The 57,671-nt window shown below is 55.3% G+C and carries 48 protein-coding genes, 3 tRNA genes, 1 pseudogene and 1 riboswitch (2 of these 53 cut by a window edge); of the genes and pseudogenes, 27 read left to right on the forward strand and 25 right to left on the reverse strand.

Features of this window, described 5'->3' with window-relative positions:
* The 7 genes from J5067_RS22120 to ascF all read right to left on the reverse strand — a co-directional run.
* Positions 1-60, reverse strand: a tRNA-Gly gene (locus J5067_RS22120) (it extends 16 nt beyond the left edge of the window).
* Between the two features lie 171 nt (positions 61-231).
* Complete coding sequence (locus J5067_RS22125; protein ID WP_264652029.1) at positions 232-1,158, reverse strand: D-2-hydroxyacid dehydrogenase; 927 nt, start codon at positions 1,156-1,158, stop codon at positions 232-234.
* A 111-nt stretch (positions 1,159-1,269) separates the two neighbouring features.
* The gene (locus J5067_RS22130) at positions 1,270-1,569 is read right to left on the reverse strand and encodes a helix-turn-helix transcriptional regulator (RefSeq protein WP_264644764.1); all 300 of its coding nucleotides are present in this window, start codon (positions 1,567-1,569) and stop codon (positions 1,270-1,272) included.
* Positions 1,570-1,580: 11 nt separating this feature from the next.
* Entirely contained in the window at positions 1,581-2,588 is a 1,008-nt protein-coding gene (locus tag J5067_RS22135; protein ID WP_264652030.1) for a cation diffusion facilitator family transporter, read from the reverse strand.
* A 140-nt stretch (positions 2,589-2,728) separates the two neighbouring features.
* Positions 2,729-3,640: a VirK/YbjX family protein gene (locus J5067_RS22140; RefSeq protein ID WP_264652031.1), complete on the reverse strand. Its 912-nt coding sequence runs from the start codon at positions 3,638-3,640 to the stop codon at positions 2,729-2,731.
* A 240-nt stretch (positions 3,641-3,880) separates the two neighbouring features.
* Positions 3,881-5,311, reverse strand: coding sequence for a 6-phospho-beta-glucosidase (locus J5067_RS22145; protein ID WP_264644429.1), 1,431 nt, complete (start codon positions 5,309-5,311; stop codon positions 3,881-3,883).
* Positions 5,312-5,340: 29 nt separating this feature from the next.
* Complete coding sequence (gene ascF, locus J5067_RS22150; RefSeq protein WP_264644428.1) at positions 5,341-6,792, reverse strand: PTS cellobiose/arbutin/salicin transporter subunit IIBC; 1,452 nt, start codon at positions 6,790-6,792, stop codon at positions 5,341-5,343.
* A 226-nt stretch (positions 6,793-7,018) separates the two neighbouring features.
* Here ascF and J5067_RS22155 point away from each other — a divergent pair, with 226 nt between their 5' ends.
* The 7 genes and pseudogenes from J5067_RS22155 to darE form a co-directional block, all read left to right on the forward strand.
* Positions 7,019-8,035, forward strand: coding sequence for a LacI family DNA-binding transcriptional regulator (locus tag J5067_RS22155; protein ID WP_264652032.1), 1,017 nt, complete (start codon positions 7,019-7,021; stop codon positions 8,033-8,035).
* A 72-nt stretch (positions 8,036-8,107) separates the two neighbouring features.
* Positions 8,108-11,446: an ankyrin repeat domain-containing protein gene (locus J5067_RS22160; RefSeq protein ID WP_264652033.1), complete on the forward strand. Its 3,339-nt coding sequence runs from the start codon at positions 8,108-8,110 to the stop codon at positions 11,444-11,446.
* Positions 11,447-11,743: 297 nt separating this feature from the next.
* Positions 11,744-11,956: a hypothetical protein gene (locus J5067_RS22165; RefSeq protein WP_264644425.1), complete on the forward strand. Its 213-nt coding sequence runs from the start codon at positions 11,744-11,746 to the stop codon at positions 11,954-11,956.
* Positions 11,957-12,100: 144 nt separating this feature from the next.
* On the forward strand, positions 12,101-14,482 hold the full coding sequence (darB, locus tag J5067_RS22170; RefSeq protein ID WP_264652034.1) for a darobactin export ABC transporter permease subunit: 2,382 nt from the start codon (positions 12,101-12,103) through the stop codon (positions 14,480-14,482).
* Between the two features lie 6 nt (positions 14,483-14,488).
* A complete protein-coding gene (gene darC / locus J5067_RS22175) occupies positions 14,489-15,745 on the forward strand; it encodes a darobactin export ABC transporter periplasmic adaptor subunit (protein ID WP_264652035.1) in 1,257 nt (418 codons plus the stop codon).
* A 1-nt stretch (position 15,746) separates the two neighbouring features.
* Positions 15,747-16,406, forward strand: a complete 660-nt coding sequence (locus J5067_RS22180; protein ID WP_264652036.1) for an ATP-binding cassette domain-containing protein — start codon at positions 15,747-15,749, stop codon at positions 16,404-16,406.
* 19 nt (positions 16,407-16,425) lie between these two features.
* Positions 16,426-17,712, forward strand: a pseudogene (darE, locus tag J5067_RS22185) (darobactin maturation radical SAM/SPASM protein DarE); the annotation flags it as partial.
* 94 nt (positions 17,713-17,806) lie between these two features.
* Here darE and J5067_RS22190 read toward each other — a convergent pair.
* The 6 genes from J5067_RS22190 to orn form a co-directional block, all read right to left on the reverse strand.
* Complete coding sequence (locus J5067_RS22190; RefSeq protein WP_264652037.1) at positions 17,807-18,685, reverse strand: helix-turn-helix transcriptional regulator; 879 nt, start codon at positions 18,683-18,685, stop codon at positions 17,807-17,809.
* Entirely contained in the window at positions 18,682-19,317 is a 636-nt protein-coding gene (locus J5067_RS22195; protein WP_264652038.1) for a YbhB/YbcL family Raf kinase inhibitor-like protein, read from the reverse strand. The genes J5067_RS22190 and J5067_RS22195 overlap by 4 nt, the downstream gene beginning before the upstream one ends.
* A gap of 171 nt (positions 19,318-19,488) precedes the next feature.
* A complete protein-coding gene (locus tag J5067_RS22200) occupies positions 19,489-20,034 on the reverse strand; it encodes an AAA family ATPase (protein WP_264652039.1) in 546 nt (181 codons plus the stop codon).
* Between the two features lie 134 nt (positions 20,035-20,168).
* A tRNA-Gly gene (locus J5067_RS22205) sits at positions 20,169-20,244 on the reverse strand.
* A gap of 79 nt (positions 20,245-20,323) precedes the next feature.
* Positions 20,324-20,399, reverse strand: a tRNA-Gly gene (locus J5067_RS22210).
* 162 nt (positions 20,400-20,561) lie between these two features.
* Positions 20,562-21,122 carry an oligoribonuclease gene (orn, locus tag J5067_RS22215; RefSeq protein ID WP_264644418.1) on the reverse strand — a complete coding sequence of 187 codons (561 nt, stop codon included), beginning with the start codon at positions 21,120-21,122 and terminating at the stop codon, positions 20,562-20,564.
* Between the two features lie 130 nt (positions 21,123-21,252).
* On the opposite strand from orn, the gene rsgA reads away from it, so the two are divergent.
* The 3 genes from rsgA (at position 21,253) to mscM (ending at position 26,706) form a co-directional block, all read left to right on the forward strand.
* On the forward strand, positions 21,253-22,308 hold the full coding sequence (rsgA, locus tag J5067_RS22220) for a small ribosomal subunit biogenesis GTPase RsgA (RefSeq protein ID WP_264652040.1): 1,056 nt from the start codon (positions 21,253-21,255) through the stop codon (positions 22,306-22,308).
* Between the two features lie 69 nt (positions 22,309-22,377).
* Positions 22,378-23,343, forward strand: coding sequence for an archaetidylserine decarboxylase (gene asd / locus J5067_RS22225; RefSeq protein ID WP_264644416.1), 966 nt, complete (start codon positions 22,378-22,380; stop codon positions 23,341-23,343).
* A gap of 45 nt (positions 23,344-23,388) precedes the next feature.
* Complete coding sequence (gene mscM / locus J5067_RS22230; protein WP_264644415.1) at positions 23,389-26,706, forward strand: miniconductance mechanosensitive channel MscM; 3,318 nt, start codon at positions 23,389-23,391, stop codon at positions 26,704-26,706.
* A gap of 75 nt (positions 26,707-26,781) precedes the next feature.
* Here mscM and epmA read toward each other — a convergent pair whose 3' ends face one another.
* A complete protein-coding gene (epmA, locus tag J5067_RS22235; RefSeq protein ID WP_264644414.1) occupies positions 26,782-27,759 on the reverse strand; it encodes an elongation factor P--(R)-beta-lysine ligase in 978 nt (325 codons plus the stop codon).
* 485 nt (positions 27,760-28,244) lie between these two features.
* Here epmA and frdA point away from each other — a divergent pair, with 485 nt between their 5' ends.
* The 4 genes from frdA to frdD are packed head-to-tail and all read left to right on the forward strand — an operon-like array spanning position 28,245 to position 31,550.
* Complete coding sequence (gene frdA / locus J5067_RS22240; protein WP_264644413.1) at positions 28,245-30,041, forward strand: fumarate reductase (quinol) flavoprotein subunit; 1,797 nt, start codon at positions 28,245-28,247, stop codon at positions 30,039-30,041.
* Complete coding sequence (locus J5067_RS22245; RefSeq protein WP_264644412.1) at positions 30,034-30,771, forward strand: succinate dehydrogenase/fumarate reductase iron-sulfur subunit; 738 nt, start codon at positions 30,034-30,036, stop codon at positions 30,769-30,771. Before frdA ends, J5067_RS22245 begins: the two co-directional genes overlap by 8 nt.
* Positions 30,772-30,782: 11 nt before the next feature.
* Complete coding sequence (gene frdC / locus J5067_RS22250; protein WP_264644411.1) at positions 30,783-31,178, forward strand: fumarate reductase subunit FrdC; 396 nt, start codon at positions 30,783-30,785, stop codon at positions 31,176-31,178.
* A gap of 15 nt (positions 31,179-31,193) precedes the next feature.
* Positions 31,194-31,550, forward strand: coding sequence for a fumarate reductase subunit FrdD (frdD, locus tag J5067_RS22255; protein ID WP_222159798.1), 357 nt, complete (start codon positions 31,194-31,196; stop codon positions 31,548-31,550).
* Positions 31,551-31,599: 49 nt separating this feature from the next.
* Here frdD and J5067_RS22260 read toward each other — a convergent pair whose 3' ends face one another.
* Positions 31,600-32,826 (reverse strand): MFS transporter, encoded by a 1,227-nt coding sequence (locus J5067_RS22260; RefSeq protein ID WP_264627961.1) that lies wholly within the window; start codon positions 32,824-32,826, stop codon positions 31,600-31,602.
* 110 nt (positions 32,827-32,936) lie between these two features.
* Between J5067_RS22260 and J5067_RS22265 the strand changes: the two genes are divergently transcribed.
* Complete coding sequence (locus J5067_RS22265) at positions 32,937-33,383, forward strand: helix-turn-helix domain-containing protein (protein ID WP_264627960.1); 447 nt, start codon at positions 32,937-32,939, stop codon at positions 33,381-33,383.
* Between the two features lie 96 nt (positions 33,384-33,479).
* Here the strand turns inward: J5067_RS22265 and J5067_RS22270 are convergent, their stop codons facing one another.
* Positions 33,480-33,611 (reverse strand): entericidin A/B family lipoprotein, encoded by a 132-nt coding sequence (locus J5067_RS22270; protein ID WP_195316105.1) that lies wholly within the window; start codon positions 33,609-33,611, stop codon positions 33,480-33,482.
* 167 nt (positions 33,612-33,778) lie between these two features.
* Here J5067_RS22270 and J5067_RS22275 point away from each other — a divergent pair, with 167 nt between their 5' ends.
* Together J5067_RS22275 and J5067_RS22280 are read left to right on the forward strand one after the other, a co-directional pair.
* Positions 33,779-34,264: an SRPBCC domain-containing protein gene (locus J5067_RS22275; RefSeq protein ID WP_264652041.1), complete on the forward strand. Its 486-nt coding sequence runs from the start codon at positions 33,779-33,781 to the stop codon at positions 34,262-34,264.
* Between the two features lie 73 nt (positions 34,265-34,337).
* Complete coding sequence (locus J5067_RS22280; protein WP_264652057.1) at positions 34,338-35,276, forward strand: DMT family transporter; 939 nt, start codon at positions 34,338-34,340, stop codon at positions 35,274-35,276.
* A gap of 32 nt (positions 35,277-35,308) precedes the next feature.
* On the opposite strand, the gene J5067_RS22285 is transcribed toward J5067_RS22280, so the two are convergent.
* Positions 35,309-36,481 carry an MFS transporter gene (locus tag J5067_RS22285; RefSeq protein WP_264652042.1) on the reverse strand — a complete coding sequence of 391 codons (1,173 nt, stop codon included), beginning with the start codon at positions 36,479-36,481 and terminating at the stop codon, positions 35,309-35,311.
* A complete protein-coding gene (locus J5067_RS22290) occupies positions 36,478-37,671 on the reverse strand; it encodes a serine hydrolase (RefSeq protein ID WP_264652043.1) in 1,194 nt (397 codons plus the stop codon). The genes J5067_RS22285 and J5067_RS22290 overlap by 4 nt, the downstream gene beginning before the upstream one ends.
* Positions 37,672-37,799: 128 nt before the next feature.
* Between J5067_RS22290 and J5067_RS22295 the strand changes: the two genes are divergently transcribed.
* Positions 37,800-38,687 (forward strand): LysR family transcriptional regulator, encoded by an 888-nt coding sequence (locus J5067_RS22295; RefSeq protein ID WP_264644406.1) that lies wholly within the window; start codon positions 37,800-37,802, stop codon positions 38,685-38,687.
* 81 nt (positions 38,688-38,768) lie between these two features.
* Here J5067_RS22295 and efp read toward each other — a convergent pair whose 3' ends face one another.
* Entirely contained in the window at positions 38,769-39,335 is a 567-nt protein-coding gene (efp, locus tag J5067_RS22300) for an elongation factor P (protein WP_222159790.1), read from the reverse strand.
* A gap of 40 nt (positions 39,336-39,375) precedes the next feature.
* Between efp and epmB the strand changes: the two genes are divergently transcribed.
* On the forward strand, positions 39,376-40,407 hold the full coding sequence (gene epmB / locus J5067_RS22305) for an EF-P beta-lysylation protein EpmB (RefSeq protein ID WP_264652044.1): 1,032 nt from the start codon (positions 39,376-39,378) through the stop codon (positions 40,405-40,407).
* 53 nt (positions 40,408-40,460) lie between these two features.
* On the opposite strand, the gene J5067_RS22310 is transcribed toward epmB, so the two are convergent.
* The gene (locus J5067_RS22310; protein ID WP_264644404.1) at positions 40,461-40,802 is read right to left on the reverse strand and encodes a DUF4156 domain-containing protein; all 342 of its coding nucleotides are present in this window, start codon (positions 40,800-40,802) and stop codon (positions 40,461-40,463) included.
* A 61-nt stretch (positions 40,803-40,863) separates the two neighbouring features.
* Entirely contained in the window at positions 40,864-42,513 is a 1,650-nt protein-coding gene (gene pgi / locus J5067_RS22315) for a glucose-6-phosphate isomerase (protein ID WP_264652045.1), read from the reverse strand.
* A gap of 182 nt (positions 42,514-42,695) precedes the next feature.
* Positions 42,696-42,903, forward strand: a riboswitch (Lysine riboswitch).
* A gap of 132 nt (positions 42,904-43,035) precedes the next feature.
* On the opposite strand from pgi, the gene lysC reads away from it, so the two are divergent.
* From lysC to J5067_RS22330, 3 genes are all read left to right on the forward strand, one after another.
* Positions 43,036-44,394 (forward strand): lysine-sensitive aspartokinase 3, encoded by a 1,359-nt coding sequence (lysC, locus tag J5067_RS22320; protein WP_264644402.1) that lies wholly within the window; start codon positions 43,036-43,038, stop codon positions 44,392-44,394.
* An 82-nt stretch (positions 44,395-44,476) separates the two neighbouring features.
* Positions 44,477-45,400, forward strand: coding sequence for a ketopantoate/pantoate/pantothenate transporter PanS (gene panS, locus J5067_RS22325; protein WP_264652046.1), 924 nt, complete (start codon positions 44,477-44,479; stop codon positions 45,398-45,400).
* A gap of 357 nt (positions 45,401-45,757) precedes the next feature.
* Entirely contained in the window at positions 45,758-47,212 is a 1,455-nt protein-coding gene (locus tag J5067_RS22330) for an anion permease (RefSeq protein WP_264652047.1), read from the forward strand.
* A 52-nt stretch (positions 47,213-47,264) separates the two neighbouring features.
* Here J5067_RS22330 and J5067_RS22335 read toward each other — a convergent pair whose 3' ends face one another.
* The 3 genes from J5067_RS22335 to J5067_RS22345 form a co-directional block, all read right to left on the reverse strand.
* Positions 47,265-47,819 carry a hypothetical protein gene (locus J5067_RS22335; protein WP_264644399.1) on the reverse strand — a complete coding sequence of 185 codons (555 nt, stop codon included), beginning with the start codon at positions 47,817-47,819 and terminating at the stop codon, positions 47,265-47,267.
* A gap of 144 nt (positions 47,820-47,963) precedes the next feature.
* Positions 47,964-50,102 carry a TonB-dependent siderophore receptor gene (locus tag J5067_RS22340; RefSeq protein ID WP_264652048.1) on the reverse strand — a complete coding sequence of 713 codons (2,139 nt, stop codon included), beginning with the start codon at positions 50,100-50,102 and terminating at the stop codon, positions 47,964-47,966.
* Between the two features lie 148 nt (positions 50,103-50,250).
* Positions 50,251-51,240, reverse strand: a complete 990-nt coding sequence (locus J5067_RS22345) for an AraC family transcriptional regulator (RefSeq protein ID WP_264652049.1) — start codon at positions 51,238-51,240, stop codon at positions 50,251-50,253.
* 256 nt (positions 51,241-51,496) lie between these two features.
* Here J5067_RS22345 and yefM point away from each other — a divergent pair, with 256 nt between their 5' ends.
* Positions 51,497-51,748: a YoeB-YefM toxin-antitoxin system antitoxin YefM gene (gene yefM / locus J5067_RS22350; protein WP_196908014.1), complete on the forward strand. Its 252-nt coding sequence runs from the start codon at positions 51,497-51,499 to the stop codon at positions 51,746-51,748.
* Positions 51,745-51,999, forward strand: a complete 255-nt coding sequence (locus J5067_RS22355; RefSeq protein WP_264652050.1) for a Txe/YoeB family addiction module toxin — start codon at positions 51,745-51,747, stop codon at positions 51,997-51,999. Before yefM ends, J5067_RS22355 begins: the two co-directional genes overlap by 4 nt.
* Before the next feature lie 76 nt (positions 52,000-52,075).
* Here the strand turns inward: J5067_RS22355 and metH are convergent, their stop codons facing one another.
* Positions 52,076-55,783, reverse strand: coding sequence for a methionine synthase (metH, locus tag J5067_RS22360; RefSeq protein ID WP_264652051.1), 3,708 nt, complete (start codon positions 55,781-55,783; stop codon positions 52,076-52,078).
* 205 nt (positions 55,784-55,988) lie between these two features.
* Here metH and iclR point away from each other — a divergent pair, with 205 nt between their 5' ends.
* The 3 genes in view from iclR to J5067_RS22375 are tightly spaced (at most 59 nt apart) and all read left to right on the forward strand, a layout consistent with a single transcriptional unit that may run on beyond the window.
* Complete coding sequence (iclR, locus tag J5067_RS22365) at positions 55,989-56,822, forward strand: glyoxylate bypass operon transcriptional repressor IclR (RefSeq protein ID WP_264644394.1); 834 nt, start codon at positions 55,989-55,991, stop codon at positions 56,820-56,822.
* 59 nt (positions 56,823-56,881) lie between these two features.
* Positions 56,882-57,544: a CDP-alcohol phosphatidyltransferase family protein gene (locus J5067_RS22370; protein WP_264628491.1), complete on the forward strand. Its 663-nt coding sequence runs from the start codon at positions 56,882-56,884 to the stop codon at positions 57,542-57,544.
* Positions 57,541-57,671, forward strand: the 5' end (the start) of a protein-coding gene (locus J5067_RS22375) for a lysophospholipid acyltransferase family protein (RefSeq protein ID WP_264652052.1). The gene runs 511 nt beyond the window's last position; only the first 131 of its 642 coding nucleotides appear in the window; the start codon lies at positions 57,541-57,543; its stop codon lies off the right edge, out of view. The genes J5067_RS22370 and J5067_RS22375 overlap by 4 nt, the downstream gene beginning before the upstream one ends.

Genomic DNA, 57,671 nt, shown 5'->3' on the forward strand with positions numbered 1-57,671 from the left:
ACTCGAACTCGCGACCCCGACCTTGGCAAGGTCGTGCTCTACCAACTGAGCTATTCCCGCTTAGGAAGTGCATTTCTACTAATCGTAACACATTGAATATACTAAACTTATTCAATATTTCGTGCTAGCGGTGAGCATTATGTACCAATCATTTCAGGCTGGCAAGCCCTTTTCAGTGAAAATGCGCGCAAGTGGTCATTCCCTGCGCGCTAGTGCTCAACGCCTGCTAACTCAATACTCGCGTGAAAAATCAACCTCGCCGCGCAGCGCCACACCCTGAGAGTAACGTTGCAAGTTATCCAGGAACAGATCCGCCATCAGCGCAGGCACCATCGGTCCTGCAATATGCGGCGTCAAGGTCAGTTGGGGCGTTAGCCAGAAAGGGTGTTCCGGCGGCAGCGGCTCCTGACGAAAAACATCCAGCACCGCTCTTGCCAGTTTTCCGGCACGCAGCGCCGCCACCAGATCGTCATCCACTACCGACGAGCCGCGCCCCACGTTGATAAATACCGTGGAGGATTTCATGCATGCGAACAACTCTGCGTTATACAGGTTCTGCGTTTTCGGCGTATCCGGCAGCAGATTCACCACATAGTCAGCCTGCGCCACGTCGTGCGCCAGCGCGTCAATCCCCGACACACGCGCAAAACCGGGCAACGCCCGCGGTGTATTGACAATGCCATGTAGCGTTACACCAAACGACCGCAACATGGCGGCCACCTCGGCGCCAATATCGCCCGCGCCAACGATCAATAAGGTTTTTCCCGTCAATAGCCCGGACAGGTGGCGATCCCACTCCTGACGTTGCTGCTGTGCCTGCAATGCGAACAAGCGCTGCTCATGGGCCAACAGATGCGCCAGGATGTATTGTGCAATCGGCTGACCAAACACCCCGACGGCGCGACTCAACCGGTAGTCTTGCGGGAGATTCGCTGCAAGCAGCGGCTTGAAGCCAGCCCAGGTAGATTGCAGCCATGCCGGGCGATGCCCAGCAGTCAGCAACGATACCGCCCGGTCCGGCTCACCAAGCCAAATGTCACAGCGTGCGACGGCATCTTCTCCGTCATCAGGAAGGCAATAGGCCAACCCCGACGCTTTGGTGCTTAACAGCGCACGCAGCTCCTCTGCCCGAGATTCCAATAAAAGAATCGCCCCCATTTCTCCCCCTCGCGTTATCAACGGTAGCCGTAAAAAAACCACAACTACCCTACCCGTAGCGAGAAGTCTGTGGCAACCCTTTCAGCATGCAGGCTCGTTTTCTGACAGACGTCACTCTTCTTCTTGTGATTCGCCAATGTGGTTGACCATGTCCAGCAACATGGTGGTGACATGGTGATCCGCCACGGTATAAAAAATCTGGCGTGACCGGCGCTCCCGCTTCACCAAGCGCGCTCCGCGTAGCAGACGTAAATGGTGGCTCACCAGTGACGGCGAAAGCGCCAGATTTTGCGCAATATCACCGACTGCATGTGGTCCCGTCAGGCAGAAATGCAAAATGCGCAAACGGGTAGGATCGCCCATCAGACGAAACGTTTCTGACAGGATGGTAGTTTCATGCAGAGAAAGCATGGCATGACGACTCAATGTGCGTGCCCTCGCGTAACAGATGTGTCCGTATCATGATGATGAGATTGATCGCCATGATGTTGATGTGTTTCCTTGAAGGGTGACAGGCTGCACTTACAGGCCGCCTCATCTTCATCACCCCAGTCAATGGCAACCGTTGCGTGTTCTACGTGAAAACGGTCATAAAGCTCGCGCTCGACCTGCCGAACCACCTGACGCACGTCCGCCCCCTCTTTGGCGCGTACATGCAATGTGGCCAGGGTGCGCCCCGACGTGATCATCCACACGTGCACATGGTGGATATCTGCCACTCCCGCTACGTTGTCTTTAAGGTAGCGTTCAATCTCTTGCGGCATAGCATTGGCGGGTGCCCCTTCCAAGAGTATGTGCAGCGATTTTTTCAATAACGCCCATGCGCTGCGCAAAATCAGCACGGACACCACCAGCGACAGGATAGGGTCGATGGGGGTCCAGCCGGTAAAATAGACCACAATAGCCGCCGCGATAGCACCGATGGAACCGAGCAGATCGCCCATCACATGCAGTGCAGCGCCTTTGATATTGACATGCTCGCTGTCGCCGCGCGTCAATATCCAGAACACCACAATATTCACCAGCAGCCCGATCGCTGCCACGACCAGCATCGGGCCCGCCAGCACCTCATGCGGCTGGCGAAAACGCAGCCACGCTTCATAAGCTATCCAGATGACGATAGCAAACAGCGTCAGCGCATTGATAAAACCGGCAATGACTTCGAAACGCAAATAGCCAAAGGTGCGCTTGGTGTCTGCATTACGACGGCCAAAACGAAAGGCTGCATAGGACAACGCCAGTGCAGCGGCATCCGTCAGCATATGTCCCGCATCCGCCAGCAGCGCCAACGAACCGGAAAGCACTCCGCCCACAACTTCCACCAGCATAAAGGTAAAAGTAATCACAAAAGCGATCAGGACCTTGCGCTCATTCGACCGCGTTACCGTCGGCGCATGGTCGTGAGCATGATCATGGTGAGAATGGGACATTGTACCTCTCCTGCCTTTAGATAATTTAATATATGAATAGCTATTCATATATTAAAAGTCAAGCAATGCAAACAGGTCACCGGCAGCCATTCTCACCGTGCTCAACCTCGTCATTCTCATGCCAGACAGGCATCAAGGTCTCATTTCAAGGCATGCAGCTGTTGATGGATCTCCGCCAACACGCCGTTCGCACGCTGATACTCTGCCCGTTTTTTACTGGCGACGTCGTCGAGACTTTTGCGCGCGATACGCAGCGGCAACTGACATACGCCATCGGGTCGCAATTGCCCCCCCACGGAGAGCCAAAAGTTGTCATAATCGGCATGAAAACTGGTTTTCTTTTTACGCCAGTAGCGCCAATTCTGATAAACATGGGTATGATTTCCCACCGCCACCATGCACTCCACCCCCAACAACTCGCCCAGTGCGCAGGCCGTTTCCAGTACCAGTCGTTTGGGGAACAACCCATGGCAATCACGCGTCACCTGCGAGATGCGCGCCTTCTGCTGTTGCAAGTGCCGCGTTGGCCCTTGTAACCCACCGATAAATAACGCTCTCTTTCCTTCGAACTGCACTACCGTCATGGTCATGCGCGCCAGTGGCATCCCTTCAGTACACAACTGAAGCGTTATCTCTCCCTCTTTATCCAGTGATGAGTGGGAACCTAATAGCAACGCGTAAGCGTCACCGCTTTTGCCCTGCAAATTGACGATAGGGACACCGCCGGGCGTCAGCATCAGGCGACGTAACGTTGGGTTGGCACAGGCAACGGCATCATAGTGATAACACAGCGCGGCCAAGGCGTGGCGTGCAGAAAAACGGCTGGAGAGGTACGGCCGTTGAAGTTTATCGGGCAGCGCCATTTGGGCATACAGCATCTGCGCCCGCTGCGGATGGCTGGCAATGTAGTCGAGCCAGTTAAGTGTCAAAATAGGGTGAAGGAGCGAGCGCGCCAGAAATTTAAGACGGTAGGCGGGCTTTAGCCAAACGCTCTTCTCATCAGGGTGAATATCACCGCGCAGCAGATGACTCAGTAACTGCCAGCGGTTCATCGGAGATGATATTTCATCAAAGGTTGCAAGTGCCATAAGAGATAATAGTGTTGATTTGGAAACAGACCCCTATCTCTATCAGTCGTTGGCTAAACCGTTATGCAATCATCTTTCAGGAAGCAACCCCACCCTATGTTTGTTTACGATTGGTTTATTAAAAAAGCCGCTCCCGACAGTATTAACGCCAGGCGCAGCTTTTTTGCAGTATCAGACGCGATACTCGGGTGATACCGTTTTTTGTTAATCCAGATCTTGCCCGTTGCTGGCGATCACTTTCTGGTACCAGGCAAAGGATTTTTTCTTGCGCCGTTCCAGCGTGCCGTTGCCAAGATCGTCACGATCGACATAGACAAAACCGTATCGCTTGCTCATTTCCCCGGTCGACGCCGCGACCAGATCGATGCAGCCCCAGGTGGTGTAGCCGATGACCGGGATACCGTCATCGATCGCATCGCCCATGGCGCGGATGTGTTCACGCAGGTAGCTGATGCGGTAATCATCCTCAATCTCGCCGTTGGCATTGATCTCATCACGTGCGCCCAGACCGTTTTCCACCAGAAACAGCGGCTTCTGGTAACGGTCATACATCATGTTCATGGTGATGCGCAGGCCAAGCGGATCGATGCCCCAGCCCCATTCACTGCGAGTAATATGCGGATTGGTAAGGGATTTAACGATATTGGCCGCGCTGCTGTTGTGCTCATTCATCTCCGCCGAGGCACAACGTGAGGCGTAGTAGCTGAAAGAGACAAAATCAACGGTGTTTTTCAGAATGTCAGCGTCGCCGTCCTGCATCTCGATATGGACACCTTTCTCGCGGAACACCCGCGCGGAATAGGACGGGTAAGCGCCGCGCGCCTGCACATCGATAAAGAACAGGTTTTCCCGATCTTTTTCCAGTGCCGCCCACACATCTTCGGGCTTACAGGACCACGGATAAAAGTTTCCCCCAGCCAGCATGCAGCCCACCTGATTTTCAGGATTCACCTCGTGCGCGATCCGGGTTGCCAGCGCGCTGGCAATCAGTTCATGGTGCGTTGCCTGATACTTCACCTGATCCTGATTTTCACCCGGCTCGAACACCAGACCGGCACCGGAGAACGGACTGTGCAGCAGGATATTGATCTCGTTGAACGTCAGCCAGTATTTCACCAGACCATCGAACGCTTCGAAGCAGGTGCGCGCATAGCGGGTGAAAAACTCCACCATCTTGCGGTTACGCCACGAGCCATACTCGGTAACCAGATGCATCGGCACATCGAAATGGCACAGCGTCACCAGCGGTTCAATACCGTATTTGCGGCATTCACTGAACACCGCATGATAAAAGGCGATACCGTCCGGGTTCGGCGTCAGTTCATCGCCCTTCGGGTAGAGGCGGCTCCAGGCGATAGAGGTGCGGAACACGGTAAACCCCATCTCGGCCATCAGCGCGATGTCTTCCTTGTAGCGATGATAGAAATCGATCGCCTGATGGCTGGGATAGAACTCGTCGTCACGCAGCGTAAAACGCTTCTCTTGCCCCAGCTTTACCGGCAAACGGGCGGGGCCGTGCGGGATCATATCCACGGTGGTCAGCCCTTTGCCACCTTCCCGATAAGCGCCTTCTGACTGGTTTGCCGCCAGGGCGCCCCCCCATAAAAATCCGTCTGGAAATGTCGCTGCTGACATGAATCACCTTTTCTCTATACCAATATCGATTAACTAACGCTGGTAGCTTGCACCGGTTCACTCGCTTTGGCGTTAGCCGGACGCGATTCCTCTTCGGTTTCAGGAATATCCTCAAAGCCAAGGATAAGTGTCAGCACAAACGACAATACCACCGCCAAAATCATCACGGCCACCACCCACACAATGCTCATCGGGTTGGTCGGATCGAAGAACTGCACGCTGGTAAACAGTCCGGGCGACGCCATGGAGTGGCTGGCAAGGCCGCCAATTCCGGCTACCGCGCCGCAAATAAAGCCGCTGATCAGGCTGGCAATCAGCGGACGTTTCAGCCGCACCGCCACGCCGTACAGCGCAGGTTCGGAGATCCCGGCCACAATGGCGGAGGCCGCTGCCGCCAGCGCCGTCTGGCGCAGTTCACGGTTTTTGGTGCGGAACGCCACCGCCAGCGAGGAGCCGCCGAGCGACAGGTTGGCACCGATTTCGGAAGGCATCACCATGCCCTCTTTGCCGGTTTCCGCAATGGTTTGAATGATGGTCGGGGTAAATACCCGGTGCATACCGGTCATTACCAGCAGCGGCCACAGCGCACCCATGATCGCCACCGATAACCAGCCCAGATAGCCGTGGATGGTGTAAACGATGGAAGAGATACCGCTGCCGATCCAGATCCCCAGCGGGCCGATAATCACAATGGCGATCGGCGCAGATACCAGCACGATCAGCATCGGTTTCAGGAAGTTCTTCGTCACCGCCGGCGTAATGCGATCGATGCCCTTTTCGATGTACGACAGGATCCAGGTCATGCACAGCGCCGGAATAACCGTATAGGTATATTTCACCGCCGTGACGGGGATAAACGCCAACTCGACCACCTGCCCTTGCGCCGCTTTCGCCATCAAATCGATAAAGTTGGGATGCACCAGCACGCCCGCAATGGCAATAGCCAGCGACATGTTGGTTTTGAATTTAAGTGCCGCCGAGGCCGCCACCATGATAGGCAGGAAGAAAAACGCACCGTCACCGATCACATTCAGGATCACCAGCGTCGAAGATCCCTTCTCGAACACGCCGAACATGTCGAGGATCATCGCCAGCAGTTTCACCATTGAACCGCCGATAATTGCCGGGATCAGCGGCGACATGGTGCCAATCAACGCGTCCAGAATGCCTGCGCCGATGCTTTTTAAGGTGATTTTACGTTTGGCATCGGGTTGCGTGCCCGCGGCGCCCGCCGGGCCAAGCTTCAACACTTCCTGATAGGCTTTGGCAACGTTGTTGCCAATAATCACCTGACACTGCGTTTCCGTGTTTACCACGCCCATCACGCCGCTGATGGCTTTGAGTGTCGGGTTATCCACCTGCGTTTTATCTTTTACCACGAAGCGCAAACGCGTCATGCAGTGCGTCACCGCTTCAATGTTATCCAGTCCCCCCAGCGCATCCACAATAGCGCGAGAGACAGTTTCATAATTCTTAGACATAGGTTAGTTATCTCTTGGTGTCGGTGCGGAAAAAATCGCCATAGGGAACCGGTTCCACAAAATCATGAAACGTTTCACAGCGCCAAACAAGAGAGGAAAACGATTAATTTTCCTTTTCGTGATAATGATCACCTACCGTTAACAGGGCAGCCTCAACGAAGCTACTGAAAAGCAACGGCAAAATGAGTAGACTGTCGCAAGATAACCATTCAGCGGGTAACAGCACATGACAACCATACTTGAGGTGGCAAAGAAGGCCGGGGTCGCCAAATCGACGGTATCGCGGGTGTTGTCAGGTAACGGTTACGTCAGCCAGGAAACAAAAGAGCGTGTATTCAAAGCGATAGAAGAGAGTGGCTATCGCCCCAATCTGTTGGCACGTAACCTCGCCGCGCAGAAATCACAAACCATTGGGCTGGTGATCACCAATACCTTGTATCACGGCACGTACTTCAGCGAGTTGCTGTTTCAAGCGGCAAAAATGACCGAGGCACACGGTCGCCAGCTGCTGCTGGTGGACGGCAAACACAGTGCGGAAGAAGAGCGCGCCGCGATTCAATTCCTGATCGATTTACGCTGCGATGCCATCATCATCTATCCGCGTTTTCTCACCATTGATGAAATGGATCAGATCATCAGCCAGCATAAACAGCCCATCATGGTGCTGAACCGCCGGTTACGGGTGAATGACAGCTACTGCATCTACTCCGATCAGCATGAATCCTGCCGCAATGCCGTCAACCACCTGATCGATCAAGGGCATCGTGAGATTGCCTTTATCACCGGCGCGTTGGATTCGCCCACCGGTATGGAGCGCCTCGCAGGCTACAAAGCGGCGCTGGAACAGCACGCTATTCCCGTGGATGAACGCCGTATCGTTATCGGTAAGTGGGCACTTACCAATGGTGTGGAAGCCGTCAATACTCTGCTCGACAATCAGGTCAGCTTTTCCGCGTTGGTCGCCAGCAATGATGATATGGCCATCGGCGCGCTAAAACAGCTGTATACGCGCGGGGTTGGTGTGCCCGAGCAGGTGTCGGTGATTGGTTTTGATGACTTGCCCACGGCCGCGTTTACCATCCCTTCGCTCTCCAGCGTGAAAATGCCGTTGGGTGAGATGATTCAAGAGATGATCAATCGGCTGCTGTCCATGCTGGATGGCGGGACGCTGAGCCAACGCAAAGCCTATCCGGCATCACTGATCCTGCGCGACTCGGTGACGACAGGACCGTTTTATCGCTAGTTTTTTCACCGATGCGGTGTTAACGATGTCGTGATATCATGCTGTTACGTAAGGATACGCGAAATCAAATCGATGTTTTTCAGCCGCCCCAAGACCCTCGGCGACCTGATCAAATCAGGCAGCCTTAAAAAAATCCAGCAGCGTATCGATGCTGCCAACTGCAATCAGCCTGATGAGCACGGCTACGCGCCGCTGCACTATGCCGTCACCTACCGCGAAGCGAAGATTGCACGCTACCTGCTGTCGCAGGGGAGCGAGCCGGTGATCGGTGAACAGGGCAGACACCTCCCCGCGATAAACGAGGTCGTCAATTCACTCTGTTTGCCGCTGATTGAAGCGTTTCTCGATTCCGGCATCTTCCTGCCAGAATATATCGATGGCTTACCGCTGCTGCACCATATGGTGCGACGTAAGGATCTTAAAGAGAAACACGTCGCGTTCTTTCTGCAACAGGGCTTGGATCTCAACACGATCGATACCCGGGCCAGCGGTAAAACGGTGCTTGCCTACTACCTGAGTCAGGAAGAAATCACCATTGATACCCTGCGTCTGCGTTGGCTTATTCGCCTGGGCGCTGACGTCAACCGGGCAGAGCAGCCATGGGCGACGCCGCTCTATTCAGCACTGACCAACGCTACGTTGTACAACACCCAGGATAAACTCAGTATTACCACCTTCACCAGCGTACTGGATGAGTTGGAAAAAGGCGGGCTGCAACACGACCTGGATTTGGACAGCTGCCATTATGCCGGTCTCGGGCTGGAAGCACTCAAACGCGGACACTTCGCCGGTTTTATCCGGCTGCTGCAAGCCGGGATCACGATTCCTGACGATGAGAAAGCGGAACTCATCGATTATCTCACCAGCAAAAACTTCCGGCCAAAGCAGGTAAAACTGATTTTCGAGTTGAACCAGAGCCAAGGGCATGAGCTTCCCCTCAGTATCCTGATCCATGATTCGCGAACCATCCGGCAGATCATTGACGAATTGCCGCATGATGCCCCCGATATCAACACCATGTTTATCGATATCGTCACCGCAACCGGTCTGCGGCGGGATGAAAAACTATCCCTGCTGGGCACCCTGCTGGACAAAGGTGCCGATATCAACACCTCGGGGGCGTGGTCCCATTTTCAAATCAGCGCGCTGCACATCGTCACCGGTTGGCCTGACAACGTGGAACATAGTCAGGCCCTGCTGAGCTGGCTGCTGGAGCGCGGTGCAGCCATTGAATGTCACGGCCTGTCAGCGTTTTATCTGGCGGTGTGGTTCGGCCACATGGAGACCGCCAATTTACTGGCAACGCGCGGTGCCAATCTCACCTGGATCGATTGTAAACAGGGCACGGTGTTCTCTTACCTCTTTACCCAGAACCCCAACGGAGAACGGATGCGCCTGAGCAAGGTCTCCGCCGTGCTGCGCCGTTTACAGGGGATCTACCGCAGCAAAGGGCTGTCATTGCCACTCGCAGAGCCGTTTAATTATAACTCGCATGACTACGCGCCGCTGAGCACCACCCACACGCTTGCCGCGTGCATTGCGCTGTACGATGCCGAGTATTTTATTCCATTGGCGCGCACCTTGTTGGATATCGGGTGGCCGCTGAATGCCGAGATCAGAGACGAACATTTCAACGGCAATATGATCGCCTATTGCCTGGAATATGCCAAAGCCGGCGAGGATATCAGCCCGCTGCTCGATAACCTGCCAGAACCCCTTGATGTTACCAGCGAGATCTCTGGCGACCCGCTACAGCGCGCCATCGGTTCCCGCGTGGCGCTGGAAACCGTCAAGCGCCTGATCGTCGGTAACGATCCGAATCGCATTATCGGCAGAGAGATCAAGAACAATAGCATCGTTTATGCTGAACAACCGTTGCTGATCTACTCGATGGATCGTGTGAGTGGCAACAGTGATAAGATCACACCGGAATACGCCTATGCCGTGTGCAACATGCTGCTGACGGCGGGTGCCGATCCCAACTGTACCGCGAAGCGTCGCTTCACGCCTGAGTTCGATCATCGCAACGGGGTGATGCGGTTAGAAAACAGTGCGCTTGAATGGGCTATCATGCAGGATTACTTCGACATCTTTACCCTGCTGCTGGATCACGGTGCCGATCCGGCTCGCCGCACCTGTATCAAGCAAGAGCAGTTCGTCCATTTTGCCTGCACCCGGCTGAGCGGCAGAGCGGAATCGACCGTGACCCCGTACCTTGATGAGCTGGAACGGCGTGGGCTGCTGGACCTTGAAGCGAGAAGCGGCACCGAGGCGACGCCGCTGCTGATGGCGGTGTCCAAATGCCAAACGCCGCTGGTGCGCTATTTCCTTGAGCGTGGCGCAAACCCTAACGCCGTCGGCGGCTTCGATAATTCCGCCGCCTTGCACCGCGCACTGAGCAACTGGGGGTGGGTAGATAAAGTCTCGCGCCGCGAAACCGTAGAGCTGCTGTTAGCGGCCGGAGCCGACTGTCATTGGGTCGATCCCGATGGCGACTATCCTTTGATGTGCGCCGCCGGGTACGGGAGCCTGGCCGGGCTAGAAGCGCTATTGGCGCACGGCGTTGACACCCGTCAGGCGAATGCGCAAGGGCGCACCGCCCTGCATGAGGCGATAGCACGCGCCTACAGTTACGACACCTACCCCGATGACGAAGAGACGGAGGCAGAGCACAGCTTCGATCCGGAACTCAAAGGCGAGATCGTCAAGCGTCTGCTCGATCATGGCGCGGATATCAATGCCGCCGATGAGGATGGCGACACGCCGCTGATCTTCGCTCTACGCGCCAACCGGGAATCGATTGTCCACCTGCTGCTGGAGCGCGGTGCCGACGCGCAGCAGCCCGATAAGCTTGGTCGAACCCCGTTGATGCTGGCCGCACAATACTGCGCTGCCCCTTATTTTGACCTGCTGTGGGCGCGCCAATCCACGTCAACAATCCGCCACCAACGCGCCAACAACGGCGATAACCTGCTGCACGCCATCTGTCTGCGGCGTCATAGCGACACGGCACAAGCCCAGTTCAGAACCGTGCTGCTACACGGTGAGGTTGCCTATCAGGCTAACGAGCGGCGTATCACACCGCTGCACTATGCCTGCTATCTCGGGCATCAGGCGATTGTGACACTCTGCTGTGAGCAAGGGTTTGACGTCAATGCGCCAGACGACGGTGAAAATACGCCGCTGCATACCGCGTTATTCTTCGATGAAGACGAGGTTGAAGAAGAGGACGTCATCCAGATGGTCACCAGCCTGCTCACCGCCGGCGCGGACCCCAATCGGGCCAATGCCGCCGGGGAAACACCGCTGATGATCGCCTCACGCCGCAACCTGACCGATTGCGTCTCGCTGATGAGCATGATGACGGCAACCGCCCACGGGTTTGGTGCGGCTGGGCCGAGGTTGTCGTGACGTCAACGGTTGGCAGATAACACCATAACGGCAATATCAGTGCTGATGAGCGCTGATATTGCCGGTGGAAAGATTATTTAAACCACTATCGAAATATTATATATTTATAATTAAAGTTACATTTAAAATAGCCAATACCCAAGCAAAAAACGAAACAACAGATAAATAAAACCTAAAATAAAATCGACAAGGGTTGACGAAAACCAAATCAACTTTAAAGTAGTGATTGCACGCTGCGGGGATATGAAACTTGCCATATCTACGTTAATCATGCCGTATGAAAAAACCGGAGGTTTTATGCATGCAATCGCTGATGAAAGAGTCGCTAATGAAAAAGTAATAACGCCATCAATACAGTTACATGAAAATTTAATGGCGTTAAGCAAAAGCGTAAAAGGAATAATCCCTGGCATTTCGGCCACACACGTCAATGATATATTGCAGTTAACTATTTCTCCAATGGCACTGGCTTGGAATTGGTCGAAAGGATTCAACTACCGACCACAATGATGTAGTGACCCCTTGATTCCCTAATAAAAAATAGTTAAATAGTTTTTTATGGCCCACAGGGTGAACCTCAGGGATGAGGTTCATTAATTCTGATGTACATCCAATACCGTTAATACCTCAACTTTACGCTGGAATCCGTTGCCGATGATCTTAAATGCGTTCACCAACGATATAAAGCAAAAACCAGCAGCGGCACTTTTAGCCATTATAATTACTGCTATTAGTTTGGTGACGACATTTCTTATCGTTATGCTCTATGTTACAGATCGTGATATTGAACGGGGATTGCCGGAGCATCAGCGTTTATATCGCATTGAAAGTCAATTCAATCTCCCTAATGGCGATATTGTTCGCTCAGCGCAGGTTCCTTTTCCGCTGATGGAGGCATTACAGAAACATCCCAATATCGAAAGCGTCGGATACGCTTACCGGTTGCATACCCACCTACGCCGCAAAGGAAGCGTTATTCCCCGCGTTGCGGTATTTGCCGTTACTCCAACGTTTATGGCACAACTGCATCCCTACCGTGAAGATTTGCCAGCACCAGGCCCCCATGACATCTACATCACTGCCGATTTCAATCGCCACTATCTTGGATGGGATGATCCACTTGGCAAAACCGTGGACTTGGGAGAAAGCGGCCAGTTCACCATCAAGGCTATCGTGGAACCCCACCCAGACAGCAGTCTGCAACTGCCCGCCACGATCGCCTTCACCCCCGAACGGGTAGCGGGATACCCCGACAAACGTTTGGACTGGTACGACAGCCATGTCTATGCTTTTGCTCGCCTCCCCCCCTCCCAACCGCATTTTGATCAACACCTGCTGGCTAACATTGTCGCCAATCATGCACCGCAGATACCCGGAGCACCTTTTACGCCCTCGTCGTTTCTGACGTTCAGCGCCAAGAATATCCTCGATATGCACTACGACGATGGCTACGCCGATGAATTCGTCAAGACGCGTGACAAGTCATTGCTGCATACGCTGTACACCGCGGCACTGTTTGTTCTGTTCACCACAGTAGCCAATTTTTTCAACATCAACGGTATTCTCAATGCCGCCAAACGCCCCAGCCTGCATATCAAACGCAGTCTCGGCGCTTCAGGTGCGCAGATCCTGACAGAATCACTGAGCGTGTTCTTGCCGCAGTTCCTGACAACGGTGGCTCTGGCGACCTTACTGCTTGGTGCCCTGTTACCGCTGTCAGTCGACGTGAGCGAGTTGCTCCTTCATCAACCAATGACACGCATGCTGACGGTATTTTTTGGCGTCGCGCTGTTCATTGGCGTGATGATGCTACTCTCACACCTGCTGAGCCTCTGTTTCTTCCTGTTCGGCAACCCGGCCTCACAGACCCCAAATCGCTATGAAACGCTGAGTATTTATTACCTCAACCGCATGATGCTGGTGGTACAACTGCTGGTAGCCGGTACCACCGTTTATCTGTGGGCGGGTGTGATGACGCAACAGCATAAGGCGCTGCATGCAGAGGTGGGTTACCAAAAAGCACACCGCCTGACGTTCGCGCTTGATGAAGGGTTTTATACACTCAGCAGCATACGCAAGTTACAACATCAACTTCAGGAAAACCTAGGCACATCGGCTTTCAGTTTGAGCAGTTGGCAACCGTTTGATAGGTCGCGCCACATACTCAACGTGCAGCACGCGCAACAACAGGTACAAGACCAATTTACCGTTATCAATACCCTGTCTGCCGACAAATACTTTGCGGAGGTCTGGGGATTAAAAACGCTGGCAGGCCAGGAGAATACGCTATGGGCCAGCACCGATGACGGCGTATGCCACGCCATCGTCACCCGCGCCTTCGTGGATGCGATGGGGCAGAAAACCGTCGATGAAGTGCTGAATACCCGCTACTACATTCCCTTTCCGGAAGGACAAAAAGAACTTCGGGTGTTACGGGTAGTGGAAAACGTCGACCTTGGAGAACACCTCCCTTCGCCCCAACCTTTGCTTATCTTTATCAACGATCGCCTGGAAAAATTCGCCACAGTGGCCTATTCGAACGTTCAACAGGAGGCCCCTCTTGTCGCACTGATCAAACGCCATGCTCCACCGAACTTATCTCTGCAAACGGTACAGGCGCTTCATGATCGTCATTTTCATAACGATTCACAGATGCTCAACGTCATTACACTCACCGCGCTGTTGGCGTTGATATTAATGGTTATCAGCACCTTGGTGATCAGCCTATCAGACGCTCAGCGGCTAGACGGCACACTGAAAATCATGGAAGCGGTGGGAGGTTCTCTTGCGACAAATATGGTGTTTTTTCTGCAACAACATGTGCTGCCCATAGTGTTCTCTTTGCTGGCGGCGCTGGCCTTGGGATACCTGCTGCTCGGGCGCTGGCTACAGCAGTATGACACCGTTGCCGGACTGGTCTATGTCAATGCGTTTGCGGCGCTGCTGTTGCTGGGACTCACGGTGACGGCCATTATGGCACTGTCACTGGTGTTGCACGATGGCAGGGTGACTCGCCCGTGGTTAAGGCGAGGGTAAGCCGCTATGGACATTCAATTAGACCCTAAATCCACGCGACATCGCGCTGCCAAAGGGATCGTCGGCCTGGCACTGGTGATTTTCGGCCTGTTATGCCTATGGCTTTTCAACCTGGCTACCGCAGAAAAGGTAACGCGAATGCCGTTTGCCCAGGTGACGCTGCACGTCGCCCAGCGCGGCACATTTACCGATACGCTGGCGACACGGGCGGTGGCTATCCCGCGTGAAAGCGTGATTATCGCCTCTGAACGCGGCGGTACGGTTATTGAGGTGCGCCAAAGCGCGTCCAGCGACGTAAAAAAGGGAGATGTCATTGCCCGATTGTCGAACGACGACTTCGTATTGCAGGTCACCTCGCGTATTGCCGATGTGACTGAACAGACCAACAACCTGCGCAATATGCGCAGATTACTTGAGAAGGATGACCTCGATACGCGTCTGGCACGGCAAGATTCACGTTTTCATCTGGAGAAAACCGATAAAGAAGCGGCGCGTAAAAAGACATTATACGAGCGCGGCATCCTGGAAAAAGCCACCTATGAACAACTGCTGGATGAACTGGCGCATTGGAAAACACGCTACGCTATTTTAACCACGTATCAGGAACGGCAAGACCGTATGCTACCGAGCGAGCTTGCTGAAATCGCGGCCTCGGTCAAGCACCTGGATACCTTGACGCGTTTAATTGAGAGCGGCCTGGACAAGCTGGTGATTACCGCCCCGATTGACGGCATCCTGTCACCGCTGACCATCAAGATGGGCCAGCAAATCAAACCCGGTGAAAAAGTTGCCAACGTAGACAACCCGCATAGCTATTATTTTGAAGCCTCGTTTAGCGAATATTATCTGGATAAAATCCGGCCGCACGATCGTGTCACCGCACACTATGCAGACATTGATATTCCCCTGATCATCGCCTCCGTCTCGTCCGTGGTGGAAAACGGTAAGTTCATTGCCACATTGACACTTGCTCACCCACAACAACTTTCATTGAAACGCGGTCAATCCCTCGATCTGCGCGTTTCGCTCGGAACTCAGCCAGATGCATTACTGATTCCCACAAAAGCCGTCTTTTTAGAGACCGATGAGACGTGGGTGTACCGCTATGATGAAAAACACCATCGCGCGCTCAAAACACCCGTGGCGATAAAACGTCAGGGGGAAACGCAATCGGAAGTACTGAATGGGCTGTCTGCTGGTCAACAGGTTGTGGTCTTTACCGGCAGCAACGTTGAAAAATCCAACATTATCGAGTTTGAATAAGATGATACAACTGGAAAGCGCAGAAAAATTTTACACCACTCGAACCCTGAAAACGCTGGCGTTGCGCGACATCAATCTTGGTATAGCGGCGGGAGAGTTTGTCTCCATTATGGGGCCATCAGGTTCGGGAAAAACTACGCTGCTCAACGTACTCGGCATGTTTGAGCCGCTTGATGCAGGCCGATTGCAACTGGCGCAGCACGACATTACACGGATGAACCACGGCCAAAAAATAGCACTGCGCCGTCAGTTGATCGGTTACATCTTCCAGTCATTCAATCTGATCGATTTTATGTCGGTATATGAAAATATCGAGCTGCCGCTCAAGTACCGTAACGTCGCCAAATCTGAACGAAAGGCACGCATCAAACAAACCCTTGAGCAGTTTGGTTTATCCGGCAGAAGCGCACACTATCCTGCCCAACTTTCAGGCGGTCAGCAGCAGCGGGTTGCCATCGCCCGCGCCATGATTTCGCGGCCGACATTGATTTTGGCCGATGAGCCAACGGGCAATCTGGATAGCAATAACAGCAACACCGTGTTGAAGCAGTTAAAAGAGATTAATCAGGCCGGTACTACCGTTGTCATGGTCACACATTCCCCCGAGGCATCAGCCTATGCCAAACGACACTTAATGATGAAGGACGGTTATCTCACATGACATAGCAAGGAGAGACATCATGAATGGAATCATACCCATTATGCAGATTGATACCGATATAACATCAGCACTGAGTACCGACGATCTCGAAAAAATCGCCACTCAAGACTATCGGCAGATGAGCGCCTACCTGATTGGCAAAATCCCGGCAGACGCGTTACTCAGTAGCGAAGAGTTGCATATTTTCCACACCGAGCAGCAGCAAAAAGCCACCGCCCAGCCCGTGGCTGCCAAGAAGTTGGTGGTGGTATTGAAAGCCACTCGCCTGTGTAACTTGCGTTGCACTTATTGCCACTCTTGGGCCGAGGGGCCAAACCAAACGATGCGGTTTGATATATTGGCGCGAACTGTGCGTAAAATATTAGCCATCCCCAACATCAAGCGCTTTGAGTTCGTTTGGCACGGTGGCGAAGTGACGCTGCTTAATCCTCTTTTTTTTCAAAAGCTACTCTGGCTACAGCAACAATTCAAACAACCAGAACAGCACATTACCAACTCAATGCAATCAAACGCGGTGAATATCTCTGATGAATGGTTAGCCTTTATCAAAGGAATCGGCATGCACGTTGGTATTAGTCTGGACGGTATTCCTGCCGTTCATGACTCACGTCGCGTCGATTATCGCGGTAGAGGAACCGCACAACGCGTCGCTGAGGGAATCAAAAAGCTCAAACAACATGCCATTCCCTATGGCGCACTGATCGTAGTTGACCGCCACGTCTATCAAACGGATCTGCGAGACATGTTCGATTACTTCGGCAAGATAGGTCTTAATGACATCGAATTTCTTAACATCGTTCCTGATAATCGCATCCCTGCCGGAGGGGAAATCGACGAAAGTTACATCACTTATGCCGAGTTTATCGCGTTTCTGGATCGGGCATTTACGCTTTGGTGGGACGGCTATCGCACCGTTTTACATATTCCACAGTTCAGCGATTTTATTCGAGCCATCAAGAACCCAGGAACGAAACTGGCCGCCTGCTACTGGTCAGAAAATTGTTCTCAGGAGGTCATTACCCTGGAACCCAATGGAGACGTCTCACCGTGCGACAAATATGTGGGCGATGCGGGGAGTCATTACGGCTCGTTGATGAAAACGGATTTGGCAGAGCTGCTGGCCTATTCGGCCCATAATCAGGCGGCAAAGCGTGAGGAGCAGGAAGCCTTCAAAAAAATGCGCCAGTGTCGTTGGTTTTCCCTCTGCCATGGGGGATGTCCACACGATCGCGTGATTAATCGACGGCACGTGGCTGGTTATCAGGATAACTGCTGCGGCACGGGTAAACTGTTGGCAACCATCGAAGGCTGCCTGAATGAGGAACGTCGTGCTACCCCGAAAACAGGGCATAACCCGTCCTCACCTTCGGGTCTCACCTCATCATAGCCCGTCTCGCCCGTCAGCGAATGGCGGAAGGCAAGCAGCCAAAGCGGGTGCGGAAGCGCTCAGAAAAGCGCGCCCGCGATTGATATCCGCAGGCCTCGGCGATACGCGGAATGCTCCAGGCGGTGGTTTGCAGCAGCATCATGCCGTGGTGCATACGAATATCGCTCAGGATCGTTTCAAAGCGCTGTTGCTCTGCAGCAAGACGCCGCCGTAGGGTGGCTTCGCTCATCGCCAGCTCTCGCCCGGCTTCTCGCGCTGTCCAGTGCCGATGCGGCGCACCGCCCATCAGCGCTTGCAGACGCGCTACCGTATCATTGTGCCGTGGCAGGCGGAATAGATGACCGCGCTCAGCCAAGGCACTCAGCAGTTCCAGTAACCGGTAGGTGAGCCGCTCATCGCTCACCGGCCTGATCGCTACGCTTTCAATCAGATGCCATAACGTCGATGCCACATCGTCATCCAATGGCATCCCCTGAAAAGGCGCAGCAGCGGTGCTATCACCGCCCGCCACAGCAGAAGAGGCCGCTGAGTAGTTTTCCAATAGCGCGTTTGCTATCGTCATGAATACCGAACGGAAACAGTGCTCAACCCCTCCCGGGGTTTTCACCACGTCCACACAGGAACCGGCTTCGACCAGCACCAACGCAGGCCGCGTAGCATCCACCAAGACCTGATGTCCCTCGAATGCTAAACGCATCTGCCCTGATACCACCAGTAGCACGGTTGCCTCATGAAACTGGAAACGGGCCGTTTGCTGCGGCTGCCGCAGGCAAGGCTGCGCCAGTGCGCACAAGCCGTGTCGCACTACGGGCGAGGACGAGGGCAGCCGCCAGCGCTCACGCCCCTCCCCCTGAAACACCGGTAGTGTCAGCGCTTGCCCGGTGTGGTTCACGCCACAGGCACCGCAGGATTCAAACTGTAAAGCCCGGTCAGGCTGGCTTTCGCCAATACCGGTGCCGTCGCCAGCGCCGCGCGCACGTTCGCGCCATCCAGCGGTCCGTTCACGCCCAGCGCAGGGACGGCCAACGCATAAACAGTGAAAATATAGTGATGCACTAGCGCATCATTCCACGGCGGGCACGGGCCGTCATACCCGTAATAGTCGCCCTTCATCTGCTCATCCCCGGCAAACCAGGCCGTGTAATCATTAATACCGTGTTGGCCTTCACCGGGTGCAACAGGGCCCGGTTTTCCACGCGGCGTAACGCCGTTTGAATGCGCCCCCGCCGCAATCTCCGTCACGGTTGCCGGAACATCAAGCAGCAACCAGTGGAAAAAATCGATGCGCGGCAAGGACGCAGACACTTCTCGGCCTTCCTGATTAACATCATCGCCTTTGCTCGGCACATCGGGATCGTGACACACAATCACGAAGGATTGCGTGCCCGGTGGAACATCGCGCCAGGCGAGATGCGGGTTGCGGTTCGATGACAACGCAACGTGTGCTGCGCGGTCTGGCACGGCAAACGCGAATTCACCCGGTATCGCCTGACCATCCTGAAAGCTTTGACTGATGAGTTGCATGGAAAACCTCGTCCTGTGGAGTAATGAAATACCGCACCGGCCACTTTACCGGTGCGCAGTAAGATCATAATAGTGGATTTGGTTGCCCCCGAGGTGCCTTATCCAATCAATACACTGCCAAAACCAATCAATATGATTGGATTTGGATTGGTGCTCGAAAAAGGCTTCCTGTCACAACACCGTTGTGCACGCCAAGGTTCGCAGAACAAAATCAGCACGCGCATTCACGCTGGCTTTAGGCAGCAGCGACACCGCATAGCCTAGCGTCGGGTAGACCTCTTGCAATCGCTCAAATTCAGCCACGGCAGCATCCATACTGTGACGTCGGTCGCCGTTCTGCACATAAATCTCAGGCCAGGGGGGAACAAGAAACACCCGTGAGTGATAACGATAGCGTGATGCAAGCGTAGTGAGTACCGGTTCACCGGTTATTGCCTGAAGCGCTGCCGCTGCATCGATTAATCCGCGATCAAAAAATACCCATGACCGCCCATCGCTTCTCACCTGAGCATGGTCATCCATAGAGAGCGTTACCGCCCGGCGTAAAAACGCTTCCATGTTGTTCCACGGCACCGCATCATCGCCCGAAGACGTTGCTTCACGCACGATGCGCTGGCCGGGCTCCTCAACAACGGCATAACCACGCCGGTGCAGTTCTGCCAGCAGCGTGGTTTTGCCACCGCCAGAACACCCGGAAAGGATGACGAAACGATCCATAGGATGCCTCATAGGCAATAGGGATATGAGAAAAATAAGGAAAAACAGAATATTAGCTGCAATCAGCAACAATCAGGCGAAAAAACGGGGATGTAGACAGAACAGAAAACAATGAGACAAACAGAAGAAAAACTTGGAGCGGGAAACGAGACTCGAACTCGCGACCCCGACCTTGGCAAGGTCGTGCTCTACCAACTGAGCTATTCCCGCTTAGGAAGGCCACACCAGCAAGCGCTGCTGTGAAAACCGATCGTGAAGCTGGTTACCTAAACTTTCACGCTGGAAAGTTTGGAGCGGGAAACGAGACTCGAACTCGCGACCCCGACCTTGGCAAGGTCGTGCTCTACCAACTGAGCTATTCCCGCAGGAATAACCATCTTCACACGCACCACAAATCTGCTGCGGTACGGGGTGCGAATTATACGAGAAATCGTTGCCGCCGCAAGCCCCTTACCGCGAAAAAATGACTGACTGCCGATAAAAACAGCAATTTCGCCATCAGCCGGGCAAAAAAACGCCCATAACGACTACAGACGGATAAAATGCTCGCGGTAGTAAGCCAGTTCGGCCACAGAGTCACGAATATCGTCCATCGCCTGATGTGTTCCCTGTTTTTTCAGCCCGGCCATAATCTCGGGTTTCCAGCGCCGTGCCAGCTCTTTCAGCGTGCTGACATCCAGATAGCGATAGTGGAAATAGGCTTCGAGCGCAGGCATATAACGAAACAGGAAACGGCGATCCTGCCCGATGCTGTTGCCGCAAATCGGGGATTTCCCGGCGGGCACCCACTGCTGCAAAAACGCAATGGTTTGTAATTCAGCCGCATGTTCATCATAGGCACTGGCTTTAACCCGTTCGGTCAGGCCGCTGGCACCGTGGGTACGCACGTTCCAGTCATCCATAAGCGCTAACTGAGCATCGGATTGATGTACCGCGATCGTCGGTCCTTCGGCCAACACGTTGAGATTGGCATCGGTCACCAGCGTCGCGATTTCGATAATGCGATCCTGCTCCGGGTCCAACCCGGTCATCTCCAGGTCGATCCAAATAAGATTGTTTTCGCTTACCTGACTATTTTCAACAGACATACATTTACTTCCTTTTCCAGCTATCCCCAGAGAAGCAGGAATAACAGGCATCAGTTAATTAAAATCAAATAGCGTGTATTATAGTCTCTTCAGCCATCGTGGGCGATAACCACAGTTCAAGCGAGGCTCAGTGAGCAAAAATAAACTGTCTAAAGGACAGCAACGTCGGGTAACAGCGAACCACCAACGTCGTCTTAAGCATAGAGAAAGTAAAATCGAATGGGATGACAACCAGTTGGAAGAGCCGCAAGAAGGCATCATTATCAGCCGTTTTGGTATGCATGCGGACGTGGAAGCCCAGGGTGGCATTATCCACCGCTGTAATATTCGTCGTACCATCAAATCACTGGTGACGGGCGATCGCGTGGTATGGCGCGCCGGTAAAGAGACGCAAGCGGGTATCAGCGGTATCGTCGAAGCGGTGCATCCGCGCGAGTCAGTGCTGACGCGCCCGGACTTCTATGATGGCGTTAAACCCATTGCCGCCAATATCGATCAGGTGGTGATTGTTTCCGCGATTTTGCCTGAACTGTCGCTGAACATTATCGACCGCTATCTGGTGGCTTGCGAAACGTTGGAAGTCACGCCATTGATCGTCTTGAACAAAACCGACCTGTTGGATGATAAAGGTCGCGCGTTTGTGGATGAACAGATGGACATCTACCGTGCGCTGCACTATCCGGTCATCATGGTGTCGAGCCACACCCAGCAAGGGATGGAAATACTGGAGCACGCTTTAACGGACAGGATCAGCATTTTTGCCGGTCAATCCGGGGTGGGAAAATCCAGCCTGCTGAACGCATTGCTCTATCCTGACGCCGCCAAAATTCTGGTCAACGACGTGTCCGATGCGTCCGGACTGGGCCAACACACCACCACGGCAGCCCGCTTGTATCACTTCCCGCACGGCGGCCATGTCATTGACTCCCCCGGCGTGCGCGAATTTGGTCTGTGGCATCTGGAGCCGGAGCAGGTCACACAGGGCTTTATTGATTTCCGGCCTTACCTCGGCACCTGTAAATTCCGCGATTGCCGCCACGATAACGATCCCGGTTGCGCGCTGCGTGCTGCCGTCGAGCGCGGCGATATTGCCGAACAACGTTTCGATAACTATCACCGTATTCTGGAGAGCATGGCGCAGGTAAAAACGCGTAAAACCTTCTCTGATTCTGATACGGACCGCTGACTTTTACCGCATCCATCGCTACAATGCGCCCCTTTTTAGATGGGCGCATAAAAACCTAAGGGGCTCACTGTGCTGGATAAACTGAAAATCGCCTTACAATACTGGCTACCGAAAATCGCACTGACACGGTTAGCAGGCTGGGGTGCAGACAAGCAGGCCGGCAGGCTGACCAAAGGGGTTATCGATCTTTTCGTTCGCTACTACAACGTGAACATGCAGGAAGCGCAACACCCGGATACGGCCACCTATCGGACGTTCAATGACTTTTTCGTGCGCCCACTGCGCTCGGACGTGCGTCCCATTGATCCGCACGCGCACCGCGTGGTGCAACCGGCTGATGGCGTGTTATCGCAAATGGGCACCATCGTCGACGGCAAGTTGATTCAGGCCAAAGGTCACGACTACTCGCTGGAAGCGCTGCTGGCAGGCAACTACGTTATGGCCGAGCGTTTTCGCGATGGCCTGTTCGCCACCACCTACCTCTCGCCGCGCGATTATCACCGTGTGCACATGCCCTGTGACGGCGTGCTGCGTGAAATGATCTACGTGCCGGGCGAGCTGTTTTCCGTCAATCTGTTTACCGCTGACAACGTGCCCAATCTTTTTGCCCGCAACGAGCGCGTTATCTGCCTGTTCGATACCGATTTTGGCCCGATGGTGCAAATTCTGGTGGGTGCGACCATTGTCGGTAGCATTGAGACCGTCTGGTCTGGCACCGTGACACCGCCACGTGAAGGTATCATCAAGCGTTGGACCTACCCTGCTGCGGGTGAGCAAGGTGCCATTGCCCTGCAAAAGGGCGAAGAGATGGGTCGTTTCAAACTGGGCTCTACGGTGATCAACCTGTTTGCGCCCAACACGCTTCAGTTTGCCGCGCACCTTAATCCCCTGAGCGTTACCCGTGTGGGTGAACCCTTTGCCGAGTCAAAACAGGTGGATTCCGCAGATGAAGCACCGGTTGCCGCAGAATCCGTGTCGGATGTGGCAGACCACGGCGATAACCATGGCGATGACGCAACGCACCACACGCCTTAAATAACCTGTATGCCAGCGAACCTGCGTGAGAGAGGGAGAACCATCGTGCGTCAACTCGTGATTTTCTTTGCTGCTGTTCTGCTCTCTGTCACCGCGCTGGCGGCACCCGTACCTAACGAGGCGCTGGTGCGCCAACAGTTGGAACAGGCAGAAGCCAATAAAAATACCCCCGATCAGGCTGATATTGTCGAGCAGTTTCGCCTTGCGTTAAACATCTTGCAGGAACGCAAAGAGTCTCTGGCACGCACAGAGCAATATCAACAAGCTATTGACGATTTCCCTAAACTGACGCAGGAACTGCGCCGTCTGCTGACAGCGGAAGAAAATAAAACCACCGCCGTTAACGACAAGCTCTCGGTTGTCGATCTGGAGCAAAAAGTGGTGCAAACCAGCAGCCAGTTGCTGGATCAATCGCGCCAACTGCAACAGGAACGAGAACGACTGCGTGAAGTGATCGATTCTCTGGCCCAACTGCCGCAGCAGCAAACCGAAGCCAGCCGGGTATTGAACGAAATTGATCGTCAAATCCAATCGCTCGGCAATCCGGTGACGCCACTGGTTCAGGCACAGTTAGTGTTATTGCAAGCCCAGCAGGCGCTGCGCCAAAGCCGGGTTGATGAACTGGAACTGGCCCAGCTTTCCGCCAGTAATCGCCAGGAGCTCTCCCGCTTACGCGTGGAACTCTACCAGTTGCGCCACGACAAGCTTGACCAACAGCTACAAGCATTACGTTCCAGCATCAACAATCTGCGCCAGCGTGAAGCGGAGAAAGTGCTCGAACGCACCGAGCAGTTGGTGGAACGCGGTGATGATTTGCCCGCGGTTATCAGCGAGCAGCTACAGCTTAACCGCGAACTGTCCCAGGAACTGAATCAGCAGGCACAACATCTCGATCTGATCGCCTCACAGCAGCGTCAGGCCACCACCCAAACGCAGCAAGTGCGGCAAGCACTCAGCACGTTACGTGAGCAGGCCCAGTGGATTGGGGCATCCACCGTGCTGGGCGAAGCGTTGCGTGCACAGGTGGCGCGCCTGCCGGACATGCCGCAACCGCAACGCCTGGACACCGACATGGCCCAGTTGCGCGTACAGCGGTTACGCTATGAAAACCTGCTCAGTGCCGCCCGCACCGCAGAACGCCCGAGATTAGAAAATTGCACGCCCAACAGTAACAGTCAGCAATGCGTGCTCGGCGATCAAATTCGTACCCAACGTGATTTACTCACATCGCTGATTTCCGGCACTGATGCGCAGATCCTTGAACTGACCAAGCTCAAAGTGGCGACCAGCCAACTGGAAGAAGCACTGCTGGAAATCCGCGAGGCGGTTCACCGCTATCTGTTCTGGGTGGCAGATGTGAATCCTATTTCCTTCTCCTTCCCGGTACAGGTGGTGCAGGCGCTGTACCACCTGCTCTCGCTAGATACCTTTACTCAGCTCAGCAGCGCCGTCATCATGGTGGTGACCAGCCGGGAAACCGCGTTCCCCCTGATGGGCGCGCTGATTTTGGTCGGTTTCGGCATCAGCTCGCGCCGTCACTACAACGCCTTTTTAGAGCGCGCCAGCAGCCGTATCGGCAAAGTTACCCTCGATCATTTTTCGCTGACGCTACGTACCCTGTTCTATTCGCTACTGATTGCGCTCCCGCTGCCCGTGCTGTGGGCGGCATTGGGATACGGCTTGCAAAACGCCTGGCCCTACCCCATCGCGGTCGCGATTGGTGACAGCGTGACCGCCACCGTCCCGTTGATGTGGTTGGTGATGGTCAGCGCCGCCTTCGCGCATTCGAATGGGCTGTTTATTGCCCACTTGCGCTGGTCACCCGAGCGCGTCGCGCGCGCCATGCGCTACTACCGATTGTCGATCGCTTTTATTGTGCCGCTGATCATGGCGATCATCACGTTTGAAAACCTCAACGAACGCGAGTTTTCCAGCACGCTGGGGCGTCTGTGCTTTATTTTGCTGTGTCTGGCGTTGAGCCTGGTGACGACCAGCCTGAAACGGGCCGGTATTCCGCTCTACCTGAACAAGGAAGGCTCAGGGGAAAACACCATCAACCGTGCGCTGTGGAACTTGATGATCAGCGCCCCCCTGATTGCCGCGCTGGCATCGTGTGTGGGTTATCTGGCCACGTCGAAAGCCTTGCTCGCGCGGTTGGAAACCTCGGTCGCCATCTGGTTTTTCCTGCTGGTGGTGTACCACGTGATACGCCGCTGGATGCTAATCCAACGCCGACGCATCGCGTTTGACAGGGCCAAGCAGCGGCGTGCCGAAATCTTGGCGCAGCGTGCCCGCGGTGAAGAAGAATCGGTTACCTTTGTGGAAACCACCTCAGACACCATCGAGGAGCCAGTGGTCGATCTGGATACCATCAGCGCCAAATCGCTGCAACTGGTGCGATCCATTCTGACGCTGATAGCCTTGGTGTCGGTGATAGCCCTGTGGTCAGAAATCCACTCCGCGTTCGGCTTTTTAGAAAACATCAATCTGTGGGAAGTCACCAGCACGGTGAAAGGGGTGGATAAGATTCAGCCCATTACCCTCGGTGCCGTGCTGATTTCTATCTTGATTTTCAGTATCACCACGCAGGTGGTGCGCAACCTGCCCGCGTTGCTGGAGCTGGCCTTGCTACAGCATCTCGATTTATCCCCCGGCTCCGGCTATGCCATTATTACCATCAGTAAATACATGCTGATGCTGATCGGCTGTCTGGTCGGTTTCTCGTTTATTGGAATTGAATGGTCGCAACTCCAGTGGCTGGTTGCGGCTCTCTCGGTAGGGTTAGGGTTTGGGCTACAGGAAATTTTCGCCAACTTTATCTCCGGCCTGATCATCCTGTTTGAAAAACCGATCCGCATTGGCGACACCGTGACCATTCGCGATCTCACCGGCAGCATTATGCGCATCAATACCCGGGCCACCACGATCACCGATTGGGACAGAAAAGAGATCATTGTGCCCAACAAGGCCTTTATCACCGAACAGTTTATCAACTGGTCACTGTCGGATTCCGTGACGCGCGTGGTGCTGACCATTCCAGCGCCGGTCGACGCCGATAGCCAAAAAGTCACCGAGATGCTGCTCAATGCGGTGAAACGCTGTCCGTTGGTACTGGAAAACCCGCCGCCAGAAGCCTTTCTGGTGGATTTACGTCAGGGTATCCAGATTTTCGAATTGCGTATCTTTGCCGCAGAAATGGGGCATCGCATGCCGCTGCGCCATGAGATTCACCAGTTGATTCTGGAAGCCTACCGCGAGAACAACATGGAGATGCCGTTCCCGCCGTTCCAGGTGCAAATGAGCTCGGTGCGTATTGATGGACGCAGCCCGAATTCCGCCAATCGGCCGGAAGGTGGGTTGTAGCAGACTGATAGCGTCAAAGAGAATAAAACAGGCGGTGCCTTCCTCCGCTCACGCGGAGGCACGGCTAGGGGGCGATTACGACCGTCCGACGGTGAAGGCCATCACCTCACCAATGGTTTCCGCTTTTAACGCCAGCATGATCAGACGATCCACGCCTAACGCGACGCCAGAACAGGCAGGCATTCCCTGTTTCAACGCCGCCAGCAGATACTCATCGATCGGTTGCTGAGAAAGCCCGTTAGCGGCACGTTTGCGGTTATCCTGTTCAAAACGCTGGCGCTGCTCATCGCTGTCCGTCAATTCACGGAAACCGTTTGCCAGCTCGATGCCTTTGAAATAGGCCTCAAAGCGTTCCGCCACCCGGTGATCCTCCGAGCTGATTTCCGCCAGCGAGGCCTGTGACGCAGGGAAATGATAAACAAAGGCCGGTTTGTCGTGCCCGATATGCGGTTCCACGCCGAAGGTGAACAGCATTTGCAACAGCGTGTCGCGATCCTCTTCACGGCTGGCAAGATCGCCCATGCCGAGTTTATCGGCCGCTTCTCGCAGCTGCGCTTTGTCCGCAGAGAGCGGGTCCAGCTCAATATGACGCTGAAAAGCCTGCTGGTACGAGAGACGCTCTGCGCTTTCACACTCCAGTACTTGCTGTAATAAATCGTCGACTTCGTCCATCAAGCGATACATATCGTAGTGGGGGCGATACCACTCGAGCATGGTGAACTCTGGGTTATGGTATCGCCCAGACTCTTCATTACGGAAACTACGGCACAGTTGAAAGACAGGTCCACTGCCTGCGGCGAGCAAGCGCTTCATATGGTATTCGGGGCTGGTCATCAGGTAGAGCGTCATCCCTTCAGAGACGCCAGGTCCAACAAAACGCGTTTGGAACGGTACCATGTGCACATCCGTCACCGTTGCCTGACTCATGGCAGGTGTTTCCACTTCCAATACGCCGCGATCGGAGAAAAACCGCCGAATTTCAGAGACAATGGCTGCACGCTTCAATAAATTTTCAATAGTGGCGGTGGGCTGCCAGAGTGCGCCTTCGCACATGTTTCTTTACTCCTAACGCAAACAGGGGGTGCAGTCTACCCGCATATTCGCCTGCAAACAATTCAACGACGCTACAATCACGCGCGGTCCTCCCCGTCGCTTCTCGTGCTCCGTTTTGCCCCCTGCCTACTCCCTTTGCTACCGCTCTCCAGAACATTATGTGCAATTACCGTGAGCCAGTTCCTTATTAAAGAAATAAAAGTGTTATTTATCCGGCAATAGCGTTAACCATCATGCTGTTATTGCCAAAACCAAAACACAATAAAAAAAACAAAATGCTGGATCACATCAAATTTCACCTACTCATAATTCGGTATAATCATTTCCACACAAAAAATATAGGTTTAGCTATTCTTAATATGTGTCCACGAATTGCTTTAAATATCGATGAATTACAGAAAGCGTTCGGTGGGAAATAGAGATTAACGAATCGAATATATTATTTTTAATTTAACTTAATTAACTTTAGTAACTGGAGGAGTGCAGTGCAAACCTTTAATGCCGATTTGGCCATTATCGGGGCCGGGGGCGCTGGTTTACGTGCGGCAATCGCTGCCGCTGAAGCTAATCCCCAACTGAAAATTGCGCTGATATCAAAAGTCTACCCGATGCGTAGCCACACCGTGGCCGCCGAGGGTGGTTCAGCAGCAGTCACTCAGGATCACGATAGTTTTGATTTCCACTTCCACGACACCGTTGCCGGTGGCGACTGGCTCTGCGAGCAAGATGTCGTTGAACATTTTGTTCACCAATGTCCACAGGAGATGATCCAGCTAGAACAATGGGGTTGCCCTTGGAGCCGTAAACCCGACGGTTCCGTCAACGTACGTCGTTTTGGCGGTATGAAAATTGAGCGCACCTGGTTTGCCGCAGATAAAACCGGCTTCCACATGCTGCATACCCTGTTCCAGACCTCACTGAAATACCCGCAAATCCAACGCTTTGATGAGCACTTTGTGTTGGATATTCTGGTCGATGACGGTCAGGCGCGTGGTCTTGTCGCCATCAATATGATGGAAGGCTCGCTGGTGCAAATCCGCGCTAACGCGGTGGTGCTGGCGACCGGCGGCGCGGGCCGCGTTTACCGTTACAACACCAACGGTGGCATCGTCACCGGTGACGGCATGGGCATGGCGTTCCGCCACGGCGTGGCGCTGCGCGATATGGAATTCGTGCAATACCACCCGACCGGTCTGCCGGGCTCCGGCATCCTGATGACCGAAGGCTGCCGCGGTGAAGGCGGTATCATGGTCAACAAAGATGGCTACCGCTATCTGCAAGATTACGGCATGGGACCCGAAACGCCGCTCGGCGAGCCGAAAAACAAATACATGGAACTGGGCCCGCGTGACAAAGTGTCGCAAGCCTTCTGGCACGAATGGCGTGCAGGCCGCACGGTGTCCACCCCGTTGGGCGACGTGGTTTACCTCGACCTGCGTCACCTGGGCGAGAAAAAGCTGAAAGAGCGTCTGCCGTTTATCTGCGAACTGGCAAAAGCCTACGTCGGCGTCGACCCGGTGAAAGAGCCGATTCCGATTCGTCCGACAGCGCACTACACCATGGGCGGTATCGAAACCAATCAGGATTGCGAAACCACCATCAAAGGGCTGTTTGCTGCGGGCGAATGTTCCTCAGTGGGCCTGCACGGCGCGAACCGTCTTGGATCCAACTCACTGGCAGAACTGGTGGTGTTTGGTCGTATGGCCGGGGAAAATGCGGTGCGCCGCGCACAAGAAGCGGCACCCGCCAACGGCAGCGCGCTGGATGCGCAAACGCGCGATATCGAGCAGCGTCTGCATGACCTGATGAATCAGGAAGGCACGGAAAGCTGGGCGAAAATCCGCGATGAAATGGGCATGTCGATGGAAGAGGGCTGCGGTATTTATCGCACCACCGACCTGATGCAGAAAACCGTGGACAAACTCGCTGAGCTGAAAGAGCGCTTCAAACGCGTGAAAATTCACGACCATTCCAGCGTGTTCAACACCGACCTGCTTTACAACATCGAACTGGGCCACAGCCTGGATGTCGCTGAATGTATGGCGCACTCTGCTATCAACCGTAAAGAATCACGCGGCGCACACCAGCGTCTGGACGAAGGTTGCACTGAGCGTGATGACGTTAATTTCCTGAAGCATACGCTGGCGTATTACAACCCGAACGGCGCACCGCGTCTGGCTTATGGCGACGTGAAGATCACCACGCTGCCACCGGCAAAACGCGTGTACGGTGGCGAAGCGGAAGCGCAGGAAAAGAGCAAGAAGGAGCAAGCGAATGGCTGAGTTAGCTACCCTGAAAATGGAAGTCATGCGCTATAACCCGGAAACCGACAAGGCACCGCACTTCGAGACGTTCGACGTGCCTTACAGCCGGGAAACGTCCCTGCTGGATGCGCTGGGTTACATCAAAGATAACCTGGCGCCGGACCTCTCTTACCGTTGGTCCTGCCGTATGGCTATCTGCGGCTCCTGCGGCATGATGGTGAATAACGTGCCGAAGCTGGCGTGCAAAACCTTTTTGCGCGAGTACGCCACCAGCGGCATGAAGGTGGAAGCGCTGGGCAACTTCCCGATCGAACGCGATCTGGTGGTCGATATGACCCACTTTATCGAGAGTCTGGAAGCCATCAAGCCTTACATCATTGGCAACAACAAAACGCCGGCGGACGGTGCCAACAAGCAGACCCCGGCGCAGATGGCGAAATACCATCAGTTCTCCGGCTGCATCAACTGTGGCTTGTGCTACGCCGCATGCCCGCAGTTTGGTCTTAATCCTGAGTTTATCGGCCCGGCAGCCATCACGCTGGCACACCGTTACAACCTGGATAACCGCGACCACGGTAAGAAAGAGCGCATGCCGCAACTGAACGGTAAAAACGGTGTCTGGAGTTGTACCTTTGTCGGTTACTGCTCAGAAGTGTGTCCGAAGCATGTCGATCCTGCCGCTGCCATTCAGCAAGGTAAGGTCGAAAGCGCCAAGGACTTCATGATCGCTATGCTGAAACCGCAATGAGGGAGGCAACAATGACAACCAAGCGTAAAGCATACGTTCGCAGCATGCCTGCAAGCTGGTGGCAACGGCTCGGGTTCTATCGCTTTTACATGCTGCGCGAAATGACCGCCGCTCCCGCGGTATGGTTCAGCATTGTGCTGATCTACGGCGTATTTTCGTTGAAACACGGCGCAGAGGGCTGGGCCGGATTTGTCGGCTTCCTGCAAAACCCGCTGGTGCTGCTGATCAACATCATCGCACTGGTGGCAGCGGCCATTCACACCAAATCCTGGTTTGAACTGGCGCCCAAAGCCAGCATCATCATCGTCAAAGATGAAAAAATGGGGCCAGAGCCGGTTATCAAAGGGCTGTGGGCTGTAACCGTCATCGTCACGCTGGCTATTCTCGCCATCGCGTTACTATTCTGATTGGAGGGGAACAACGTGATTAATCCAACGCCAAAACGTTCCGATGAGCCTCCCTTTTGGGGACTGTTCGGTGCCGGTGGGATGTGGACCGCCATTTTCTCACCGGTGATTATCCTGCTGGTCGGGGTGCTGCTGCCGCTGGGGATGTTCCCCGACGCCCTGAGCTATGAGCGCATCGCCGCTTTCTCCCATAGCCTTATCGGGCGGCTGTTTCTGCTGCTGATGATCATTCTGCCGATCTGGTGTGGTTTGCACCGTCTGCATCACCTGATGCATGACCTGAAAATCCACGTTCCGGCAGGGAAATGGGTGTTCTACGGCCTGGCGGCCATCCTGAGTGTGGTTACCGTGATTGGTGTCGTCACTCTGTAATTCGCCATCAGGTATCCTCTGCTACGGCCCGCACTCGCGGGCCGTTTTTTTATTCTGGCGTAACAACCCGGCGCGTCATCCACCACAACAACAGCGCCAACAGGCTGACTGCCGCACCCAGCAAACACACGCCTTGCCAACCCGCATGTGCATAGGTGAGGGTGGTGCTGAACGCGCCAATCCCGCTGCCCAGCGCGTAAAACAGCATGTAGAGAGCGACCAAACGACTATGAGCCTCCGGTCGGGCACGGAATATCAGGCTTTGGTTGGTCACATGCAGCGCTTGCCCGCCCAGATCGAGCAGCACAATCCCCACAACCAGCGCCCACAGCGATGCATCCATCAACGACAGCGGCCACCATGCCAGCAGTAATGTCACCAGCGCAAACGCACTGGTGTGCTGGGCATATCCCCGGTCGGCCCATCGTCCGGCGCGCGAGGCAGCCAGCGCGCCAGCCACGCCCACCAGCCCAAACGCACCAATCACCGTGTGCGAGAACCCATACGGCGGCGCGCTCAGCGGCAGCACGAGCGCACTCCAGAAGATGTTGAAAGCGGCAAACATCAGCAACGCCAACAGGCCACGGATTTGCAGTACCCTCTCTTGCAGCAGAAGCGTCAACATCGACGCGATCAGCCGTGGATAGCTGATGCGCTGCGGTGAGGGAGGCAAAACCGGTAGCCGTAACCATAACGGTAGCGCTATCGCTAGCATCAGCACCGCGGCACAGCAGTACACGCCTCGCCAGCCCGCCAGATCGCTCACGCCTCCCGCAAACACCCGCGCCAGCAACAGGCCAATAAACACCCCACTTTGGGTTGCGCCAACAACGCGCCCCCGCTCATGGGAGGAGGCGGTGCTGGCAGCGTAGGCGATTAACCCCTGCGTCATCGCGGTTCCTAGCAGACCGATAGCCAACATCCCCAGCAGCAGCACCGGTGCAGACGATGCCATGCTAACGATGAGCAAGGCTGTCACCAACGCCACGAGTTGCATGACCATCAAGCGACGACGCTCAACGCGATCGCCCAATGGCACCAGCAGTAACAGTGCCAGGGCGCAGCCAACCTGGGTAGCCGTGACAACGCCGCCAACCCTGGCCTGACTGATGCCGAAATCTGTCGCCAGCGCATCAAGCAGAGGCTGGGCGTAATAGACATTTGCCACGCTCAAGCCACTGGCGATAGCAAACAGCACTAGCAGGCTGCGGGGCATATCCGCAGGCTGAGCCAGCGAACTGTTTTGACTCAACGGTGATGTGAGGGAACGCTTCATCATATAACGCCACGAACTCCAGTTGCAAAATGAAACTGATTGAATGCTAGGTCATCTGGTTTTAAAATGCAACTTGATTACTGTTCCACACCAAACGGTCAGGAAATGCCATGCCAAACCACGAAACCATCAACCATGAACCTTGTCCCGTTGCCCGCTGTGTCGATGTGGTTGGCGATCGCTGGTCGCTGCTGATTGTGCGTGATGCCTTCGATGGCGTGCGCCGTTTCGGTGATTTTCAACGCAGCCTGAGCGTGGCGCGCAACATCCTTTCCGATCGTCTGCGCAAGCTGGTTAATGCAGGTATTCTTGAGATGCAGGACGCCTCGGACGGTACGGCTTATCAGGAGTACGTGCTGACGTCTGAGGGAGAAAAGCTGTTTCCGGTGATAGTGGCGCTACGGCAATGGGGAGAACAGCACCGGTTCAAACCCGGTGAGCGGCACTCAGACCTGATCGACACGCGCACAGGCAACCCGATTCCCTACATGGCGCCGCATGCCGAGGATGGTTCTGTGTTAATGCCAGCGACGGCTGTAGTGCGGAAAGTGGTGTAAGGTACGGCCACTGAAATAACGCAAATGACCATACCCGGCGAATGTCATAAACACATGGCTCAGGATCGTCACTGAGCACAATGCCTGAACCGTTTACTACTGCGCACTGCGTTGAATGGCTTTCCCACCTGCCTCGACATCCTGACCAATACCACGGGTGGTATTGCAAGCGGTCAACGCGGAGAGCATCAGCAATGAGGCAAGAATAAGCACGCTTTTTTTGAACATGGTTATTTTCCTTCTCAAGGGAGAGGTAAAAGGGAAAGTAATACTATCAAGGCGATTTCCATCGCCTTCTGTAAGCGTAGTCAATCCTGACGCGATAAGCGTTTTTTGTTCCGGTGTCACTGAAAATAGGCGGCACACTGGCATTCACGCTTATCAGGAGCCACGCTATGACACTGTCAACACCCCATCATGCAGATACCCGCAATCTTGTGATTACCCGAGTGCTGGACGCCCCGCGACATGCAATATGGCGTGCCTGGTCAGATCCCGAGTGGCTCAAAGTCTGGTGGACCCCCAAACCGGGAACAACCGACGTTATCGCCCTCGACCTGCAACCCGGAGGCGCATTTCATACCCGGATTCAAGGACCGGGCGACTGTCGCAGTGAACACATCGGATGCTTTTTAGAGGTGATTCCCCACGCCCGTATTGTGTTCACGTCGATGCTGGCCGCAGGCTGGCGACCGGCCATGCCCGGATTGGCCTTTACCACGCTCATTTCGTTGTCTGACTACGCGCTGGGAAGCTGCTATACCGTTCAGGTTATCCATCAGGACGAAATTACGCGTGAACAGCATGAAAAATCAGGTTTTTTCGAAGGATGGAACACCGCTATCAGCCAATTGGAAGAGGTCGCCTGTACGTTACGCTAGCCGTATGAGGGGATGGCTTATCGACAACATTCCCCCTATGATGGAAAACTGATCTCTTTTGTCTGAACCTGCAATGCAACGTTACTTCTCTGCCATCCCCCACCCCATCTTGGGCATCAAACCCCAGGAGTGGGCGCTAATCCTGATCACTCTGGTGTGGGGAACCACCTTTTTAGTGGTTCATCTGGCCATGCAGCACAGTGGTCCGCTGTTTTTTGTTGGGCTGCGCTTTACCACGGCCGGTGTCATCAGCCTTCTGGTCTTTCGGCGCGCATTGGCGGGGCTGACGCTTCAGGAATGCTATGCGGGTTTTGCCATCGGGGCGAGCATCCTACTGGGCTACGGTTTACAAACCTATGGTCTGCAAACCATCACCAGCAGCCAATCGGCGTTTATTACCGCACTGTATGTTCCTCTGGTGCCGCTGCTGCAATGGCTGGTGCTGCGGCGACGCCCCGGCGTCATGAGTCTGGTGGGGATTGTTTTCGCGTTTGTCGGCCTGATGCTGCTAGCCGGACCGGATGCGGGTCATCTCAGCATGAGTCAGGGCGAATGGGCCACGCTGCTCAGTGCGCTGGCGATTGCGGCCGAGATCATTCTGATTGGTCATTTCGCCGGAAAGGTCGATGTGCGCCGGGTGACTACCGTACAGTTGCTGACGGCGGGGCTGCTATCACTGCTGCTGATGCCAGTAACCGGTGAATCGCTGCCCGCCTTCTCCTGGGCCTGGCTGCTGGGCGGCATCGGCCTCGGTGCCGCCAGCATTGTGATTCAACTGACCATGAACTGGGCACAAAAGGCGGTATCCCCCACGCGCGCCACCGTCATCTACGCCAGCGAACCGGTGTGGGCAGGCATTGTTGGTCGTATGGCCGGTGATCGTTTGCCCGGCTTGGCGATTGTGGGGGCCGCGCTGATTGTTATCGGGGTGCTGGTCAGCGAGCTGAAACCTGCGCAGTGGCTACGCCGCAAGAAAGAACCTCCCTGTAGCACAGAGCGCGAAGGGGTTTGACAGTGGCTGAGGGTGCAGGCCTGACTGGCGTGTTAACACGGCATCGCGCGGAAACCCTGCTGCCGGGCAGCCCAAGCCACGATCAGCGTTGCCGTTAGCAGCAGCAAAAGCGTCGGAGAGAATGCCGCAACGCCCAGACTCTCCAGCAACAGCCCACCCAAAATACCGCCGCCAGCGATCGCCAGGTTCCAGGCCGTCACCAGCATCGATTGCGCCACATCGGCCGCCTCTCCGGCGGTTTTGGCGATGGCGGTTTGAAACAGCGTCGCCGCACCGCCGAATGCCAGCCCCCACACTGCCACGGCCGTATACACCACGATAGGCCTATCACCGGCCACGCCAAGCGCCAGCGCAGACAGACCAAACAATAGCGTGCTGGTCAGCGTCAATGCACGCAGATGTCGGTCAATCAGCACGCCGACGATCCAGATACCCAGCAACGAAGCCACGCCAAACACCAGCAGTATCACGTCCGTGCGTTCGGCCATGCCTGCTGCCGCCAAAAACGGGGCGATATAGGTGTAAAGGATGTTGTGCGCCAACACAAAGGCCAATACCACAAACAGCACCGGACGCACCCCGGCCATGACAAACACCGCGCCTAACGACAACCGTTTGCCCGCTGGCTGCCCGGCAAAGTCGGGAACCTGAACACGCACCCACAGCATAAGCAGTAGCGCCAATACGCTCATGAGGCCGAAACACATTCGCCAGCCCACCAGTTGGCCTAAAAACGTTCCTGCCGGCACGCCGAGCGACAGCGCCAAGGGCGTGCCGACCATGGCAATCGCAATGGCGCGTCCCTTCTGGTGGTCCGGTACCATACGTGCGGCGTAACCGGCCAGCAATGCCCACAAGAGCCCGGCGGACACGCCCGCCAGAAAGCGTGCCACCATCGTCAGGGGATAGCTGCCGGAAAATGTCGTGACGGTATTGGCAATCGCGAAGCCTGCAAGCGCCGACAACAGTAATGGACGCCGCCGCATACCTTGCGTGGCCGCCGTCAGAGGGATAGCGGCAACCAGAGAACCGATGGCATAGAAGGTGACGGTCTGGCCCACCCAGGCTTCGGACACCGCAAGGCCTTGTGCCATTTGTGGTAATAGCCCCGCAGGCAGGGCTTCGGTCAGAATAGTGATGAACGCTGCCGTGGCCAACGCCAACAGTGAGGCCAGCGGTAAGCGCTCAGGTTTGCGGGGTGTCATTGTGCTTCCCCCAGCGCCCCGTACACCGCATCACGCAGATCGGCCACGAAACGGCCCGACATGCCTTCGTACAGCGTATTGGTAAATGCCACAACGCTCAGACCCCGCGCACGATCGACAAACCAGGCATGGCCGTAAGCGCCCCCCCAACGCCAGGTTCCCGGTGATTCTGGCGAATCCGCCAACCGGGGATCGCGTAACACCGAAAACCCCAGGCCAAAGCCGAACCCCGGCGCATTGGGCAGCTCCAGTCCGTGGGTTTGGTCGCGCCCCATCTCCTCAATCAGGGCATCGGGCAATAGCGCACCGCCGCCCTGACGCAGGGCTTCGAGCAGGTAAAGGAGATCTCTGGCGGTGCCGGCCATGCCTGCGCCGCCTGAAGGGAAGGCTTCAACATCGAAGATGCGCGCCGGGCTATAGGTAATACCGACAGCGCCCTCAAAGGAAGAAACGGTTTCGCCTTCAGCCAACCGATGGGGCTGTGTGGTATCACTCACATAGGCCGTCGCCACGCGTTGCGCATTGTCCACGACGAAGCCGGTATCCACCATGCCCAGCGGGCCGGTCACGAGTTCACATACCGCCTTGTCCAGTGACGTGCCGTGGACACGCGCAATCAAGGCGCCCAGCACATCCGTCGCCAGCGAGTACCCCCAGGCGCTGCCCGGCGCATACAGCAGCGGCACGCTGGCGAGGCGACGCAAATTCTCATCCAGCGTGATGCCGGAATCATCCATACCATCCGATACTCCAGCCTGCGCATAGGGACCATAGGCATCCGCCTCGAAGAAGCGGTAGCTCAGTCCTGCGGTATGGCTGAGCAACTGCCGCACCGCGATCGCCACGGCTGATCCATCGGCCAACCGAGGCTGAAACTCGGGCAGCCAGCGAGAGATATCGTCATCCAGACCGAGTTTTCCCTGAGCCACCAGCACCAGCGCCGCCGTCGATACTATGGGTTTACTCACTGACGCCAGCCGAAAGATCGTGTCCAACGTCATCGGCTGTGCGTGTTCACGATCGGCCCATCCGGCCGCCTGCTGGTAAATCAACGCGCCGTAGTGCGCCACCAAGACAACGCTACCCACCAGACGATGGCTATCCAGCGCCTGCTGGATAACATCCTGAATGCGGGTGAAGCGATGCGCAGAGGGAACGCCTGAGCGCAAGGGAGAGAGAGGAGTCGTCACGGTAAAGTCCTTGATGTCATCGGTTGTTAAATCAGGCATGCCTTGACGATAGAGAACTTGTGACTCAAGAAAAAGGTGGATACAGTTCCTTGCTATGCGGAATAAACTGTCCGCAATTGGAGAGCGATATGGACAGCCTTAACGGCTTTGTGGTGTTCGTACAGGTGGCGGAAACGCGCAGCTTTGTGGCAGCAGGACGACTGCTGGGGGTGTCAGCCTCGGCCATCGGCAAGAGCGTGGCACGTCTGGAAGAAAAACTGGGCGTGCGCCTGTTCCATCGCAGCACGCGTAACATCACCCTGACGGCTGAGGGTACCCTGTTTCTGGAACGCTGTCGGCGCATTCTGGCCGAGATCGAAGCCGCAGAGTTGGATCTACAGGCCAGCAGCACACCGCGTGGGCGCTTGCGAGTGAGCCTGCCGCTGGTCAGCTCGCTGGTACTGCCAGTGCTCAGTGAATTTATGCATACTTATCCTGAGATCGTGTTAGATCTCGATTTCACCGATCAGATCGTCAACGTGATCGAAGAAGGCTTTGATGCGGTGGTACGCACCGGTGAGCCACATGACTCGCGTCTCACCGCTCGTCGGCTTGGTGCCTTCCGCTCGTTGCTGGTCGCCTCTCCAGACTATCTGGCGCAGCATGGCACACCGCAGGTGCCTGCCGACCTGCTGCGACACCGCTGCCTGCACTATCGCTTTCCCCACAGTGGCAAGCTGGAACCGTGGGCGCTACGGCTTGCCCCCGGAGAACCGCCGTTGCAACTGCCTACAGCGATGATCTGCAACAACATAGAGACACGCGTGTGCTTTGCGCTGCAAGGGCTGGGCATCGCCTATTTGCCGGACTTCTCTATCCGCGACCTGCTGGCCAGTGGCCGATTACAGCCCATCCTGGTCGATTATGTGGAGCGCACAGGCGTTTTTCACGTGCTGTGGCCCGCGAGCAAGCATCCATCGCCCAAGGTGCGCGTACTGGTAGACTTTCTGAGCGAGCGGGTGTTTCCCGGTTCGTAAGCCCAGACATTAGCGTTGGCCGGATGCGGGACAAAAAAAACCGCCAGCAAAAGCCGACGGTGTTTTTTGGCAGGGAAGTGCTTATTTCACGCGGGAGACGTATTCGCCAGAACGCGTATCCACTTTAATCACTTCGCCAATCTGAACAAACAACGGCACTTTTACCACGGCACCGGTGGTCAAGGTTGCCGGCTTACCGCCAGTCCCTGCTGTATCGCCCTTCAGACCTGGATCGGTTTCCACGATCTCCAGTTCCACGAAGTTTGGCGGCGTTACCGTGATCGGTTGGCCGTTCCACAACGTAACGATACATTCAGCCTGATCCAGCAGCCATTTGGCGTTATCGCCAACAGCTTTGGAATCAGCGGCCAGTTGTTCAAACGTTTCATTGTTCATGAAATGCCAGAACTCACCGTCGTTATACAGGTAGGTCAGGTTCATATCGACCACATCAGCACCTTCGGCGCTGTCGGTGGATTTGAAGGTTTTTTCAATCAGTTTGCCGGTCAGCAAACGGCGCATTTTCACGCGCGCGAAAGCCTGCCCTTTACCTGGCTTAACGAATTCACTGGATTCGACAGCGTAAGGCTCACCTTCAAACATGATTTTAAGACCGGAACGAAAATCGTTGCTAAAATAAGTCGCCATAAAGGCCCTCTATTATTTGATACTGGTACTCAGCCAAAAAATGGCACACATTGTAACCCTAAAACCCCATCCCAGAGAAGATTGGTTGCATCAACTTGCGGATGTCATTACCGATCCTCTCCAACTTTTGCACTTTTTGGCGCTGGATGAGCACCCTCTGCTATGCAAAGGGGCAGAAGCGCGCACGCTGTTTCCGCTGCGCGTACCCTGGTCCTTTGCCGCGCGGATGCGCAAAGGAGACCCTCTCGATCCGCTATTGCTGCAAGTGCTGACCGCGCAGGACGAATTCGTGGTGACCCCCGGGTTCAGCGTCGATCCGCTCGATGAACAGCACAGCGTGGTGCCGGGATTACTGCATAAATACCACAACCGCGCCTTGTTGCTGGTCAAAGGCGGCTGTGCGGTCAACTGCCGCTATTGCTTCCGTCGCCACTTTCCCTATCAGGACAATCAGGGCAACAAGGGCAACTGGCGTCAGGCGCTGGACTATATTCGCCAGCATCCTGAACTGGATGAAATTATCTTCTCCGGTGGCGATCCGCTGATGGCAAAAGACCATGAGCTGGACTGGCTTATCAGCGAACTGGAGACCATTCCCCACGTGCAGCGCCTGCGCATTCACAGCCGGTTGCCAGTGGTGATCCCGGCGCGTATTACCGAGACGCTGTGCCAGCGCTTATCGCAAACGCGCCTGCGCGTGCTGCTGGTGACACACATCAACCATGCCAACGAGATAGACAGCGAACTGAGTGAAAGTATGGCACGTTTGCGTCAGGCTGGCGTTACGCTGCTGAACCAAAGCGTACTGCTGCGCGGCGTGAATGATAACGCCGCGACGCTTGCTGCGCTAAGCAACGCGCTGTTTAACGCGGGCGTGTTGCCCTACTACCTGCACGTGCTGGATAAAGTGCAAGGCGCAGCGCATTTTCTGGTTAGCGATGAAGAAGCGCGAGATATCATGAAAACGCTGCTGTCGCAGGTATCCGGCTATCTGGTGCCGCGTTTGACGCGCGAGATTGGCGGGGAAGCCAGCAAAACGCTGCTGGATTTACAGCTACTAAAGCACAGCTAGCAGAAAGCATTCACAGGCGGCTCGGTTATCATCCGCCTGTGGATGCCTGTCGCTTAGGGACAGTGGTAAACCTGCCCGACCAGCTTGCTATCCAGCGGCGCGAAGCTCGACCAGAAGCTTTCGCTGGAGCTGGTGGCCCCATAGATAACGTTGCCGCCGAGCGCCGCTGCCTTGTTACGCAGATCGTTGGCCGCGCCGCGCTGCGCGTTGCCTTCATCGTGACCCGTTAACCAGGTGGATTGCGCGCCTGTCACCTGACCCACCAGACGACATTCGCTGCCGGGTTGCTTATCGGTAAACTTGACCGACTGCCCGGCGGAGCTCAATTCTGTGCTGGTGCTGCATCCTGCCAGTAAAACCGCCACGGCGATGCCCAGTAAAACACGTTTCTGCATACGTCCCTCCATGTTGGTGACAAAAGGGTGGTCACTGCCACCCTCTCTCGGCGTCCACGACTCAGGCGCGCCAGTTTTTAAAGCGGTTAATCAAACCGTTGGTCGAACTGTCGTGGCTGCTTATCGGCTGGTCATTTTCCAATTCCGGCAAAATACGGTTGGCCAGCTGCTTGCCCAACTCGACGCCCCACTGATCGAAAGTATAGATATTCAGAATCGCGCCCTGGGTGAAGATTTTGTGTTCATACAGCGCGATAAGCGCTCCCAGGCTGTAAGGCGTTATTTCACGCAACAGGATGGAGTTGGTTGGGCGATTGCCTTCAAACACTTTGAACGGTGCCACATGCTCAACCTGCTGCGCCGTTTTTCCCTGCGCGGCAAACTCGGCTTCCACCACCTCACGGGATTTACCAAAGGCCAGCGCTTCGGTCTGGGCGAAGAAGTTGGAGAGCAGCTTACCGTGATGATCGCCCAGCGGGTTGTGACTCACGGCCGGTGCGATGAAATCACACGGCACCAGTTTGGTCCCTTGGTGAATCAACTGATAAAACGCATGCTGTCCGTTAGTGCCCGGCTCACCCCAGATAATCGGCCCGGTTTGGTAAGTCACCGGATTACCGTCACGATCGACATACTTACCGTTGGACTCCATGTTGCCCTGCTGGAAGTAGGCAGCAAAACGGTGCATGTACTGATCGTAAGGCAGGATCGCCTCGGTTTCCGCGCCAAAGAAATTGTTGTACCAAATCCCGATCAGCGCCAGCAGCACCGGCAGGTTTTTCTCGATAGGCGTGGTGGCAAAGTGCTGATCCATGGCGTGCGCGCCGCTCAGCAATTGCTCAAAGTGGTCAAAACCGATGGAGAGGATAATTGACAAGCCGATGGCAGACCACAGCGAGTAGCGACCGCCGACCCAATCCCAAAATTCAAACATGTTGGCGGTATCAATACCGAATGCGCTAACCGCGCTGGCATTGGTGGAGAGCGCGGCGAAATGCTTGGCAATATGCTGCTCATCCTGCGCGGTTTTCAGGAACCAGTCGCGCGCCGAATGGGCGTTGGTCATGGTTTCCTGCGTGGTGAAGGTTTTTGAGGCCACCAGCACCAGCGTGGTTTCCGGGTTCAGCGTTTTCAGGGTTTCAGCGATGTGCGTGCCGTCGACGTTGGACACAAAGTGCATGTTAAGGTGGTTCTTGAACGGCCGTAGCGCTTCCGTCACCATGAAGGGGCCGAGATCCGAACCGCCGATGCCGATATTCACCACATCGGTGATCGCTTTGCCGGTATAGCCTTTCCAGCTACCGCTGATGATACGCTCGCTAAAGCCTTTCATCTTCTGCAATACCGCATTGACCTCTGGCATCACATCTTTGCCATCCACCACAATCGGTGTGTTTCTACGGTTACGCAGCGCAACGTGCAGAACGGCGCGATCTTCGGTGCGGTTAATCTTCTCACCAGAAAACATCGAGGCAATGGCCTCGCTCAACTGCGTTTCGCGCGCCAGGCTGAGCAACTTATCCAGCGTTTCCTGAGTAATGCGGTTCTTGGAGTAGTCCACCAGCATCAGGTCATCAAACGTGGCGGAAAAGCGTGAGAAACGATCCGGGTCCTGAGCAAACAGTTCGCTGATTTGCACCTGTTCCATCGTGGAAAAATGCTGTTGCAGAGCGCGCCATGCGGCAGTTTGGCTGGGATTGATATTTTTCATAACAACACTCTTGTCTCCGATAATAAAATCGCTAAGGCTGAATCGATTGTATCCCTTAAATCACCACTTGCGCTCCCTTTTCTTACAATTACGCGTCAACTGCGAGTTTGCCGGTTGACAGCCGCAAGATAACCCGTTATTTGTAGGCGTGAACTTATGCAGCCACGCCGAAGGCGGTTGCATAAGCCAGAAGAGGAGCGCCGCCCAGGTAATTTATCCGAGGATCCGTAAATCCAGTGACGATAAACCAGGGGGAGCGGCGCCGAGATGATAGGCAATACGGGAATGCCATCATCGACTACAGGGGCTGAATCCTCTGGGTTGTCACCAGCAACGTGCCGGTTATTAATACAAACTGCACGTTCAGCAAGGTGGAGCGCTTCTGGGTGTACCGTAGTGACGCTTACTTATCTACGCCTGCTCCCTGCTTACCGCTCTTCCCTTGTGCCAAGGCTGATTTTATGGACGGCTGATGTGCGACAACTATCGCCACAGCGCCCCTGACACGAGGTTTTTTTAGTTATGTCTACAACCACTTCTCTGAGAATCGCTAAATTTGGCGGCACCAGCGTCGCCGATTTCGACGCCATGAACCGCAGCGCAGATATTGTGCTGGCCGATCCTGCGGTGCGCATTGTCGTGCTTTCCGCCTCTGCGGGCATCACCAACCTGCTGGTTGCCTTAGCGGAAGGCGTGGCGCAAGAGCAGCGCGATGTCCACCTGGAAAAAATTCGTCACATCCAATATGCCATTATCGATCGTCTGAGCCATCCGCAAGTGATCCGTGAAGAGATCGATCGCATGCTGGAAAACGTGGCGCGCCTGTCTGAAGCCGCTGCACTCGCCACCTCTAACGCCTTGACCGATGAGCTGGTCAGCCACGGCGAATTGATGTCAACGCTGCTGTTCGTTGAGATCCTGCGTCAACGTCAGGTCAGCGCCGAGTGGTTCGATGTGCGTAAAATCATGCGTACCAACGATCGCTTTGGCCGCGCAGAGCCGGATTGCGACACGCTGAGCGCATTGACGCGCAGCCAGTTGCAGCCGCGTCTGGCAGAAAGTCTGATCATTACTCAAGGGTTTATCGGCAGCGAGGCCAAAGGCCGCACCACCACGTTGGGCCGCGGCGGCAGCGATTACACCGCCGCGCTGCTGGGCGAGGCGTTGAACGTTGATCGCATCGATATCTGGACCGATGTCCCCGGTATCTACACCACCGATCCTCGCGTGGTGCCCACGGCACACCGTATCGACCAGATAACCTTTGAAGAAGCGGCGGAAATGGCCACCTTTGGTGCCAAGGTGCTGCACCCGGCGACGCTGTTGCCCGCCGTGCGCAGCGATATTCCTGTATTCGTTGGCTCCAGCAAGGATCCTTCTGCCGGTGGCACCTTGGTGTGCAATAAAACAGAAAACCCGCCGCTGTTCCGCGCGCTGGCGTTGCGTCGTAAACAAACGCTGATCACGCTGCATAGCCTGAATATGCTGCACGCACGCGGCTTCCTGGCGGAAGTGTTTAGCATTCTGGCGCGCCACAATATTTCGGTGGATCTGATAACGACCTCTGAAGTGAACGTGGCTCTGACGCTGGACACCACCGGCTCCACCTCTGCGGGTGACGGCCTGCTCTCCAGCGCCATGCTGACCGAGCTCTCTTCCCTGTGCCGCGTCGAGGTGGAAGAGAACCTGTCGCTGGTCGCACTGATCGGTAATCAGCTTTCTCAAGCATGCGGCGTCGGCAAAGAGGTGTTTGGCGTGCTGGAGCCGTTTAACATTCGCTTAATTTGCTACGGTGCCAGCAGCCATAACCTGTGTTTCCTGGTGCCTGGCAATGACGCGGAGCGCGTGGTGCAGACGCTACACCACAGCCTGTTTGAATAGCGCCCAGCCACGGCACCCAAAAAACCGGCTCTTTAGCCGGTTTTTTTATCTGGACCTTCATAGTGATAAGGATAGAAATTTCATGCTCGCCATTTTGACTAGGCTGTTTCCGTTATGGGCCGTTTTACTCTCCGTTGCCGCCTATGCCTCACCAGACACCTTTACCGGCATCAGCCCCCATATCAGCACGCTGCTGATGCTCATCATGTTCGCCATGGGCGTGACCCTGAATATTGGGGATTTTAAACGGGTGCTCACCCGCCCTGCCCCGGTTGCCGCTGGGATATTCCTGCACTATCTGGTGATGCCACTCGCCGCCTGGGTGTTGGCGCGCGCATTTAACATGCCGCCTGACCTCTCGGCGGGTATGGTGCTGGTAGGCAGCGTTGCCAGCGGCACGGCGTCGAACGTGATGATCTACCTGTCTAAAGGCGATGTCGCCCTGTCAGTCACCATTTCATCCATCTCGACGCTGGTTGGTGTGTTTGCCACACCGCTGCTGACCCGGCTGTATGTTGATGCCGCCATCAGCGTGGACGTGATGGGCATGTTGCTCAGCATCCTGAAGATCGTGGTGATCCCGATCGGCGCTGGCCTGATTGTTCACCACCTGTTCAGCGGTATGGTAAAGCGCATCGAGCCCTATCTGCCAACGCTGTCGATGGTGTTTATTCTGGCAATTATCAGCGCCGTGGTCGCAGGCAGTCAGAGCCATATCGCATCCGTCGGTTTTATGGTGATTATTGCCGTTATTCTGCACAACGGCATTGGCCTGCTGGGTGGCTATTGGGGCGGTCGGCTGTTCGGCTTTGACGAGTCTACCTGCCGCACGTTGGCTATCGAAGTCGGCATGCAGAACTCCGGCCTTGCTGCCACGCTGGGCAAGATGTACTTCTCGCCACTCGCCGCCCTGCCCGGCGCGCTGTTCTCGGTCTGGCACAACCTTTCTGGCTCGCTGCTGGCGGGCTACTGGTCAGGAAAATCGCTGGAAAAAGAGAAGCAGTAACCGATTTACCCACCAACCAGCGCCTGACAGGGCGTTGGTTGGTCAATGTGTTAAATAAATGGTGAAAATGATTTACACCATGGTTAACGACACCATTCTCACATACTTCGTATCTTTTTCACTCACCCCGCACGGCACCTGCCTTTGTCATATTTTGTCACACTTAAAATGTGAGGCGATTCACATAATTATTTAACTAACAATATTTAGAAAAACCGATTCAAATCAATAAGCGTGTCATTTTCATCCCGCGTTTTTTATCAGTGAGGCTATGATCGCTGATAACCCTGTAACCCATAGGGATTACACTGATTACAGCTCCCCCTTCAGACACCTATCAAGTTGTAAGGAAAACGGATGAAGACCAAAACGTCGTATGGCCTAAACTGGCTTGCTTTGGCGATTATTCTGCTTGTCGCCGCCTTTTTTTGGCACTTGTCTCCACCCACCGGTCTCAGCGCGCCCGCCTGGCACTCGGCGGTGATTTTTGTCGCCACCATCGTCTCGATTGTGGCTAACGTGTTACCCATTGGTGCCATCGGTATCATCAGCATGACGCTGTTCGCGCTGACGGCCGCCGCAGGCGATACCAGCGCCAGCGGCGCGATTCAAACCGCATTGAGCGATCTGAATAGCTCCCTGATTTGGCTGATCGTCGTAGCCTTTATGATCGCGCGCGGCTTTATCAAAACCGGGCTGGGCCGACGCATCGCATTGCAGATGATTCGCCTGCTGGGGAAGAGAACGCTGGGGCTGGCCTACGGCCTGGCCTTTGCCGATCTGGTGTTATCCCCCGCCATGCCAAGCAATACGGCACGCTGCGGCGGTGTGATCTACCCGATTGCTGACTCACTGGCGCGCAGTTTCGACTCCAAGCCGGAAGATGCCTCGCGCAGTAAGATCGGGACATTTCTGGTGGTCTGCATCGGCAACGTCAACGATATTACCGCCGCGCTGTTTATGACCGCCTATACCGGCAACCTGCTGGCAGTCAAACTGGCTGCCAACGCGGGCGTGCACATCACCTGGGGCAGTTGGTTTCTGGCCGCCGTGGTGCCTTGCCTGATCTCCCTGATGATCGTTCCACCGTTGGTGCTGTGGTTGACCAAACCGGAAATCCGCCACACGCCTGATGCACCTAAGCTGGCAATCAGCGAACTGGAAAAAATGGGACCGATGGCGCGTGGTGAATGGCTGATGGCCGTCACCGTACTGCTGCTGTTGGTGCTGTGGATTTTTGGCGACACGCTGGGCGTAGATGCCACCACCGCGTCCTTTGTCGGCCTCTCCTTCCTGCTGTTGAGCGGCGTGCTGCGCTGGGAGGACATCAAAAGCGAAAAAGGGGCCTGGGATACGTTGATCTGGTTCGCTGCGCTGCTGATGATGGCTAACCAGCTTAAAAAGCTGGGCTTCACCACCTGGTTTGGCGATCTGATTGGCGGCAGCGTCGGTCATTTGATGGCCGGAACCAGCTGGGTGCTGGTTCTACTGCTGCTGAACGCCGCCTACTTCTATACCCACTATTTCTTTGCCAGCGGCAATGCGCAGATCGCCGCGCTCTATGCCGTATTTCTTAGCGTGGGGATCAATTTAGGAATTCCGCCCGTGCCGATGGCGCTGATGCTGGCATTCACCAGCAGCCTGTACTGCTCGCTGACGCAATATACCCATGCACGCGGCCCCATTCTGTTCGGCGCGGGTTATGTGCCCACCGCTGTGTGGTGGCGCTCCGGGTTTATTATCAGTCTGGTCAATCAGGCGGTATTTATGACCGCGGGATTGCTGTGGTGGAAAGTCGTCGGGCTTTATTAGTTGAATTGCTTCCCTGCCACATAACGTGGCAGGGAACATCCGCTGAACCGCGCTATCCCTCTTCGCGTAATATTGACAGACACTCCTGTTGGTTGAGTTCACCCCGGCTACCCGCCACATCGAATACCACCTCCCCATTGGGATGAACCTTTAAACCCAGCGCTACCGCCATCATAATCTCGGTTCCCGGCAGGGTGAGCAGTTCGTGTAGCGGTTTTTGCCCCTCATCGTCTATTTGGTGAATGCTCATGCTAAGCGCCATGTCCGAGGCGCAATCTATGCCCCCGACAAAAATAAGCTTCCCGCCGTCAACCAGCTCTGACTTGAGTTTCGCTAACCATCGACTGGCGAGATCGGGTCGACGATCGCTCTCTGACGTTATCCCGTAAAACAAATTTCCACCGGTGATGTGCAGCAGTGTGCGCTGTTGATACCACCTTCCATTCCATTTCGACAGCACGGCCAACGCGCAGCAATGCGTCAGCCTGTGGGTATGTAATACGGACGCGCTGTCCGTTGCACATCCCACCTTACCCATTTCAACATTGATGCAGTTATCAGTGTGCCGATAATAATGGGGCGTATCGTTAATTGAGGTTACGTTCATAAAATTCCGTTTTATTTGCAAATACATCAAAAAAGCGGAATAAAATATCACAACATATGCGTGATAAGAGTTATACCTCTGAGAAAGCGCGGAATTCGAAACTCCCCGACGAACGTCGGGGAAGGAAGCTATCAGAGAAAGCAATCAGAAAGCGTAAGACAGGCTGCCTACCACGCTGCGCTCTGCGCCAAAGTAGCAGTAATCCAGTGAGTTACAGGCACCAACATAGCGTTTGTCCGTCAGGTTGTTGACGTTCAACTGCGCGCTCAGCCCTTTTAAGCCAACCTTGGAGAGATCGTAACCCACCGCCATATCCACCAGCGTGTAAGACGGCAAGGTATGGGTGTTGGCACGATCGCTCACCACGCCGTTCACGTAGCGCACGCCGCTTCCCAGCGTTAAGCCGTCCAATACGCCGTTCGTGACGTCATAGCTCACCCAGGCACTGAGCTGGTTGCGCGGCGCATACACGGCGCGCTGGCCTTGCTCACTGGCGATGCCGCTTTTCTTGTAGCGAATGTCGTTATAGCTGTAGGCCGCCTGAACGCTGAGGTTATCGGTGATATGGGTTAACGCTTCCAGCTCTATCCCTTCCGATTCAATCTCACCAATGGCCCGGTAAGGATCGCTCGGCTGGGTTTTCGTCGCCACGTTGGTCTGGTTGATGCGATACAGGGAGACGCTGTACTGATCCTGCGTACCGACGGGTTGATATTTCAGCCCGGTTTCCCACTGTTTGCCTTCCATCGGCTTGAGCAGGTTACCGCTGGCATCGGTAAAGTTGGTGGGCGTAAATGCCGTGGAGTAGCTGACGTAAGGGGCAACGCCGTTATCAAACAGGTAAAGCAGCGCCGCACGTTCGCTGAAATGCCCTTGGTCCAGTTCGCTACGCGCCTCGGTGGTTTGGTTGGTGCTTGAGATTTTAACCGTGTCATAACGGCCACCCAGCGTCAGACGCCAGCGATCCAGGGAAATCTGATCCTGCGCGTAGAAGCCGGTTTGTTGCAGCTTGTGCTTTTCACGGGTAGGAGCATCCCAGCCTAGCGCGCCCGCGCCGTACACCGGATTGAAGGCATCAAGGTTAGGGAAAACACCTGTCGGCCAGTTGACGTCATTTTGACGCTGCTGATAATCCATCCCCACTAACAAACGGTGATTCAGCACCCCAGTATCGACGCTGCCATCCAGTTGGTTATCCAAGGTCCAGGCTTTAAGTTTTTCACGCGCGCCTTGGTAGTAGCGGATCAGTTCATCGCTATTTCCCGACCAACCGTAGCCATAGACCTGATCCAGATGCACCCGGCTTTGCAGATAACGCACTTTCTGGCGCACCGACCAGCCGCTGTCAAAATTGTGCTCAATGTTGTAACCGACCATATTCTGGCGACGATCGTATTTCTCGACGTTCTTCTCGCCATCGTAGAAGCCGTTTGAGATATAGCGACCATTGTGCGGCACCACCGAACCTTCATACGGTACACCCGAGTGGCTGCCCCCTTCCGGATCGCGATGCAGATACGCCATCAGATCCAGACGGGTTTTATCGCTGATGCGCCAGGTCAAACTGGGCATCAGGGCGTAGCGCTCTTCTTTGGTAGTGAACTGCGTATCCGCTTTACGCACGATCCCGCCGAGGCGGAATGCCACGCGATCGTCATCGTCCAGGGGCCCAGTCACATCAAAGGCGGCACCGCGCTGTGCATTGTTACCGGCGAACAGTTTGATTTGTCCGCTTTGCTCAAAGGCCGGGCGGCGTGAACTCAGCGCCACGATGCCCCCCGGAGAGGCGCGCCCATACAGCACCGAGGCCGGACCGCGCACCACTTCCATACTTTCAAGGAACCAGGGGTCAACCACCAGCGAGCTGTGCGAGTTGGTATCCCCCATGATTTTCAGCCCGTCGAGGAACACGTTATCCAGGCTGCCGTCGGAAAAACCGCGCATCACGATGTAGTCAAAGCGGTTGGTGCCACCCACCTGATTGTTGTAGACACCCGGCGTATAGCCCAGCGCCTGACGCACATTGGTTGCGCCCTGCTGTAGCATCTGTTCGCGCGTAATAATTGAAACAGACTGCGGCGTTTCAATATCGGGCGTAGCCAGCTTGGTGGCCCCGCTTTGCACCTGAGAGCTGACAATCAGCGTATCCGGTTTATTCGTTGCCGCACTGTTCGTTGTCGAATTGTCCGTTGCTGAATTAACGCTATCCTGCGCGAGAACGCTTCCGGCAAACCCGCTTGCCAGATAGCCGACCATCAGCGCTAACTGTGTTTTTCTCAACATGCCCTTCTCCGCCTCACCTGAACTTGTAAATGCGAATTATTACCGTTTTCATGCAAGAGCAAGCTATGCGCGCTGACGGGTTATGTATGCGCCATGACAAAGGTGCGCGCGGCAGGGAACCTGGGGTGGAATAAACCAGACTTAAACGCTATGTGCGCCGCGGGGAGAAAGGGACATCGCTGGGAGCGATGCCGTAGTGACGTCGAAAGGCGGTGGCAAGATTGGTGGCATGTTGATATCCCGACATCCAGGCAGCCTGCTGGACCGGATGGCCCTGTTCCAGCAAACGATAAGCCAGCGCCAGCCGGCTGTTGCGTAGGAAATCAAATACCGAGATCCCGTAGGCTTGGCGGAATTTATTGCGCAGGCTGGTCGGACTCATCGCGGCCTGTTGCGCTAACGCCGTCAGGGTGTAAGGCTTTTCCGGGTGCAACTGTAACTGATCGCGCAGCGCATCCAGCCGCCGCCGCTCACTGGGTGGCGCAATCATGCGCCCTTGCTGCCCCGCAGGGTCAAGCGCCAGGCCATGACCCAGCAGTTGCAGCATCGTCCCTTCCAGCATCAACTGACGCGCCAGATTTTCACGCGAAGGCGATAACGCCTGCTGCAAGCCCGCCAGCAGGTAATCGGGCACAGGCCATAGAAAGGCCGCGTTGTCACGGCATTCCCACTGATGCAGTAACGCAGCAAGCAGCGGGGGAAGTTGCAGTTGACCGGGATGAATACCCAGTGCCAGAGTTCGCAACGGATGATCGACCGCGTGACGCACATGCATCACCTCCTGCTCCCCAAGGCGGGTGCTGAAGGCCATGCCTGCACGCACCACAAACTCTCGCTGGTTCACTCGCAGGTTGATGCAGCCGCCCAGCACCACCAGTGTATAGAGCGGTGAACCTTGCAGCGACGTGGACTCATAGGGTTGCATCACGCGCACATCGGAACTGGTCAGGCTGATGCCAGAAGAGAGAATCATCTCTTCCACATGGCCTTGCACCACCACGCGCTGCGCTTTGCGCCGATCGCGGCTGGAGACTAGCTCAGGGAAGCGGTAGTCGATCCCGTAGCGTTCGCCAAAGGCAAAGAAATCATCAACGGAAAACTGGCGTTCAGGCAGTGAGGGAGAGTAGGCGTTCATCATCGTCAGGGGTCCACCATCAGGCCTGCGCGGCTGGGAAAATGGTCGAGGGGGAATACCACAGGGCTTTACCTTAACACTCACAGGAGACTGCTTCAACAAAGATGATAACAATTCTCATTAAATAATATAACACGTGGATCGCTGTGGGCATCAAGGTGTTAGATACACAAAACCGGAACGTAGTGCATACCCTATTTAGTACTAGTGAAAAAAACCTCATCATTGTACAATGATGAGGTGCAAAGAGGAGAACATGATGAGAACTATCAGTTACAGCGAAGCCCGCCAGAATTTATCAGCAACCATGATGAAAACGGTGGAAGATCACGCCCCCATATTGATTACCCGGCAAAACGGTGAGGCCTGTGTTCTCATGTCCCTTGAAGAGTATAACTCTCTGGAAGAAACCGCCTATCTGTTACGCTCGCCGGCAAATGCCAAAAGGCTCATGAACGCCATAGAAAGTTTGAAAGCAGGTGAAGGAACAGAAAAGGACATCATTGAATGAAGCTAACGTGGTCTGAGGAAGCATGGGAGGATTATCTGTACTGGCAGGATGCAGATAAGCGCATGGTTAAGAAGATCAACGCACTCATTAAAGATGTCTTGAGAACCCCTTTTGAAGGCAAGGGTAAACCAGAGCCTTTGAAACATAACTTGTCCGGTTTTTGGTCCCGGCGCATAACCGAAGAACATCGCCTGGTTTATGCCATTGCAGAGGGTGCCATTCTTATTGCCGCCTGCCGCTACCACTATTGAGATAGCATCGTTGGGAAATCGTCCCACGGCCAACAAACAGTATGCATGCTGACCGTGAAGATCCTAACCCACTGCGTTAATCCGCATCATACCCCAGATTGGGTGCCAGCCAGCGTTCGACATCGGCCACTGACATGCCTTTGCGCGCGGCGTAGTCTTCCACCTGATCGCGCTGAACCTGTGCCACGGCGTAATATTTGCTTTCCGGGTGACTGAAATACCAGCCCGAAACCGAGGCCCCCGGCCACATGGCGTAGGATTCCGTCAGTTTCATGCCGGTGTGCGTTTCCACATCAAGCAGTTGCCAGATTTGCGCTTTTTCCGTGTGATCCGGGCAGGCGGGATAACCCGGTGCCGGGCGAATACCCTGGTAATTCTCGCGAATCAGCTCGTCGTTGCTGAGGTTTTCGTTAGTGGCATAGCCCCAATACACCTTGCGTACTCGCTCATGCAGATATTCCGCAAACGCCTCTGCCAGACGATCTGACAGCGCTTTCACCATGATCTTGTTGTAATCATCGTGCTGGGCTTCCCAGGCCTCCGCCAGTGCGTCTTCCTCTAATCCACCGGTTACCGCAAATGCACCGAGATAGTCCGGCTTGCCACAGGTTTTAGGCGCAACAAAATCCGCCAGACAGTAGTTGGGGAAATCCGTTTTTTCCGTTTGCTGACGCAGGTGATGCGTCACCAACAGCACCTCGTCGCGACGCTCATCGGTATACACCTCAACATCATCCCCTACCCGATTAGCGGGGAACAGGCCCACCACGCCGCGCGGATTCAGCGTCCCCTGCTCACTGAGGGTATCAAGCATGACATTCGCATCGGCAAACAGGCGCTTGGCTTCTTCGCCGACCACCTCATCTTCCAGAATGCGCGGATACTTGCCCGCCAGCGACCAGGTCATAAAGAACGGCGTCCAGTCGATATAGTTGCGCAAGGTTTCAATGCTGGCGGTGACGGCCTGCACACCAACGCGGTGCGCGACCGGCGGCGTATAGTCATCCCAATCAAGCGGATTGTGGTTAGCGCGTGCCGCCGCCAGCGTCACCGGTGGAGTACGCGGTTTCTTACGTCCGTGCTGAATGCGCACGGTTTCATACTCTTTGCGGGTACGCGCCACAAACTCGTCGCGCTGGCTATCCGACAACAGCGCCGACACCACGCCGACCGAACGTGAGGCGTTTTGCACATAGACCGTTGCGCCGCTGTAATTCTGTTCGATCTTCACCGCAGTGTGCGCTTTGGAGGTGGTCGCGCCGCCAATCAGCAACGGCAGCGTGAACCCCTGACGCTGCATCTCTTTCGCCACGTTGACCATTTCATCCAGCGACGGGGTAATCAGCCCAGACAGGCCGATAATATCGACGTTCTCTTCGCGGGCGGTCTTCAGGATTTTCTCGGTCGGCACCATCACGCCAAGATCGATAATCTCGTAGTTGTTGCACTGCAACACCACGCCGACGATGTTTTTGCCGATGTCATGCACATCGCCTTTGACCGTGGCTAACAGGATCTTGCCTGCACTGCTGCCTTTCTCTTTACTCGCTTCAATATAGGGTTGCAGGTAAGCCACCGCCTGCTTCATCACCCGCGCAGATTTCACCACCTGCGGCAGGAACATTTTCCCCGCGCCAAACAGGTCGCCCACCACGTTCATCCCGTCCATCAACGGCCCTTCAATCACTTCGATAGGGCGAGCAGCCTCCTGACGCGCTTCTTCGGTATCCTGTTCGATAAACTCGGTAATGCCTTTAACCAACGCGTATTCCAGCCGTTTTTTCACCGGCCAGCCGCGCCATTCCGCCTGCGTTTTGTTGCTCTCATCGTCGGTTTTGCTGCCGCGATAGCGTTCTGCCATCTCCAGCAGTCGCTCGGTGCCATCGTCACGGCGGTTGAGCACCACATCCTCCACGGCATCTCGCAGTTCGGCGGGCAAGTCATCGTAGATAGCCAACTGACCGGCGTTGACGATCCCCATGTCCATCCCGTTGCGAATCGCGTAATAGAGGAACACGGCGTGAATCGCTTCGCGCACCGGTTCGTTACCGCGAAAGGAGAACGACACGTTCGAGACGCCGCCGGAGATCATCGCGTGCGGCAACTGTTCCTTGATATCCGCGCAGGCTTCGATGAAGTCCACGGCGTAGTTGTTATGCTCATCAATGCCGGTGGCGACGGCAAAAATATTCGGGTCAAAGATGATGTCTTCCGGCGGGAAACCAACCTCTTGCGTCAGGATCTGGTAGGCACGGCGACAGATCTCGATCTTGCGCGCGCGGGTATCCGCCTGCCCCACTTCATCGAACGCCATCACCACCATGGCAGCACCGTAACGCCGCACCTGACGCGCGTGATCGATAAAGACGTCGAGCCCCTCTTTCATCGAGATGGAGTTCACGATGCCCTTGCCCTGAATGCACTTAAGCCCTTTTTCAATCACCTCCCACTTGGAGGAGTCGATCATGATCGGCACGCGGGCGATATCCGGCTCACCGGCAATCAGATTGAGAAAGCGCACCATGGCCGCTTCGGCATCCAACATGCCTTCGTCCATGTTGATGTCGATAATCTGCGCGCCGCTCTCCACCTGCTGGCGGGCAACATCCAGCGCTTCGCCGTATTTTTCCTCTTTGATCAGGCGTTTGAAACGTGCCGACCCGGTTACGTTAGTCCGTTCACCCACGTTAACAAACAGCGTTGCTGCATCAATGGTCAACGGCTCCAGCCCGGCAAGGCGGCACGCCACCGGGATCTCCGGCAGCGGGCGCGGCGCAACGCCTTCAACCACCTGGGCAATGGCAGCAATGTGTTGCGGTGTGGTACCGCAGCACCCGCCAACAATATTGAGGAAGCCGGCACGCGCCCACTCCCCAATATGTACCGCCATGTCGGCGGCATCGAGATCGTATTCACCGAACGCGTTCGGCAGGCCGGCGTTAGGGTGAGCAGAGACATAGCACTCGGCGATACGAGACAGTTCCGCCACGTATTGACGCAGCTCATCCGGCCCCAACGCACAGTTCAAGCCAAAAGAGAGTGGGCGCGCATGGCGCAGTGAGTTGTAAAACGCTTCCGTGGTCTGCCCTGACAGGGTGCGGCCAGAGGCATCGGTAATGGTGCCGGAGATCATCACCGGCAGTTCAATGCCGAGCGCCTCGAATTCGGTTTCTACCGCATACACCGCGGCTTTAGCGTTCAGGGTATCAAAGATGGTTTCGATCATGATGAGGTCGACACCGCCCTCAACCAACGCGCGGGTTGATTCCCGGTAAGCATCGACCAATTGATCGAAACTGATATTACGGTAAGCAGGGTCGTTCACATCCGGCGAGATAGACGCCGTGCGGTTGGTCGGGCCCAACACGCCTGCCACATAGCGCGGTTTGCCCGGGTTTTGCGCCGTCCATTTGTCCGCACTGGCGCGGGCCAGGCGTGCCGCCGCCAGGTTAATCTCCGCCGACAGCGAGGCCATGTCGTAATCGGCCATCGCGATCGGCGTAGCGTTAAAGGTGTTGGTTTCGATAATATCCGCGCCAGCCTCAAAATAGGCATCGTGGATCGCAGCAATAATCGCAGGTTGGGTAATCACCAGCAGGTCATTGTTACCTTTCAGGTCGCTGTGCCAATCGGCAAAGCGTTCACCGCGATAGTCGGCTTCCTGCAACCGGTAGCCTTGGATCATGGTGCCCATACCGCCATCCAGCACCAAAATGCGCTGCGCCAGTTGCTCACGCAATGCTGCAACCCGATTCACCGCCGTTACCTGTTTTTGCTCTGCCACCCTGACCCCACCGAACTTGTTAGCATTATTCAAATTATGATTGCTTATCGTAACAATCTGCCCGTTCCGCGTCACATGAGAGTTTTTCAGTCTTTCCCCCCTTTTTTGCGCCTTTCGCTACTAACCTGCCTGAAACCTAAAGAATAGTTGCAATCCCGAAGGAAAAAATGAAAACTAATTCCACCATACAGAAAGGAGCCGAAATATGACGCCACCGGAGCCCGCCAAACGCGGCAAAAAACCACGGGGTGCTGTCAGCACCAACGTACAGGCGACAGGCCAGGTGCAGTCACTGACGCGTGGGCTAACGCTGCTGGAACTGATTGCCCAAGCCAACGGCAGCGTCGCGCTTACCGATCTGGCGCAGCAGGCCGGTCTGCCCAACTCCACCACTCACCGTTTATTGACCACCATGCAACAGCAGGGCTTTGTGCGTCAGGTGGGGGATTTGGGATTCTGGACCATCGGCTCCCACGCTTTTATCGTCGGCAGCAGCTTTTTGCAAAGCCGCAACCTGCTGGCCATGGTGCACCCCATGTTGCGTAAATTGATGGAAGCCTCGGGCGAAACCGTCAATCTGGCGGTGTTGGACAACAGCGATCACCAGGCGATTATTATCGACCAGGTGCAGTGCACTGCGCTGATGCGCATGTCTGCGCCGATTGGCGGAAAGCTTCCGATGCACGCCTCCGGCGCGGGAAAAGCCTTTCTGGCAAACCTGAGCGACGATCAGGTCAGCAGCCTGCTGCATCGCAAAGGATTGCATGCCTATACTCACGCCACGCTGGTTTCGCCGGTGCATCTGAAAGAAGATTTGGCGCAAATCCGCCGACGCGGTTACTCCTTTGACGATGAAGAACACGCGCTCGGGCTACGCTGCATCGCAGCCTGTCTGTTCGACGAGCACCGCGAACCGTTTGCCGCCATCTCCATCTCTGGCCCGATCTCCCGCATCACGGACGATCGCGTAACCGAACTCGGGGCGTTGGCGATCGGTGCAGCCAAAGAAGTCACGCTGGCTTATGGTGGAATCCGTTAATATTTCTGCAAACTTGGCTATAATGTGCGCTCTCGATTTCACTTCACGAGCACAGGGTTATGGAAAAGGACATCCAGGATCGCCGTCCGATTCGGGCGCGCGAGACACGATGGGCAACGGCGACAGCACGCTATTTACGCCGTAAAGGTTATACGCCCAATGCTATCTCACTCTTCAGTATTCTGTTCGCCGCCCTTGGCGCGCTCTGTTTTCTCATCGTGTGGCGCTGTGACAGCGAAGGCCTGCAACGGGGTTTGTTGATCGCTGGCGCGCTCGGTATTCAGGGGCGCTTACTGTGTAACCTGCTTGACGGCATGGTCGCGGTTGAGGGAGGAATGCGCAGTCCGGCGGGGGCGGTGTATAACGAATTGCCCGACCGCGTATCCGATACCTTGCTGTTGTTGGGCATCGGCTACGGCATACTGCAACACCCTTACGCGCCGCTGCTGGGCTGGGGGGCGGCACTGCTGGCGCTGGCAACCGCGTATATTCGCCTGCTGGGCGGCACCTGCGAATTGGCGCAGCGCTTCAGCGGCCCCATGGCGAAACAGCACCGCATGGCACTGCTCACCGCAGGTGCCATTGTGGCCGCAATAGTGCCACAGTGGGGACAGTCTATTTTTACCCTCCTCCTTGCCGCGATACTGCTGGGTGCCGGAGCAACCTGCATTCATCGTACTCGCCAGATTATCCGCGACCTGTCATCAGGAGAACCGTCATGACATTCAGCCCCGATAAAACGCTGGTACGTGCGCTGCTGGTAACCGTGTGTCGCTTGCTGACCGGTATCAAAGCACGCTGGCGCGCCACCCCGCAGGTAGAACAACCGACCATTTATTACGCCAATCA

Source organism: Candidatus Symbiopectobacterium sp. NZEC151 (assembly GCF_025962655.1).
GTDB lineage: Bacteria > Pseudomonadota > Gammaproteobacteria > Enterobacterales > Enterobacteriaceae > Symbiopectobacterium.

Coding starts and splice junctions, on each gene's coding strand:
- J5067_RS22125 (WP_264652029.1), bottom strand. CDS start 1,158: ATGGGGGCGATTCTTTTATTGGAATCTCGGGCAGAGGAGCTGCGTGCG.
- J5067_RS22130 (WP_264644764.1), bottom strand. CDS start 1,569: ATGCTTTCTCTGCATGAAACTACCATCCTGTCAGAAACGTTTCGTCTG.
- J5067_RS22135 (WP_264652030.1), bottom strand. CDS start 2,588: ATGTCCCATTCTCACCATGATCATGCTCACGACCATGCGCCGACGGTA.
- J5067_RS22140 (WP_264652031.1), bottom strand. CDS start 3,640: ATGAACCGCTGGCAGTTACTGAGTCATCTGCTGCGCGGTGATATTCAC.
- J5067_RS22145 (WP_264644429.1), bottom strand. CDS start 5,311: ATGTCAGCAGCGACATTTCCAGACGGATTTTTATGGGGGGGCGCCCTG.
- ascF (WP_264644428.1), bottom strand. CDS start 6,792: ATGTCTAAGAATTATGAAACTGTCTCTCGCGCTATTGTGGATGCGCTG.
- J5067_RS22155 (WP_264652032.1), top strand. CDS start 7,019: ATGACAACCATACTTGAGGTGGCAAAGAAGGCCGGGGTCGCCAAATCG.
- J5067_RS22160 (WP_264652033.1), top strand. CDS start 8,108: ATGTTTTTCAGCCGCCCCAAGACCCTCGGCGACCTGATCAAATCAGGC.
- J5067_RS22165 (WP_264644425.1), top strand. CDS start 11,744: ATGCATGCAATCGCTGATGAAAGAGTCGCTAATGAAAAAGTAATAACG.
- darB (WP_264652034.1), top strand. CDS start 12,101: ATGATCTTAAATGCGTTCACCAACGATATAAAGCAAAAACCAGCAGCG.
- darC (WP_264652035.1), top strand. CDS start 14,489: ATGGACATTCAATTAGACCCTAAATCCACGCGACATCGCGCTGCCAAA.
- J5067_RS22180 (WP_264652036.1), top strand. CDS start 15,747: ATGATACAACTGGAAAGCGCAGAAAAATTTTACACCACTCGAACCCTG.
- J5067_RS22195 (WP_264652038.1), bottom strand. CDS start 19,317: ATGCAACTCATCAGTCAAAGCTTTCAGGATGGTCAGGCGATACCGGGT.
- J5067_RS22200 (WP_264652039.1), bottom strand. CDS start 20,034: ATGGATCGTTTCGTCATCCTTTCCGGGTGTTCTGGCGGTGGCAAAACC.
- orn (WP_264644418.1), bottom strand. CDS start 21,122: ATGTCTGTTGAAAATAGTCAGGTAAGCGAAAACAATCTTATTTGGATC.
- epmA (WP_264644414.1), bottom strand. CDS start 27,759: ATGTGCGAAGGCGCACTCTGGCAGCCCACCGCCACTATTGAAAATTTA.
- J5067_RS22245 (WP_264644412.1), top strand. CDS start 30,034: ATGGCTGAGTTAGCTACCCTGAAAATGGAAGTCATGCGCTATAACCCG.
- frdC (WP_264644411.1), top strand. CDS start 30,783: ATGACAACCAAGCGTAAAGCATACGTTCGCAGCATGCCTGCAAGCTGG.
- J5067_RS22260 (WP_264627961.1), bottom strand. CDS start 32,826: ATGAAGCGTTCCCTCACATCACCGTTGAGTCAAAACAGTTCGCTGGCT.
- J5067_RS22265 (WP_264627960.1), top strand. CDS start 32,937: ATGCCAAACCACGAAACCATCAACCATGAACCTTGTCCCGTTGCCCGC.
- J5067_RS22270 (WP_195316105.1), bottom strand. CDS start 33,611: ATGTTCAAAAAAAGCGTGCTTATTCTTGCCTCATTGCTGATGCTCTCC.
- J5067_RS22275 (WP_264652041.1), top strand. CDS start 33,779: ATGACACTGTCAACACCCCATCATGCAGATACCCGCAATCTTGTGATT.
- J5067_RS22280 (WP_264652057.1), top strand. CDS start 34,338: ATGCAACGTTACTTCTCTGCCATCCCCCACCCCATCTTGGGCATCAAA.
- J5067_RS22285 (WP_264652042.1), bottom strand. CDS start 36,481: ATGACACCCCGCAAACCTGAGCGCTTACCGCTGGCCTCACTGTTGGCG.
- J5067_RS22295 (WP_264644406.1), top strand. CDS start 37,800: ATGGACAGCCTTAACGGCTTTGTGGTGTTCGTACAGGTGGCGGAAACG.
- efp (WP_222159790.1), bottom strand. CDS start 39,335: ATGGCGACTTATTTTAGCAACGATTTTCGTTCCGGTCTTAAAATCATG.
- epmB (WP_264652044.1), top strand. CDS start 39,376: ATGGCACACATTGTAACCCTAAAACCCCATCCCAGAGAAGATTGGTTG.
- J5067_RS22310 (WP_264644404.1), bottom strand. CDS start 40,802: ATGCAGAAACGTGTTTTACTGGGCATCGCCGTGGCGGTTTTACTGGCA.
- pgi (WP_264652045.1), bottom strand. CDS start 42,513: ATGAAAAATATCAATCCCAGCCAAACTGCCGCATGGCGCGCTCTGCAA.
- lysC (WP_264644402.1), top strand. CDS start 43,036: ATGTCTACAACCACTTCTCTGAGAATCGCTAAATTTGGCGGCACCAGC.
- panS (WP_264652046.1), top strand. CDS start 44,477: ATGCTCGCCATTTTGACTAGGCTGTTTCCGTTATGGGCCGTTTTACTC.
- J5067_RS22330 (WP_264652047.1), top strand. CDS start 45,758: ATGAAGACCAAAACGTCGTATGGCCTAAACTGGCTTGCTTTGGCGATT.
- J5067_RS22335 (WP_264644399.1), bottom strand. CDS start 47,819: ATGAACGTAACCTCAATTAACGATACGCCCCATTATTATCGGCACACT.
- J5067_RS22340 (WP_264652048.1), bottom strand. CDS start 50,102: ATGTTGAGAAAAACACAGTTAGCGCTGATGGTCGGCTATCTGGCAAGC.
- J5067_RS22345 (WP_264652049.1), bottom strand. CDS start 51,240: ATGATGAACGCCTACTCTCCCTCACTGCCTGAACGCCAGTTTTCCGTT.
- yefM (WP_196908014.1), top strand. CDS start 51,497: ATGAGAACTATCAGTTACAGCGAAGCCCGCCAGAATTTATCAGCAACC.
- J5067_RS22355 (WP_264652050.1), top strand. CDS start 51,745: ATGAAGCTAACGTGGTCTGAGGAAGCATGGGAGGATTATCTGTACTGG.
- iclR (WP_264644394.1), top strand. CDS start 55,989: ATGACGCCACCGGAGCCCGCCAAACGCGGCAAAAAACCACGGGGTGCT.
- J5067_RS22370 (WP_264628491.1), top strand. CDS start 56,882: ATGGAAAAGGACATCCAGGATCGCCGTCCGATTCGGGCGCGCGAGACA.